The following is a 57,671-nucleotide window of genomic DNA, read 5'->3' as shown; positions in this document are numbered from 1 at the left end:
GTCATCCATCTCGACGACATGGCGCAGCCCCGCTTGCGGATTATCGGTGTGCATGTCCCATTCGACCATCAGAAAATAGCCCTTTGGGTTGCGCGCGAGTTGGCCGATCGTTGCCTCGACGGCCGGTAGCGGCGCGTAATCGTCGTCGCGCAAAACAGCGGCCCGCGCGGCGGTGCGCACGAGCGTGGGGTCCGAACCGAAGCGATACCCCGCTTTGGCAAAGGCCTGCTCGGGCGTCTGCTGAATCTTCCCAAAGGACGCGACCGCGTCCTTGCGGCCTTTGCCGATCAGGATATCGACGCCGTTACCAAAGCGCGGCGCCAACATCTGACGGAATATCTCGTCCTTGTCCTTCCGGGACGCGACATGAGCGTAGCACGCTGCCGGGGTGGCATCCCAGATCGGCATGTTCGTGATGACGCCGGTCGATAGACCGTGCTGCTCGGCATATTCGAGGAACGTCTTGACCGGCTTCACTTCGCCAGCCGAGCCCGACGGCACGACCGATACCATCGCGTTGTTCGTCTTTCGCCCGGTCATGATCGCCGTCATGCCCGCACCGGAATCCGTGACCCATCGGTTGAGCGACGAAGTGTCGGACAACCCGACATACGGCATCGACTGGATGAACAAGGATTGCGGTTTATCGTGCGCGAGGATGCCTGCGGCGTTCAGCGTCGGCAGACCGCCGGCATCACCCAGGAACACGATGACGTTGCGGGGCTTTAGGGGTCGTGCTTGAGCGAACGCCGCGCCGCTCGCGACCAGACCGGCGGCTAGACAGCACGCTGCCCATGCACCGTTACGCAAAGTGCGTTCGATCATGCCTCGCTGGGTGCTTCCGGTTGTTGTCATTGGTAGAATCCCTGACTGGTAACGTCGTCGAGCTGAAATGAGCGATCGAGGATTGGGCATGCGCTAAAGCGTTCGAGCGCCACGTTTTCCCTGATCAACCTTGGTGTTCGCCTCGGTCTGCAAGTTGTCGCTACAGCGAGCACCTTACCCATTTGTGACAGCAGCGTTCGCGATCCTGCTGCGAAACCGCACCCTATCAAGGCGACCAGGCATGACACCGGTCATCGTGCAGTCACCCAATCATCATAAGACAGTAATGATACCGTAGTCCCGCCGTCATCGCCGGGCCCCATAGCGCTGCGGACACGTCGGCCGGCAAGGCCGGGACAAATTGGGGTTCGATTACCATGCAGACGATCACCATGCTGCGGGCGACCGCGGCGTTGATGGCCATTGCCGTCGCTACCAACCCCGCCGATGCACAATCTGCGCCGGTCGCGCAACGCGACCCGACGCCGGCGGCCGATGCCGGTTCGGGCGATGAGATCCTGGTCACCGGACGTCTGGGCACGGTCGCGCAGAAGAAGGTCGATGCGAGCTATTCGATCACCACGATCAGCGAGAAGGACCTCCGCGAGCGTGCGATCGGCAATCTGGCGGAGGCGATGCAGCAGATCCCCGGCGTCTGGGCGGATTCCTCGGGCGGCGTCGGGGCGAACAACACGCGCGTCCGCGGCATCCCGCGTGGCGGGTACGAGTCGCTCGCGGTGTACGAGGACGGCCTGCCGATCCAGCACGATCCGGGCATCAACTGGATCAACGTCGACCAGTTCCTGCGCATCGACGAGACCTATTCGGGGATCGAGGCAGTCCGTGGTGGCCCCTCTTCGATTTTCGCCGCCAACGCACCCGGTGGCCTCGTCAACTTCATCCCGCGCAAGGGCACGCCGCAACTGAGCGGCCTGCTCAAGCTGACGACATCGGACTACGGCCAGATCCGCGGCGACGCATGGCTCGGTGGACCGATCGTGGACGGCTGGCGCTTTTCGGTCGGCGGCTATTACAACAAGGACCAGGGCATCCGCGATCCGGGGCCGGCGGCGAACAACGGTGGCCAGGGCCGCGTGCTGATCTCGAAGGACTTCGCCCGCGGGAGCATCTCGTTTGGCGTGAAGTACATGGAAGACAACAACTTCTTCTTCGACGCCATCCCGCTGGTCCGCAACGGCGACGACCTGAAGCCGCTCGCGCCGTTCAACGGCCATGACGATACGCTGACCGGGCCGCAGGACGGTCGCGTCCAGATCAAGACGCCCGACGGTATCCGCAAGGCGCAGTTCAACCTGTTCAACCAGACGAGCGACCTGCAGTTCACGCTGAAGGGGAATACGGAGTTCGACGATGGCACGACCGTCAGCGGCGGGTTCCGCTATCGCGATTCCACCACCGATCGCAACGCGCGCGGGCTTAACAGCCTCAACACGCAGGCGGCGCAATTGTCCTCGGTCCGCGCCAATGCAGTCCGCGCGTTCGCGGGCCGCGGCGCGACCGACGTGCGGCTTGTCTATAACGATGACGGCAGCGCGTACGGCGCCAATGCGAACGGCAACGGCCTGGTCGGGGTCAACACCTTCCAGTCGATCCAGAACCCGATCAAGGAGACGATGGGCCTGATCGAACTCGGCCATGTCTACGAAACCGGGATCGGCCGCCACGACGTCAAGCTCGGCCTGTACGGCACCACCGCCGACTGGGCACACGATCGTAACGACGGCGTCGGCCTGACCGAAGTCGCGCCGAACGCGCGCCTGCTCGATATCGTCGCGGTCAACGCGGGCGGGCAGGTCGTCGGGCGCGTCACCGACACCGGCATCCAGCGCTACGAGGCCCGGTTCGCGCATTCGTTCGGCGGGTATGAGGACGTCGCCTTCTACATCTCTGACGAATGGCAGATCACGCCGAAGCTGCGCGTCGATGGGGGTTTTCGCTACGAGACGATCTGGATCCACGGCTATTCGGAAGGGGTGAAGAGCTTCAATCTCGGCAATCCCGATACGCTGGCCGATGACAACGTCCTCTACGGCTCGGACGTGTTCAACCGCTTCAACCCGAAGTTCAGCGACCACAGCTACACGATCGGCGCCAACTGGCAGTTCATGCCAGAAGCCGGCATTTTCGGCCGCTACACCAGCACCTACCGGTTGCCGCAGATCGGCCAGTACCGCGACAACGTGCTGCCGACCGGTATCCGCAGCCAGTCGATCGAACAGGCCGAGGCGGGCGTGAAGTTCCAGAAGCCCTGGGGCAGCCTCTACGCCACGCTGTTCTACAATTCGTTCAAGGACGTACAGTTCACCAACACGTATATCGACCCGGCGACGCTCCGGATCGTCCAGGAGATCAACTATGGCGACGTCAGCACGACCGGGGTCGAGCTGGAAGCGAACCTGAAGCCGGTGCCTTGGTTCGACGTCTCGGCGACCGCGACGTACCAGGATCCGAAGTTCAAGAACTATACCTACAACACCATCGTCGCTGGGGCGCCCGTCACCACCTCGTTCGACGGCAATCGGCCGTCGAGCATGCCTAAGGTGATGGCGAGCATCCGGCCGCGCGTATCGCTGATCGGTGGCCGCCTGCGCGTGCTGGGCGAATGGCGGTATGAGGGGGACAAGTTCAACGACGACTCCAACCTCGTGAAGCTGCCGGCGTTCTCGGTGTTCAATGCCAGCGCGGAGCTGGACGTGACGCAGAACGTCACCGTGCAGGTCAAGGGCACCAATTTGTCGAACGCGCTCGGACTGGGCCAGGGCGGCGGGCAGCAGCTCGTGCCGGGGGCGGCGGACGGTGCGGTGATCCTGGCGCGACCGATCTTCGGCCGCGCGGTGCAGGGTTCGGTGTTGTTCAAATTCTGATCGGGAGAGTAGCTGTGAAGCGATCGATCGTGGCGGGGCTGAGCCTTGGCCTTCTCACCCAAACGGCAGTGGCGCGCGATACGGCGCCGCCGCTGCGGATCAACGACGTGGCGGTGATCGGCACGCACAACAGCTATAAGCAACCGATGCCCGCCGCGACGATGGCGAAGGTCCGCGCTGTCGATTCGGCGATGGCCGATGCGCTCGACTACTCGCATCGCAGCTTGACCGAACAGCTCGACGCCGGTGCGCGGCAACTCGAGATCGACGTGAATTACGATCCGCTGGGCGGGCATTACGCGCGCGGTTCGAACGATCCAAAGCTCCAACGGCCGGGCTTCAAGGTGCTGCACATCCCCGGCATCGACAACGCATCGAGCTGCGTCCTGCTGACCGAATGCCTGACGATCATCCGCGACTGGTCGGCGAAGCATCCGCGGCATGTGCCGATCCTGCTGATGTTCAATGCGAAGGACGAGCAGAACGCGGCGCGGGGCGGGATCGATGCGTTGCCGTTCGACGCGGCGGCGTATGATGCGCTCGATGCGGAGATCCGCTCCGTGATGGCGCCCGGCAAATTGATCGTGCCGGATGACGTGCAGGGACGCTATCCCACGCTCCGCGACGCCGTGCTGGCGGATAACTGGCCGTTGCTGGAACGCTCGCGTGGGAAATTCCTGTTCGCGCTGGACGAGCCGCCCGCCAAGGTCGCGGTGTATCGCGGCAAGCGGCGCTCGCTCGAAGGCCGCGTGTTCTTCATCAATACCGACGAGGCCTCACCCGCCGCTGCCTATCTGACGCTCAACGATCCGGTTCGCGATGCCGATCGCATCCGCCGCGATGTCGCCGTCGGCTTTATCGTCCGCACGCGTGCCGATGCGAACACGCGCGAGGCCCGTACGAACGACATCGTCCCTCGCGACACCGCACTGGCGGGCGGCGCGCAGTTCGTATCGACCGACTATCTCTGGCCCGACCCGCGATTGGCCGGTGGCTACCACGTCGCCCTGCCCGGCGGGCTGATCGCTCGCTGCAACCCGGTGCGCCGTCCGAAGGGCTGCGGCGATCTCGACAAGGGTGGCAAGTGATGCGGACGCTCGCCCTCATCGCCGTGCTGGCTCTGGCGACCGGCGCGACCGCGTCGACGGATTATCTGCGGAACCAGCCGATGCCGGACCTGATGAAGGTTCTCCCCGCGCCGCCTAAACCCGGATCGCCGCAGGATCTCGACGATCGCGCGACGTTCCGCGAAACCAGGGCGCTGCTCGGCACCCCGCGTGGCGACATGGCGACGCGCGACGTCACCGACGATCGCTTCACCGTCTTCGCCTGTGCGATCGGCCGCAAGCTCGATGCGACATCGTCCCCTGCCCTCACCCGCATCTTCGCGCGGATGGGCGACCAAAGCATGGTCGGCCGCGCCAAGGATGGCTTTGCCGTCAAGCGTCCGTACCTGAAAGACGACCTGCCGATCTGCGAACCGAAGACCGAGCATCTCGCAAGCAATGGCGATTACCCCTCAGGCCACACGACTTCGGGCTGGTCCGCCGCGCTGATCCTCGCCGAACTGATGCCCCACCGCGCCACCCAGATCCTTCGCCGCGGACGCCAATATGGCGAGAGCCGCTACATCTGCGGCTCGCACAGCCGAAGCGCGGTCGAGGCGGGGTACATGGCAGGGTCGGTGCTGGTCGCGATGCTGCACGGCTCTGCCGAGTTCCGACGCGACATGGAGGCGGCACGGGCGGAACTTCGGCATGGGGCGAGCTCCGCATCCAGCGCGGCGCAATGCACCGCCGAAGCAGACGCCGCATAGTAGAGACATACCGCCGCTTGTCCTACCTATGGCAGCATGCCGTCCGCGCCGTTGCCGGCGCGGACGTGGGGTTCAGAAACTGGTCGTCACGCCGAAGGTGAAGATGCGGCCGCTCCGGGTGTAGACGAGCGTCCGGTCGGTCGAGAGATCGGTGAACTGCTCGATCGGCCGGTTGGTGACGTTGATCCCCTCGACGACGAAGCGCAGGTTCTTGACCGGGCTGTAGCGGACCTGGAAATCGACATTGTTGGTCGGGCGGATGCCGTCGCCGACATTGGCATTGCCGCCTGCCCCCGTCAGATACCGGCTGCGATACGCGGTCGAGACCCGCGCACCGAAGCGCTCGGTCTCGAAGTACAGCGTCGCGTTGGCCGCCCATTTCGACAAATTGTAGAGCGGTATGCTCTTGACGACTCCGTTGTAGACCGCGGTCTGGTCACCATCGATCCAGGTGCCGTTCGCGACGATGCCGAACCCGTCGAACGGCGCGGGCAGGAAGGTGAAGCCGTGCTGGAACGCCACCTCGACACCCTTGATGCTGGCACCGTCCCCGTTGATCGGGCGCGTATAGTTGTACGGCGTCGTACCGTCCTGGCCGGGCAGCAGCAGCGAGACCGGGAAGCCCGTCGCGCTATAGGGGACCTGCGACGTCTCCGAGGTGATGAAGCTGTTGAGGTCCTTCCAGAAGAAGCCGACCGACGCGAAGCCGTTGCGATCCATATAATATTCGAGCCCCGCCTCCGCCGAGGTGGAACGGAACGGCTGGAGATTGGGGTTGCCGACGGAGACGGATCCGCCGAACGGCGCCACGGTCAGTGTTCCCGCTGCGGCAAGCTGGGGGAGCCCGGGGCGGTTGACGTTGCGGCTGGCGGATGCGCGCGCGATCAGCTTCGGCGTGATGTCGAGCGCGACGTTGAGCGCGGGCAGCCAATCATCGTTGCTGGTCCCGACCGTCACCGGCTGAAGCGTGGTCACGCCGTTGGTCGCGGTGGCGAGCGAACCGCTCGAGACAAGGTCGGTATGATAGTAGCGGACGCCGGCATTGCCGCGCAGCCGCATCGAGCCGATGTCGGTGTCGAGATCGAGCTGCGTAAAGCCCGCCCAGGTCTTCTCCCGAATGCGAAAGTCGCTGCCCGCGGTCAGGTTGGCGGCGGTCAGGTCCCGGTTGTTGCCGAGCAGCGCGTAGATCCCGGCGACGTCGCCGCCGATATACGGAAGCAGGCTGTCGCGGTTGATGACGTATTTCAGCGCGTCGGGTACCGCGCGGTCGCTGGTCGCCGCGGTGCCATAGAAGATGTTGGTGAGATACTGATACCCGCTGTTGGTGAAGCGCTTATACTCGCCGCCGACCTCCAGCTTCAGGATCGGCGTGAGGTCGTAGACCGCCTGGAGCTGACCGTTGAGATAGTCGCTCTTGATCATGTTCTCCTGCGTCACCAGCCGCTGGACGTTCCAATTCGCCGGATTGGTGAGGTCGAAGCCGTAGGTGTTCACGGGGATCGTCGGCTGCATGTCGAAACTGAAGGCGGTGTTGCGCGCCTGCAGGAAGATCTTGTCGAACGTCGGCTGGACGAAATTCGACTTCTGGTACCCGCCGAGCGCGGTCAGCTTCAGCCGATTGCCGACGTCCCAGCTCACATTCGCCACCGCCTGGTAGAAGTCGGTCTGGTTCTCGACGCGGTGATGTTCGGTGCGCTGATCGATGCCGGTATAGCTGGCGGCGACGAGCGAATTGCCCTGGATCGTCGCGGACCGGATGACTTGCGTACCGCTGACGTTGCCGGTCAGCGCGTTGTAGCCGCCCGCCGCGATCGCCCAGTCGTCGCGCTTGTCGGCAAGGTGTCCGTACAGCAGGTCGACGTCGATCTTGAAATTGTCGCCGGGATGATATTGCAGCGCGCTCGTGACGCCGATCCGCTCGCGATCGGTGTACCAGGTCGACGGCGATTGTGCCTGAGGCGCGAAGATCGTGCCGCCGCGCAGCAGCGCCCGCGTCGGCGCGTCGATCTCGGGCCCGATATTGTTCGCGCCGTAGGTGACCTTGCCCCAGTTCCAGTTGCGATAGCCATATTCGTTGTTGCGAACCTTCGAATAGGCGACCGAGACGAGCGCACCGAAATCGCCTTGGCGCTGCGAGAACAGGCCGACGAGCCGCGGGGTGACGCCGCTGGTCTGATCGCTGGTCTGGGCCTTCGCGGACAGCACGATCTTCTGGCCGTCATAGTCGAACGGTTTGGCGGTGAAGAGTTGCACGGTGCCGGCGATGCCGCCCTCGTCCTGGTTGGCGGCGTAGCTTTTCTGCACGCTGACGCGGTTGAACAGCTCGGAGGCGAACAGGCTAAAATCGAAGCCGCGACTGCGGCTGACGTTGCCGCGATTGTCCATGCCGGAGGCGGTGTTGCCGAGCACTTCCATGCCGTTGAGCTGTGTGCGGGTGAAATCGGGGCCGAGACCGCGCAGGGCGATCTGGCGTCCTTCGCCCGTGTCGCGCGTGATGGCGACACCGGGGACGCGTTGCAGCGCCTCGGCGACGTTCATGTCGGGAAACGCGGCGATGTCGGACGCGACGATGTTGTCCTCGGTCCCGACCGCGCGACGCTTCAGGTCTTGGGCGGCCAGCAAGCTGCTACGATAGCCGTTAACGACGATGTCCGGGGTGGCCTCCGGCGTTTCCCGCGCGAGCGTGGTGGCCTGCGCCGCGGCGGCTACGACGACTGGCGCACGCGCGCCGACAATGATTGGCGTTGCCGGTGCCTGGTCCCGGCGGAGGATCGTCACGCCGTTGCTCTCGACCGGACGCAGACCCGTCCCGCGTAGCAGCATGGCAAGCGCTGCCGAGGTGGTGAGCCGGCCGCTGGCACCCCTGGTCCGCTGCCCCCGAATGAGGGCGGGCGCGGCGATGACTTGCATGCCGGTGACGCTCGAATAGGCCGACAGCGCCTGCGCGAGATCGCCTGCGGGAATGGTGAACATCCGTGCGCCCGTCGATTGCGCATCCGCCATCGTCGGTGCAGCTAGAGCGAACGCTACCAAGGCCAGTGCCGACGTTCCGTGAAACCGCGTCATCATATTCCCCCGTCTTGGCGCCATCAGACGCCACCCGGAGGGAAGACGGCGAGGGCCGCCCAATCCGGACAATTTATTTTCGTCAGTCCGCGGTTTCGAGCGTCAACGTCCCCCGCCGCTCCAGCACCGTGAAGCCGAACCCGCTGCCAATGGCGTTCAGAAGCTGATGCGGATGGTCGGTGCGGAACCGACCGAACACCGTCGTCGACGCCAGCGGTTCCGCCGGGCGTGCGATCCTGACACCCCCCTGGCGGTCGAGAACTTCGACCAGATCGTCGAGGCGCATGCCCGCCGTGTCGATCCAACCGCTGCGCCAGTCCGGCAACACCGGATCGAACTTCGTCGGCGCCGCCGCCACACCGCCGCGTACGGCGCTGCGGTACCCGGCCCGGACCACGACGCCGCGCGGCGCCCCTGCCGGATCGAAGCCGACTGCGCCGCGATAGACGGCCAGCGCAACCTGTGTCCGGGTCAGGTCGAGGTCGAACGCTGTGCCGAGAACGCGTGTTTCGCTGGCGCCGGCGCGCACGACGAAGGGGCGCGCCACGTCGTGCCGCACGTCGAAAAACGCCTGTCCCGCGAGTAACTCGGCACGGCGCTGTCCCTCGGCATAGACCACCCGAAGCCTGGTTGCGCCATTGAGTGCGACGGTCGAGCCGTCCGCCAGCGTCACGGTCGAGCGTTCCCCGGCACGGGTGGCGAACATGCGAGTCGCAACCCGCGACGCGGTCGGTGTCCCGACGAACCCGTCACTGGCCATGAACAGCAGGGCAATGGCGACCGGGGCGGTCGCGACTGCCGCGATGGCCGATCGCCGCCGACGCCTGAGCGACCGAACCTGCTCGTCCGACAACCGGCCGCATCGCATCGCCGCGGTTTGCAGTGCATCGGCAAGCGCGGCTTCGCTCACCGGTGTTGCACCAAGCGCTACAGTCACGCGCCGGCCTCCATCGTGAAGCCGCGCTTGGCCAGTGCGCCGCGGAGGTCTTGAAAGGCGCGGACGACGTGCTTCTCCACTGCCGCCATGCTCATGTCCAAACTCTTGGCGATCGCGTCGGTCCTAAGTCCGTCGAGCCGTTTCCGCAGGAAAATCTCGCGCCGTAGTGGCGGCATACGCTCGAGTGCATCCGCCATGATCACCACGGCACGACGGAAGGCCAGCACCCGGTCGGCAGTAGGTTGCTGGCAGACGATAGCCTCGTCGAGTTCGACATGTGCGGAGCGGCGGGCGATGCGGTGATGGTCGAGCAGCAGGTTGCGCGCTATCGCAAAACACAGCGCCTTCATGTCGTTGACTCGCGCGGTCGCCTGGTACGCGAACAGCCGCAAATAGGTTTCCTGCACCACGTCGTCGCCATCGGCATGGTGATCCAACCGGCTTTGCACGAACCGACGCAGCGCACCCGAGAGCGCCGCGTCGGGATATTGCAACGCCGTGGCGTGGTCCATCGAGGGCGCTACGCCAATGTCGTTAGCAAGAAATGCTCTGCTGCTCACCACGCCCCCGTCTGCAGTTCCAGAGGGGCTTATGAGACGATCGTGAAGCCAGGATGACAGCGACCGAAATCGTTCGTGGTATGCGCCCCTAACCCTCCGCTCCCTTTTATGAGCTTCGACTTGGCTATCGGCTGATCCTGCTGGGACGATGTCGGCGCGGTTCGCGGCTTACGGCAGTGCTACTCGATGTCCGAGCGTACCGGCGGCCTCGGCGAAGGCGCGGACGGTCGCCCGCACGCCGACCTCGAACGGGGTCGGCGCCAAATCGAAACGGCGGGTGAACTTGCCGCCGTCGACGATGTAGGGACGGTCCCAGGTGAAGCCGACATCGGCCACCTCCTTGGCAAAGCGATACACCAGCCCGATCGGCCGCAGCAATACGAAGGGCACAGCCCACACCCGCAGCCGCTGCCCTAGCGTAGCGGCGCCCATGGCCAGCAGCGCCCGCGGGGTGAGGGTTGGCGCGCAAGGCATGTTCCACGCCTGGCCGAAATCCGCATCGGGCGCATCGAGCAGCATGATCGCGGCACGGGCGATGTCGGGAACATAAGCGAAGTCGTGCAGCGTATCGGCTGGTACCAGCAATTGCGCGGGCTTGTTCTTGGCCAGTTCGCCAAAGGCACTTGCCCCGAGATGCGACACCGTCACGCCGGGACCGTAGAAGTCGGAGCACCGCAAGGTCGCGATGCGTATGCGCTTGGCCGCGCCCTGCCAGATGCGCGCCACCTCGGCGAGGATCGCGGGCTTCTCGCCGGTCGGGGTCAGCGGCATGTCCTCGGTGCGCGGTGCCATCTTCGGGCCCAGCTGGTAGAGATTGTCGATGAATACCAGACGCGCGCCCGCCGCCGTGCAGCCCTCCACCATGTTGGTCATCGTCAGTGGCCAGACAGTGCGCCATAACCGTGAATCGTAGGCGAAGCCAACCGCCAGCACCGCCTGCGACGCGCCATCGAGCGCCGCGCGGACGTCGCCGGCGTCAAGTACATCGCAGCGCACATGCTCTACGTTCGCCGGCAAGTTGGTCGGCCGCCGGCGAGTGGCAACACGCACGCGGTCGCCCCGCGCGACGAGGAGGTCGACGATCGGCTGTCCGACTGCGCCGTATCCGAATACCGTGATCTGCTGGGTCATCGTCTGTCTCCGTGTGTGTTCGCCAAGGCTAGTCGGGGGATCACACAACAGAAATTGCCTAAGAGCGTTGGCCTGCTATACGGCAATCTATGAACGTCGATCCCGACTGGGCCCTGTATCGAACCTTGCTCGCGGTTCTCGACGAGGGTTCGCTGTCGGCTGCTGCACGGAGCCTCGGCCTGACGCAGCCGACGGTCGCACGCCATGTCGATGCGCTCGAGGCCGCGCTGGGAGGCGACCTGTTCGTGCGATCGCAGCGGGGGCTCGATCCCACCGACCTGGCTCATGCCTTGCGACCTCAGGCGCAGATCATGGCGACGACCGCCGCGGCGCTGGTGCGAACCGCCAGCGGCACCTTGGGCGCCGTGGCGGGTACAGTGCGGATCAGCGCGAGCGACGTGGTCGGCGTCGAGCATCTGCCGCCAATCCTCACGTGCCTCAAGCGCGAGCACCCTGGACTGGTGATCGAACTGACGCTGTCGGATCGGCTAGACGACCTCCTCGCGCGCGAAGCGGATATTGCAGTTCGCATGACGCAGCCAACGCAGACTGCGTTGCTCGCAAAACGGCTACCGTCGGTAGAGATCGGCTTCCATGCGCATCGCGACTACCTGGATCGACGCGGAACGCCCGTGGACATGATGGACCTCGCTCGGCACGACCTGATCGGGTACGACATGGAGACGGCTGCACTGCGGGCGATGGCGGAGCGGTTGGCGGCGCTCGACCGGCGCGGCTTCGCGCTCAGGGCGGACAGCAACCTCGCGCAGCTAGCCGCCATCCGAGCCGGCTTCGGCATCGGCTTGTGCCAGACGCGCATCGCTCGGCGAGAGCCGGTACTGGTTCGGATCCTCCCCGAGATAGCCCTGCCGCTGCCGCTCTGGATCGTCATGCATGAGGACCTCAAGACCAGCGCGCGGTTTCGTGCCGTCTTCGATGCCTTGACCGCTGGACTTGCCGCCTGATCACACGCTTTTCCAGATTCGCGCCAAGAATGACCGCTCGCAAGATCGCACGATGCGAAGGTTGGACTTTTTGCGTGAAACCCTCAAGAAAACGACAGGTAGTGCGACGCTGTCACATATATCGTACATTGCATGCTTAAGCGCTGTTCGTCGGTCCCATGGATACGGGACTTTCACGATAGCGTTTGGAATCGCAGAATGGCAATCGGTCGAAGAGCCTTCCTAATCGGTGCAACGAGCGCGGCCGCTGCGCCAACAGGAGCAGCGAGCACCATGCGGCGTTCGGTTGCGCGTGGCTCGATCATGGACGTCGAACACGTCGTGATCCTGATGCAGGAAAACCGGTCGTTCGATCATTATTTCGGCACGTTGCGCGGCGTGCGCGGCTTTGCGGATCCGCGCCCGGTGACATTGCCCGGCGGCCGATCGGTCTGGGCGCAACGTGGTGCCGACCGCGATGGCGGGCGGATCACCTGGCCGTTCCGGCTCGACTACAACAGCAGTAACGCGCGCTGTTTCACCGGGCTCGACCATAGCTGGAAGGACAGCCAGGCGCGCTGGCGCAACTGGGACGTCTGGGCGGAGCAGAAGGGCCCGCTGACAATGGCGCACCTGACCCGCGCCGATATTCCGTATTACCATGCGCTGGCCGACCAGTTCACGATCTGCGACGGCTATCACTGCTCACTGCAAGGCCCGACCGGCCCCAACCGGCTTTATCACTTCAGCGGCACGAACGGCCTCAGCGTCGGGCAGGACGGCGTCTATTGCGTCACCAACGGCGGCACCGATGCCAACCCTGGCGCCGACATGGCCAAGGACGACGCGACGCAGGGCCTGCCGTGGCGCACCTATGCCGGTCGGCTCGAGGAGGCGGGAATTCCCTGGCGCGTGTATCAGGAGGTCGCCAATTATTCGGACAATCCGCTCGGCTATTTCAGCGAGTTCCGAAAGCTGGACCGGTCGTCGCCGCATTACCGGCGTGGACGGGCCTATGTCGACTGGATCGACGGCGTCGCACCCGAGGATCCCGAGAAGACGCAGGCCAAGCACCTGATCGCCGCGTTCACCGCCGACGTAGCCGCGGACCGGCTTCCGGCGGTGTCGTGGATCGTGCCGATGATGCAGATGAGCGAGCATCCCGACGCGCCCGTGCCGTTCGGCGAGGTCCTGATCAGCAGCGTGGTCGCGGCGCTCGCGTCCAATCCAAAGGTCTGGGCGAAGACCGCACTGATCCTCAATTATGACGAGAATGACGGCTTCTTCGATCACCTTCCCGCACCCGTCCCCGGAATTGCACCGCGCTATGGTGCGAGCAACGTCGACGTACGGAGCGAGACCTATCAGGGCGAGCCGGTCGGCCTGGGGCCGCGCGTGCCGATGACGGTGATCTCGCCGTGGACACGCGGTGGATGGGTCAATTCGCAGCTGTTCGATCATACGTCGGTGCTGCGGTTCCTGGAGAAGCGCTTCGGCGTTGCCGAGCCGAACATCTCGCCGTGGCGGCGCGCGGTGTGTGGCGACCTTACCTCTATCTTCGACTTCGACGTGCCGCATAGTGCACGCCTCGACACGCGCTGGGCGGCGGCGCTTCCGTCGGTCGCCGGCTATGTCGAGGAAACCGAGCGGCTGTGCGCGACTGCTCCCGCCCCGATCATTGCCAAGGGGGAAGGCGTGCCCGTGCAGGAACCCGGAACCCGGCCTGCGCGGGCACTGCCGTACCGCTTCGCCATCGAACCGGCCTGGTCCGACGCTGCATTGACGCTGAATTTCGTCAATCAAGGTCCCGTCGGGGTCGTGTTCGGCGTGCAGGACGAGGTGAATTTTCCGGGTTGGCGCTACTTCACCGTGGCGGCGAACTCCCGTCTGAGCGAAGCGTGGCCGATCCCGGCGGACCAGCCGCACGCGCTGGTCGTTCGAGGGCCCAACGGGTTCCAGCGGGACTATCGCGGCGGGCCGGCGAGCGCAGGGATCGAGGCGGTGGCGCTATGGCGTGAAGACGGCATGGAAGGCACGGTACAGCTCCGCAACCGTGGCAATGCGCCGGTGACGATGGCGTTGCATTGCGCGCATAGCGGCGAGCGACGCGAAATCGCGGTCGCTGCCGACGCCACGGTAAAGGTTCCGATCATCTTGGCCGACCATCGCTGGTACGACCTGTTGCTGACTTCCGCGAATGGCGTTCGGCTGCGCCTGGCGGGGCATGTCGAGACTGGGCGGCCCGGCATCAGCGAGCCCGCCGCGGCGTTTCCGCACCCCGCCTGAGCCGCTCCTGCTGTCATGGCCGTGTCGCGAAGCCTGCCTAGTTGCGGCGCTTGGCGGGGGCGGACGCGATGCAAAGAGACAGTGCGGTAGAAGGCGAGCGCTTGCTGAGCGCGGGCTTTCTGTCGCTCGCGACGATGGAGTTCCTCGAGCGCTTCGCCGTCTCGGGCGTGAAGTCGCTCCTGGTGCTGATCTTCCTGGACCGGGTGCTCGTCGGCGACGTGTCGCGCGTCGTTGGCGCGACCGCCTTCAGCGAGACCAGCGCGGCGATGTTCGGGCCCTTGTCCGCCACCGGGCTTGCCTCGCAGCTATACGGCTATGCCAACGCGCTGATCTATCTGGCGATACCGATCGGTGGGCTGATCGGCGACGTGATTGGAAGCCGGCGGACGATGGTCGCGGCAGGTGGTGTCGGGATGCTGCTCGGCCTGACGTTGATGCTCGGCGATCCGACATTCCTCCTCGGCCTGATCCCCTTCGCGATCGGCGCGGGGGTGCTGAAGGGCAATCTGTCGGCACAGCTTGGCGCGCTTTTTCAGGACGAGGCCCAGCGCCGACGTGGTTACGCGGTCTATCTGGGCTTTCTCAACGCGGGGGTGATCTGTGGGCCGCTGGTCTGCGGAGCGTTGGCCGCGTTTGCCGGTCAGGACTATGCGATCGGCGCAGCGGCGGCGGCTATCGCGCTGGGGCTGGCGATCTACGCGGTGACTGGCCGCGCGGCATCAACGGCGACCTCCGCAACATCAGCGGCGTCATCACCCGACCCGGCTCGATCGACCGCGTTGCTCATCGTTGCCTTGGCCGCCGTGTACCTCTGCTATTCGGCCTATGATCAGCTCGGCAACATCTTCATGGTCTGGGCGCGGACGCGGGCCGACCGGCAGGTCTTCGGCTGGACCATGCCGGTGGCGTGGTTCCTGTCGCTCGACGGCGTCTTCACGCTGGCTTTGATCGCGGTGTCACAGGTCGCGTCGCGGGCGCTGCAACGGCGGGGCATCCGGATCGGCGCGGTGACGCAAATCTTCCTCGGCGGGGTTTTGTGTTCGGCGGGCTATCTGGTCCTCGCGCTGGGAGACGCGACCAGTGGCGGCCACCCGCTCGCGCTGCCCTGGACGCTCGCCTATCTGATCCTCATCGACGGGGCGATCGTGCTGATCTGGCCGTCTGCGCTGAGCCTGATCGCGGGCAGCGCGCCGCGTCGTCGCGTCGGCTTCTGGATGGGGCTGTTCTACCTTCACGGCGTCTTCGCGAGCCTGTGGGCCGGGTTCAGCGGCGTCTTTTACGAGCGGATCGCGAGCCCGCAATTCTGGTTGCTCCACGCCGCCGTCGCAGCCGCCGGCGCGCTCCTGATCGTCGTCGCCGCACCGGCGCTGATCCGCGCCGGGCGGCGGCGTCAGGCGATCACCACCTCGGCATGCGCGAAGGCGCGGGCATAGTCGTCCTCCAGCGGCTTGTCGGTCACCAATATGCCGACATCGCTCAGCGCCGCCGTCTGGATCAAGGCGTACCGTCCGAATTTCGAAGCATCCGCCGCGAGCAGCACCTGCTTCGACGTCGCATAGGCGATACGGCTCATCGCCGCCTCTCCGGGATGAAAGTCCATCAGCCCGCGCTCGAGGCTGATGCCGCCGACCGACAAGATCGCCAGATGCGGGGTGAAACCGCGGACATAGTCCTGCGCGACATGATCGGAGAATGCGCGGTAATCATAATCCATCTGACCGCCGGCGAGGAACAGGCGGTTGTTGTTGATCCCGCCGAGATCGCTCGCGACGCGGAGCGAGTTGGTGATGACGGTGAGCGAGCGCCGGTCGGCCAGATGCCGCGCGATGAAGCAGCTCGTCGTGCCGGAGTCGATGAACACGATCGCGCCGTCCTGCACGAACTCGGCCGCAGCGCGTGCGACACGGATCTTCGCGTCGGCATTCTCCTCCATACGCTGGTGGAGTGGTCCCTCGTGCACGGGCGTCGTCATCCGCGCGCCGCCATGCTCGCGAATGATGACGCCGTGATCCTCTAGCGCGCGCAACTCGCGGCGGATCGTCTCGTCGGACACTGCGAGGTCGGCGGCCAGCGCGGTCACCGAGAGGGTTCGGCCGCCCCGCAGCCGCGCCATGATCTCGCTCTGCCGCTGTGATCGTTTCTCTATCGTCCCCTCCATCAAGGTCTTCGTCGGTGAACCCGCGTGGGCGAGACATGCTCCATGCCTCGCTCCACGCGCAAGCGATGCCTAGAAGCCCACCACGGCCGTCAACCGCACCGAGCGCGGCGTCTGGTAATTCACTGGTGCGCGGTAGTCGGAATTGGCCGATCCGTCGCTCAACTCGCCGAAATTGTTGTACGACGTGACCGCCGAACTCGCGAACAGGTTGAACACGTCGAGCCGGAGCGACGCCTTGAGATGCGGGATCGGCAGGTGGACGACCGCGCTGACATCGACCTGTGCCAGCCAGTCGCCGGTGAACGCCGTACCGCGCGGGATCAGCTCGCCTTGGCAGTAATAGCCATAGCCGTGATAGGTGTTGGCATAGGCGTCGACCGCGAGCGGAACGGCGCCGATGCAGCTGTAATGCGGCGCCGATTGCACAAGCATGTTGGCGCCGAGATCCAGCGCTTCGAACAGGCGGTAGCTGCCGTAAGCCTTGAAGCTGTGGCGGCGATCATTGGGCAGATACCCGTAAGCGCCGTTGACGAAGCCCGGTGAATCGAAGTCCGCAGTGCGGTTGATCGCAAGTTGCCCGTTCTCCGATCGCACGCCGCCTTCGTAATTCCCCTTGTCGAACGCGAGCGTATAGGAGGCGGACAGGCTCCACTTCTCGTCGAAGCTGCGATCGAAGGTGAGCGTCAGCGCATTGTAGTTGCGGCTCGGTGCGGGATAGCCGAGATCGTCCTTCTTCAGCGTCACGGTCGGGGTCGAGCCGTCAGGCAGCTTGTTGATCTGCGTCGTGATGTCCTTGCCCGGGTTACCGATGACGAACTGGCTGCCGCCTGGATACGCCGACAGACAGGCCGCCGCGGTGAAGCCCTTGCCGACGCAATAGGCGCGCGCGCCGGCGTCGATCGAGACGTCCTCAATCACGTTGGTCAGTTCGCGGTGCGTGTAATAGGCGCCGATCCGGATGCGGTCGCTGAACTGGTGCTCGGCACCAATGATGAACTCCCGATCCGACTGGGGCTTGATGTTGCTCGCGATCGCGCCAGCCGGATTGAACGCCGAGCCATCCGCCGAAACTTCGCAATTCTTGATGCCGGTGTCGGGACAGGCCGACGTATTGACGACCGACAGGAGCGGCGTGCCGGCGACGGGGACGCTGCCCGCGCCGCTGACGCCGTTGAACAGATTGTAGCGCGTGTACGTCACCAAGCTGCCGGCGACGTTGAGGTTTATGTCCCCCGCCATCGGCAGGAAGTATTTTGAATAGGATCCGAAGATCTTGGTGCGGCCGTCGCCGACCGGATCGAACGCGGCACCGAGGCGCGGCGCCCATTGGTTGCCCGATTTGAAGAAGGATTTCCCGTTCACGCCCTGGTTGCTGAAGCGATCGTTGCGCACGCCCAGATCGAGGCGGAGGCGGTTGTCGAGCAGCGACCACTGGTCCTGCACGTAGAAGGCTTCGTTGCGGACATGCGCGACGCCGCTCTGCTCATAGACGCGCGTCGTGTAATATTGCGTGCCGACCGGCGCGCCAATCCTTGCGGCGGACTGAGCCGTGACGTTGAAGATTTTGTAGGCGCCGCCGCCGATCGTCTCAAACGTCTGCGACTGGGTGTTCTTCTCGTGATCGTAGCCGAACCGGACATGGTGCGCGCCGAGCAACTGGAATTGGAGATCGGCATCAACGCGGTAGAATTCACGCTCGTTGTCGGTGCTGCTGAACGCGTCCGTCACCTTGTTGGCGCCGATCTGGATACCCGCCGGGTCGGTGCGGTAATCGATGACCTGCGGGTTGGTGACGTCGAGCGGGACGTTGCCCGAGCGAAGCTTGTTCACGCCGTACGCACCCGACAGCGTCAGCCACGGGGTAAAGGTACCGGTGTAGCGACCGACATAGTTGATCCCGCCAGCGCGTGCGTTGGTGCCGCCGGTCTTGTCGCCGAGACGGTGGTCGGTGCGATCCCAATCATAGCTGCGGTTGCGCGTCTCGTTCGTGGTGTCGAAATAGGTGAATTCGAAATGGTGATCGCCATTGATGTAGCCGTCGACCTTCCCGCCCCAGAACGGGCTGGTATTCGCCACGCCCGTCGCGTTGTTCTGGTTGGCCTGCGGCGTGAGCGTGCGAATTTCGCGCATGTTGTAGAGGCCGTAGACGAACAGATGATCCCTGATGATCGGGCCGCTTGCCTGGAACACCAGTTCCTTGCGGCTTGCGGTCGCGTTGCGATAGTCGACGGTGCGGGTCGACGGCGCGCTGCCGCGGAGATCGTCGGGCTCCCAGATGCCGGTGACGCTCGCATGATAGTCGTTGGTGCCGGACTTGGTCGTGGCGACGACATAGCCGCCGGTCGCGCGACCGAACTCCGCGGGGGCGCCGCCGGTCTTCACTTCGACCGTCTGGTAGAAGTCGAACGGTACTTCGGCCGGCTGCCCGCCCGACACGAAATCGGTCACGTTCAAGCCGTTGATGTAGAACGCGTTCTCGGTGAACGCCGCGCCGCCGATCGACACCTGATTCGAGAAGCCGCCATTCGACGGCGACGAGCCCTGGACCGCGCCGGGAGTCAGCAGCATCACGTCGCGCAAGGTGCGCCCGATCGGCACGCGCGTCGTCAGCGAACCGAGATTGATCGTGCTGCCGACCGTCGTATCCTGGAAATCGGCCGTGCGCTGACGCGTGCCGACGACGACGATGTCGCCGCTCTGCTCGGCCGGAACCAAGCGGAAGCTGTTGGCACCGCCTGATTCGCGAGTAAGCGGAATGCCGCGTTCGTCGTAGCTTGCGAAGCCCGGCGCGGTGATGGCAACGTCATAATTACCGGGTGGCAACTGCGGGATGGTGTAGCTGCCCGTCGAGTCCGTCGCGGCGACGCGGCTGACGCCTCGGTCCGACGAGGTGATCTTGACCTGTGCTCCGGCGATCGCGGTCCCGTCCTGCCCGGTCACGCGACCGGACGCCGCGATGTTCGTATAGTCCTGGGCTTCGAGTGATGTCGCCCCGATCATCAAGGCCGGGGCGGTGGAGCCGAGCATCAACAGCGCGCGCAGAACTGCGCGCGACGAAAGTCGCATGGAACGAAGCATTGGAACCCCTTTTGATAACGCAGCACGCATGTAGGCGTCGTCGAGGATCTCATAACCGCGTGATGTGGACTTTCTGTGACATATCCACAGATTATGGACTGGTGCGGAATAGTGGATATGGAGGGCAAGCCGCAGATCCAACGCGCGGATCCCCCTCGGTCGGCCGTTCCGTCTTTGCAGTGTAAGCGTCGGGCGAATGTGAACAGCCCGCCAATGGGATCGGGTAGAGGATGGGAACTCGCAGGCCGCTATCCGCAATTCACAGGGCGGCAGGCACTGGCGGCGTCCGACCGGCTGCGCGGCCTCCCCATGCAGTACCAACGCAGCCATACGCCGATGCTGTTCTGTCTCGACTACACTCTGCAAGGACGGGGAGCGTCGAAAGGAGCATAGTCCGCGAGCCGGCCGAGTCGCCGGTCGCCGCTACGACGCGAGGAGCACCGCGATGCCCAAGATGATCTTCCTCAACCTGCCGGTCGCCAACGTTGCGGCATCGACGGCGTTTTACGAGGCGATCGGCTTCGAGAGGAACGCCCAGTTCAGCAACGAGCAGGCGTCGTCGATGGTCTGGTCGGATGCGATCTACGTCATGCTGCTAGCCAAGCCTTTCTTCGCAACATTTACCGAAAAGATCATCGTCGATGCGACGATGAACTCCACCGGACACTACGCGCTGTCGTTCGATAGCCGCGACGAGGTCGATGCGATCACGCAGGCGGCGATCGAGGCGGGCGGGCGTGAACTTCATGAGCCGCAAGACCTGGGCTTCATGTACAGCCGTGCATTCGATGATCTCGATGGCCATGGTTTCGGGCCATTCTGGATGGCCCCCGCCGCCGTCGAAGCACGACCGCCGGATCACACCTAGGCCGTGCTTCAGGGGGTTTTGCTATGCGGCCGGCGCACATGCCAATGCTGAGTATCAGGCTTTCACGTCGCCTCGTCCGCAGTCCATTCGACAACGAAGCGAATAGTCGTTTTGCAAATTTGCGGGCAGTCGCGGTTGCGGTTGCGGTACGAAAAATCTCGAGCATTCGTCGGCCTTTGCTATCCCGCCACCCATCACCAGATCGTTGAGGAACCGACATGGAGAAGATCGGCTTTGGCGGGGGATGCCACTGGTGCACGGAGGGCGTTTTTCAGGCCATTCACGGTGTTCAGCGGGTCGATCAGGGCTTCATCCGCTCCGAGGCTCCTTCCGATACCTGGGCCGAGGCGGTCGTGGTTCACTTCGACCCGGCGGCAATCGACCTCGCGACGCTGATGGAGATCCACCTGAGGACCCACTCCGCCACGAAAACGTTCGAGCCGAGCGGGAAATACCGCAGTGCAGCCTACACCTTCGAGAACGACCAGGCGGCCAAGCTGAGAGAAACACTCGCGTCATTGAACGGCGTCTTCGACAAACCGCTTTCAACCGCGGTGCTGCCGTTCCGTGAGTTCAAGCCGTCGGACGCGCGATATCAGAATTACTATGCGACGGATCCGGACAGGCCGTTCTGCAAACGCTACATCGACCCGAAGCTCGACTATATCAGGAAGAACTTCGCCAAGGTCGCATCGACGACGCCGCCCGCAGCTCACGAAGCGCCAGATATGACGTGAGTTCTCTGGGCGCCTGGAAAAGTAGCACTTTGCCACAGTGCAACGTCGCCGCGCTTCCCGCACAGAGGCCGTGCGACTGCGGCGACCCGCAACAACTCTAGCGGCCGACGCTGCGCCCGGACCAGATTAATCCCATCCCGATCCAGCATATCCACGCCAAATATAGCGGCGGGTTCACAAGGGATGGGAAGATCATGTTCCAAAATGCCCCGGTGCACCTCGGCAGGCCGGATCTACATTATTCTCCTTCGTTTATGGCCCGAACGCTAATTGGCGGCGAGCGAGTCGCCACCTGTCGACACGGGTGCTAGTATTGCTTCATGGAGATGCAGCAGATCAGGTACTTCCTCGCGATGGCGCGGCTGCTCAACTTCACGCGTGCGGCTCAAGAGTGCGCCGTGACGCAACCATCGCTGACCCGTGCGATCCAGAAGCTCGAAATCGAGTTTGGCGGAGAACTCTTTCGTCGCGAGCGTAGCCACACCCACCTCACCAATCTCGGACGTCAGATGTTGCCGCACCTCGACCGTACGTTCGAGGCCGCCCAAGCCGCGATGCAATTCGCAAAGGGCATCGGAAGAGCGGGGGTGGTGCCGCTTGCGCTAGGCGTCGATGCCGCGATCGAGTCGGACACGCTCGACAGGATCCTGGAGGAGCTTGCCGGCTGCCTCCCCGGCTTCGAACTGTCGCTGTCGAGCGGGTCGCCAGACGAGCTGATCGAAGCGGCGATGAATGGTACGCTGGACCTCGTTGTCGTCGAACTCCCGGACGACGCGCCTGATCGTCTCGATGTCTGGCCGCTGTTCGACCATAGCTATCACATGGTCACGCGTGCGGACCATCCGCTCGCCGGGGGCAAGATGCCGTCGCTGCTATCGGTGCGCGAAGAGTCCTGGATCGATCACGAGGGCAACGGGTGTGCTCGGCTCAAGACTCTAGCGGCCCCCCATGGCTTCGTGCCGATCGTACGGCATCGTGCGACCGATATGGCTCAGGTAAAGCAGTTGGTGATTTCCGGGTTCGGCAGCGCCTTCATTCCGCCGCCCAGAGACGACGAGCGCCTGTGCGTCTTCAGGTTTGCCGATGTCGAGGTCAGGCGCGACGTCGTCCTGGGCGCGGTGGCGGGTCGTAAGCGCAGCATCGCAGCAGATGCCTTCGTGCGCGCCTCACGTGCACGAAGCTGGGCGGCGGCAGCCTCCTGAGCCGAAGCGCCGGAACATGTCCCGTGCCCGAATGGCCTGTCCTTCCCGCCGTCGGCTCGCTCAGCGCATCGCCCCAAGCAAAGCGACGACGTCCCGTGGATCGGGCCGCAATCGAAAGTCGGGGTCGATATGGGCGTAGCCGATGGTGCCGTCTTTTCCGAGGATGAACGTTGCCGGGATAGGCAAAAAGCCGCCATCGCTGCCGTAGATAGCCGCGAGATCGAGTTCGATCTCCAGATAGCGCCGCTTCATCTCCTCCCCCACGGGGAACGACAGTCCGCAAGCCAGCGCCGCACCGTGATCGACGTCGCAGAGCAGCGTGGCCTTCGGTCCGATTATCGCCTGTATGGCAGATGCCCCCTCGCCGATTTCGCCCGCCACGACGATCAGCCTTCCGCCAACCCGTTCAAGGGCGGGCAAGGCGGCGGCCCAGGATTGCAGTTCGTGGACGCAGAACGGGCACCATAATCCACGATTGAAGCTGATGACGATCGGCCCGCCGTCCTGCAGTTGCCGGATCGAACGGTAGCGTCCCGATGCGTCGGGCAGCGAAAAGTTTGGGAACGCCTCACCGACGCGAGGCGTGACTTTTCCAGCGTCCAAGGCTTGCAATCGAGCGACGAAGTCATCGTAGACGGACGCGAAGCCTAGAGCCGCAACGACGGCTTCGGCTTCAGGATTAGGCTGCAGCCGGGTGGTCATGTTGTGCAGGATAGCGTCAAAACGCGCCGCCGTCCCTTGGCAACGTCACTGGCGGTGCAGCATGCGCGGGGTGGCGCTCCACGCGTCATCGCCGGTCTTTAGCCGCGAGGTATCGCCCGGCCATCACGAGACCCCCGTTTATCGTCACACCTCGCTGCTTGAGACCGATATAGATCATTTTAGATCAATATCTTCGCACTCCGTCATGAGGCCAGAGTAAATCCAAGTGCGACTTGCTGAATATGCTCGGCGCATATATAGTAGCGGCGATGAATTCCTCCCGAAATCGAAACGTCTTCGGGGCGTTTGCTCTCATGATCAGCGACGACATCGTTCGCGCCAGCTCATCGAGAGCGCCTGAAGCTGGGCCCGCCGCCTCGGCGTTGGCGCTGCTGGCGCACAAGCCGGGGATGTCTATCCGCATGCTGGCGGTCGGAGTGGGCCTGTCACATGCAGGGACCGTACGCCTCGTGGATCGACTGGCGGCCGAGGATTTGATCGAGCGCAGGGAGCATTCGACGGACGGCCGCACACGATCCCTCTATCTAACGCCAACCGGTGAGGTCGCGAGCAACGAGGTACTGGCCGCGCGCGATCATGCGATTGCCGAGGGGCTTTCGATCCTTGATTTGGAAGACCTCAGGATTCTATCGGACATCGCCGAGCGCGTCCTGCGCAATCGCCTGGACAACCTCGATCAGTCTTATCGGATCTGTCGCCTGTGCTGCTACCAGGGATGCACGAACTGCCCGATCGATGCCGAATTGCTTGAGCGAGGCGTGGATCGCGAAAAGACCGATGATGTCGAAGGTGCCCAATCTCCGGCGCGCGAGGTCTAGCGATCGGACCGCCACTTACATTTCGGTCGCCCTATTCCGTGTATGCCATAGTTAAATCCCGGTTCCGGCAAAATCGAACCCCAAGACGCCGATGCCAGCGTGCGACAGTGCCTGCGAGATGTGAACGGCGGCGCGACTGTCTTTCCCGCAGGTGAAACGGTGGGCAAAATTCGCCCAATTCGCGGCGTTCGTCTGGCGGTTCGAGGCGCCCGGTAAGCATAACGCCAATCCCATGAACGAACGCGGATTTTCTCTCGGTCATAACCATCGAGCTTCCGGCGCGCGGCTCAGCGGCGCGTCCAAGCCCTCCGACAGGACTGAGAGCGGACCTGCAAGGGACGTTATGGCATCGAAGATATATGACTTGCGCATATAGATAAGTAGCCCGGCAATAACTATATGCGCGAAGCACACTTCATTCCTGCTCCTTTTCGAGGGCGGTTTTACGGATGGTGCACCAACCGCGCATGGGCCGAGGGCAATGGAACTCAATCAAGTCAGCTATTTCATCAACTTGGCCGAGACGCTGAATTTCACGGCAGCGGCGCGCTTGAGCAGCGTGTCACAGCCGAGTCTGACCCGCGCGATCCGCCGCCTGGAAGAGGAACTTGGCGGGCCCCTCATCCACCGTGACGGGAAGAACAGCCGCCTGACCGGGCTTGGTCACGATGTGGAGGCGGAATTCCGACGCATGGCGGTCGCGGTGAAGAGCGTACGCGATCACTCTGAGAACTGGGCGATGGGAAGGCACCGCGTGTTGGATGTCGGAGTCGCGCCTACCGTAGGACCGAGAAAATTCGCCGCGTTCTTCGAGAGTGCGTTGGCGGAAGTGCCGTCCGTCGAAATCAAGCTGCATTCGCTACAGTCGAACGAGGATGCATCGGAAGTCCTGTCGGGAAAATACCACGCCTGCATCCTGCCGCGTGAAACCCGACCGGAACTCAAGCTGGACGTGCGTCCCCTATTTCGCGAACGCTTCGTCCTCGGTTGTTCCGCGACCCATCCCCTGGCTGCCGGGGATATCGTGCGCGGCGAAGACCTGGTCAGGTTTCCGTTCGTCGACCGCCTGAAATGCGAGTTTCGCGACGAGATCCGCGATCACTTCGCGCGACGGGACGTGCTCGTGCAGCCCCGCTTTCGATCCGATCGCGAAGACTGGGTGCAGCGGGTCGTCGCCGACAGCGACGCGATATGCATTCTTCCGGAACGATCGGCCACGGCGCACGGCCTCGTCACGCGTCCGATCGACGGGTTCGTCCTGGAGCGTGAAGTCGTGATCGCGACGGTCTCCGGCTCCACCGCGCCAGTCGAAATACGCAAGATCGCGCAAATGGCGGCCCGGTACGCGTGGAATTAAGTCACGGCATGAACAGTATCGGTGGTATGGAAACTATACGTCCGGCGTATTGGATAATTCCAGGAGGTACTGCGATACACTGCATGATGACGAATACTATTTTCTGAACGTAGATCCTTCGTTCCTCTTGAAAAGTGTTGAGTGATATCATGAAGTTTGAAAGATCGCAGGACGCAGTCGATCGGCTGACCCCGGAGCAACGCCGGGTGACGCAACACTCGGGTACCGAACGGCCCTTCACCGGAGAGTATGACGGCAACAAGGAGCCCGGCATCTATGTCGACGTCGTATCGGGCGAGCCGCTGTTCGCCTCGACCGACAAATACGAGTCGGGCTCCGGCTGGCCGAGCTTCACCAAGCCGATCGTGCCCGCAAACGTGAACGAGGTCCGCGACACCACGCACGGGACGGTCCGGACCGAGGTCAGGTCGGTGCATGCCGACAGCCATCTCGGCCACGTGTTCCCGGACGGTCCCGCCGACCGCGGCGGCCTGCGCTATTGCATCAACTCGGCGTCACTTCGCTTCATCCCGCGCGATGAGATGGAGAGCGAAGGCTACGGCGAATATATCGATCAGGCAGAGGAGGCTTAATATGCACGAGCGCGCCATTCTTGCGGGTGGATGCTTCTGGGGCATGCAGGATCTGATCCGCAAGCGGCCCGGCATCGTCTCGACCCGCGTCGGCTACACCGGCGGCGATATTCCGAACGCCACCTATCGCAACCACGGCACGCACGCCGAGGGGATCGAGATCGTCTTCGACCCGGCGGTGACGAGCTACCGGGCCATCCTCGAATTCTTCTTCCAGATCCACGATCCCACCACCAAGAACCGCCAGGGCAACGACATGGGGCTCTCCTACCGGTCGGGCATCTATTACGTCGACGACGCGCAGAAGCGCGTTGCCGAGGACACGATCGCCGACGTCGATGCCTCCGGGCTGTGGAATGGCAAGGTGGTCACCGAAGTCGTCCCGGTCGGCGATTTCTGGGAGGCAGAACCGGATCACCAGGATTATCTGGAGACGCGGCCGAACGGCTACACCTGCCACTTCGTGCGTCCCGGCTGGGTGCTTCCGAAGCGCCAGACGGCTGACGATACGCAGCCCGCGACCGGGATCGCCGCGGAATAGACGCCACCACCGTTCAGCGCCGGTCTGGTCCGCAATCCTCCATGACCGTAGCACCGGGACCGCAGCACCAGGATCGCAGATTATGACCGACCTCTCGTCCTTCCCGATCACGCAGCGCTGGCCGGCATCGCATCCCGATCGCATCCAGCTCTACGCCACGCCTACCCCCAACGGCGTCAAGGTCTCGATCATGCTGGAGGAAACCGGCGCGGGGTACGAGCCGCATTTCGTAGACATCTCGAACAACGAGTCGAAACACCCGGCGTTCGTGGCGCTCAATCCGAACGGCCGCATCCCGGCGATCATCGATCCGGCGGGGCCCGACGGTCGGCCTCTGGCGCTGTGGGAATCCGGGGCGATCCTTCTCTACCTCGCCGAGAAGACGGGCCAGTTCATGCCCGTCGACCCTGCCCGACGGTACGAGACGCTTGCCTGGGTCTTCTTCCAGATGTCGGCGATCGGCCCGATGTTCGGTCAGCTTGGTTTCTTCCTGCGATTTGGCGGTAAGGATTTCGAGGACAAACGGCCGCGGCAGCGCTTCGTCGACGAGACCAAGCGTCTCCTCGGGGTCCTGGATCGCCAGTTGGAAGGCCGCGACTGGATCGTCGACGACTATTCTATCGCGGACATCGCGACGATCGGCTGGGTAAATGCGCTTGGGGCGTTCTACGCTGCCGACGACATTCTCGGTCTCGACGACTTTGCGAACGTCCAGGCGTGGCTCGAACGCGCGCTGGCGCGACCCGCGGTGCAGCGCGGCCTGCATATCCCCGCGAAGCCGGCATGAGCGTAATCGCCGCCTATTATTACCACGAAGGCAAGCGGGTCAGGGCGATCGCGCTCGATGAAAGCATCGAACTGGGCGAAGACCGCACGGGCTTCTGCTGGATCGCGCTCGGCGAGCCCACCGACGACGAACTCAGCAAGCTCCAGTCGACCTACAACCTCCATCCGTTGGCGATCGACAACGCGATGCACCCGCTGTGCCCGCCCAAGCTCGAAGTCTATAATGACGAACTCTACATCGTCGCGCAGACCGCGGCACTGGTGGGCGACCGGATCATCTACGGCAAGATGGCGATCTTCACCGGTCATAATCATCTCATCACCGTACGCCACGGCACCGCGGGTGCGCTGGGCAACCTTCGCGCGCAACTCGAGGGCTCGACCACCTTGTCCCGAAAGGGTGTCGACTATGTCCTGCACGCCATCCTGCACCGCATCGTCGACCAGTATCTGCCGATCTTCGAGATGATCGAGGACGACGTCCTGGCGATGGAGAGACGGTCGCTCGACGACTTCCTCGAGCGAGGGGACGTCGTCCGCATCTTCGAACTGAGATCCGAACTCACGCGGTTCCAGCGCACGCTCGGCGCCATGGGGGAGCTGGTGGGAAAGCTCGTCCGCGGCCATTTCCCTTGCATCAGCGCCGACGTGACACCCTATTTCAGCGACGTCGCGGACCATCTCCACCGTGTCCAGTCGATGGTCGACGGCCTTCTCCACGTCCTGTCCACGGTCTTCGAGGCGAGCAGCCTCCTGGAGGCGCAACGGATGGGCGTGATCACCCGCCAGCTCGCGGCGTGGGCGGCGATACTGGCGGTCCCGACCGCGATCGCGGGCATATACGGCATGAACTTCAAGAATATGCCGGAGTTGGACGCGACCTACGGATACTTCATCGTGCTCGGCGTGATCGCAGTGTTCTGCCTGCTGCTGTTCGTGCGCTTCAAGAAGGCCAAGTGGCTATGACGACCCCACTGACCGACGTCCTCGAAGCGGTGCAGGCGTTCGTCGCCAAGGGCTACGACCACGAGTACCGCGTCAAGGACAGCAACCTCGTCGATCTCGAACTCGGATCGACCATCGAAGCCTGCACCATTCGCGTCGACGCGGCATTGCGGCTCGAAAGCGACGATGATGGCGAGGATGCCTCCAACATCTACGCGATCACCGACCCGGCGACCGGGCACCGCGGCCTGTTGATCGACGCGTTCGACGTGTTCCCCGAAATCTGTCCCCGCGACCTGTCCGAGCGGCTCGTCGCGGATCGGGAAACCGTGGCGGCAAGCGACCGGGACGCGCCGACCAAGCACGGACTGCGCAAGGTCTTCAAGGACGAGTTCCACCGCGATCCCGAGCGCTACGTTCTGCGCGAGGGCTTTCCGGACTTCCCGTCATGCCCGTTCGGCGGCGGTTTCAGCATCCTCGGTTTCGACACCGCCGAGCAGGACTATGTCTGGCTCGTCACGAGCATCATCCGGGATCACCGGCTGATCCGCGTTCCCTACCAGGGCGAAGACGTCATCAGCGATGAATAGCGACGTCGCCGAGCACTTGTCCGCCGAACTATCGAAACACCGTAACGCAAGGACGTCATCATGGACTGGAACAAGGCGCACATCCGAGAGACGATGCTCTCGCTGGAGACCGCAGCCCTGCAGAGTGCCCGGGAAAACTACCTCGACTATGTCTTCACCGCTAAGGTCGATCAAAGCGAACCGGTCGAGAACGACGAACTGGCGCAGGCCGAAATCGCCAGCGACCTAGCTGAAGCGCTCGACGACACGCTGCACGATTACGCCGACAAGATCGACAAGCTCAGGATGATCGATTTCGGCCCCAAGTCGACCGTCGAGGAAGGTGCTGTCGTCAAGCTGTCCGGCCGCTACTTCGCGATCGCCGTATCGACCAGCAGGTTCACCTGTCAGGGGCGAGACGTGATGGGCATTTCCACGATGGCACCGATCTTCGAAGCGATCGAAGGCGCGCGAGCAGGCGAGACCGTGCAGTTCAACGGCCGCGACCTCGTCGTGGAAGACGTGGAATAGGGTCCGGCCACCGACCGACGCGCCATTCCCGAACGCCGTTTATTTCATCAAAGGCAAGCTCATGACGACACCGTCGTTCTTCATCACCCCCGGCTACGGGACGCGCCTGCACGACGCGCTGCATTACTCCCAGGCGGTGCGCATCGGCGACCGCGTGGAGATTTCCGGACAAGGCGGCTGGAACGACGATCTCGTTATTCCGGAGTCGATCGAGGACGAGATCGCGCAGGCGTTCGAGAACGTCGAACGGACGCTCGCGACAGCCGGGGCAAACTGGGGCCACGTCGTCCACGTCAATTCCTATCACGTCGGCGGCTTCCCTCCCGTCATCAACGAGACGATGGCGAGGCTATACCGCCACTACATGCCCGACCGCGCGCCGATCTGGACGCAATTGGGGGTAGAGGCGCTAGGGCTTCCCACCATGCGCATCGAAATTCGCGTGACAGCGATCATAGCGTGATCCGCCTTGGACCTGTGACGCGGCGAACATCTCGAGAAATTTCACGATTTTAATCGAAGCACACAGTCTACGGGAGATCTACATGTTCGAAGCCGAAGCACGCATCGCCACGATCGATAGCAGCCGCTATCTGACCGAGATCGCCAAGGCGTGGGTGCACACCTATCCGGTTCGCTACGATGCGCTGACCGCAGAGATCGAGCTTCCCGGTGGCCAGCTTATCATGACAGCCGATGGTGATAGCTTGTCGCTCCGGCTTGTGGGCACGGATCAAGGTCCTTTCGATGCCGCAAAGGAGGCCGTGGCCCAGCACGTAGATCGCGTGGCTGAACACGATACCGGGGTGCGCTGCGTCTGGCATGAGATTTCCTGATCGCATGCGGGACGGTCGAACCGCCCAAATCTAGCAGTCAGGATGAGCCCTCGCTGCATAAGCTATGCCTGGCCCAGGTCCGCGATGAGCGTGTCCGCATCGAGATGGAAATCCGAGAAGACGATATGGCCGCCTTCATCGATCACCGTGAACCAGGGTGTTCCTCGCGTGCGGTAGTCTTCCATGAAGGTCGGCAGCACCTGCCCGGTCGGTGGTTCATCGTGGCCGAAAGCGAGGGGAAGGTTATATTTAAGCTGGTTCACGCGCAACGTCTCGAATGTGTTCTCGTCCGCGGCTTCGAAGACGGTCTGGATCACCGCAAACCCGACGCCCTTGGGGCTCAATGCGCGATGCAGTTTTTGTAGCGTCGGAAACCCGTGGAGATGGCAACCGGGGCACCAATGCTGGAAGGCGAACAGGATCTTCGGGCCCGGCCCGACATCCGACAGCGTAAGGGGCGCGATCGCGTTTCCATCGTGGCCGATCCATTTCTGCACCCGCAGCTCGGGGGCCAGGCGTTGGTCGATGCTCATTTGCTGCTCCAATTACGATGCGGATCGTCGGCTTGGCGGTCGTCAGGCCGGTAGCTCGAACCCGATTTGCTTGAGTGCCGCGACGCAGGCATCCTGGTCCTGCTGATAATTACCCCCGGAAATGCCGATCCCGCCGATCAACTTCCCGTCCTCCAGGATCGGATAGCCGCCGCCTACCGCGACCATCCGGGGGCGATAGGCGAGCGGCGCCACCTTCGGATCGTTGGTCACATAGTCGTTCCAGACGTGCGTCGGGAACCCGAACGAGGCGGAGCTCCAAGCCTTGTCGATGGCGACGTCGACGGTGAGGAACGGCGCGTCGTCGGTGCGCTCGAACGCGCGCAGATACCCGGTGGCGTCGACCACGGCGACGGCAGCCGGGATGCCGATTGCACGGGCCGCGGCGATCGCCGCGTCGATGAGGGCGACCGCGGCTTCGCGGTTGATCGATGCGGTGGCGATGGATTTGGCCATGGGTTTTTCCGATTCTGAGGTTGGAAACGATGTTGGCGGCGATTGCCGTCAGAAGCCTTCGAGCGCGATCTTGCCTCTCGTCGCGCCGCTTTCGATCAGCACATGCGACGTCTTCAGATTGGCGGCATTGATTGGCGACAGAGTCCGGGTCAGCGTCGTGCGGATCTTGCCGTCGTCGACCAGCACGGCCAGCGCATCGAGGATCTCGCCCTGCTCATGCATGTCGGGCGTGCCGTAGATCGACCGTGTGAACATCAACTCGTGGTGGATCGACACCGCCTTGCGCTTGAACAGCATGATATCGAGGGCGACAGGATCGTCGATCAGCGCGAACCGTCCTTGCGGGGCGATCAGTTCGGCGATGTCGGCGACATGCTGATCGGTATGCGTGATCGAAAAGACGAACGCGGGCGCGCCGATGCCGAGCGCGGCCACCTGTGCGGCGAGCGGCCGTGAATGGTCGATGACGTGGTGCGCGCCGAGCCCCCTCACCCATTCCTCGGTTTCCGGCCGGGATGCGGTGGTGATAACGATGAGGTCCGTACACTGTCGCGCGATCTGGATGGCGATCGAGCCGACCCCGCCCGCGCCACCGACGATGAGGATCGCTGGCGCCGCGCCGGGAACGGGCTTCGCCACGTCCAGGCGATCGAACATCGCTTCCCACGCCGCCAACGCCGTCAGCGGCAGCGCCGCCGCTTCCGCCCAGTCGAGCGACGCGGGTTTGCAACCGACGATCCGGGCATCGACGAGATGGAACTCGGCATTGGTGCCCGACCTCAGAAGCGATCCGGCATAATAGACCTCGTCGCCTGTCGCGAATTGCGTCACATCGGGGCCGACCTCACGCACGATCCCGGCGGCATCCCATCCCAGCACCTTCCAGTCGCCATCGGCGGGTACGGTGCTGCCCCGAACCTTGTAGTCGACCGGATTGACCGAGACGGCCTTCACCTCGACCAGGATGTCGTATCCTGTAGCGACGGGCCTGAGCAGATCGATGTCGACCAGCGCGGCATCCTCGGCAATGGGTCCCGGAACCTTGTAACCAACTGCTTTCATCAGGTATCTCCAGATTGCGGCGCCCCCGATGCCCTGATCGATCAGATCGAAAGGTCTTCCGAATTAGACTGGCATTCGGAAGGCTGCTTCAACCCGAACTATGGCGGGGTACGCATAGTATTCCCAATAGCGAGGAAGCATAGTTTCCATACCTACCGCTATTTTATATCGCCGATCCCGACATATTAGCTAAGAAAACGATCCAGACATCTACGGTACATGGCCGATAATACGTTTGAGTACACTTCCAAAGCCTAGCCACTTGGGCAACCATCTCTCCGACAGCAACAGGGGATGCGACGCATGAAAACATTGGGCGCGATCCGCGCGAGATGCAGCGTGTCGCATTTCGACACCGCATGTCGCGCCGTTGTAGGCCGTCGCCACGGTCCACCGCCGGCACGGTCGTCGCCGGTACCGGAAAACCCGCCGACTGCTTCGCGTATGTCGAGGAAGGCGAAATCGAGGCAGCCGGCTCGTCGAGCGGGATCGAAACCTATATGCGGGCGCGGTGTTGCGATGCTATAGAAACTATAGCAACAGGGTATTAGAAAATCAGGCCAGCCCGGCGCTATAGTCCTCATGCAATCATCACGCTTCGCAGCGGGCGATATTATCGCTATTCTGATACAGAACTCGGTATATATTGGCGGCCGATCGTTTGGCCCGTTGCGGATGCTAAGAGTCTGCAAGAGATCTCAAATCGAAGCCAGTTTCAACCTGTCGTGCCGAGCAAGGGGATTAGCAATGGTCACAAGAGGATTTAAGGGCCGCGGCTCGGGCGGCGACCAGTCGAACCGGATTCCACCAGGCCAGCATCTCGTGGAGGATTTCCCCGTCCTGTCCGCCGGCCCCACGCCGCACGTGGAGCCTTCCGATTGGAAATTCACGGTCAAGATCGGTCCAAAGCCCGTCAAAGTCTGGAATTGGAGCGAGTTCAACGCGCTGCCGAAGACGAAGGTGACCAAGGACATTCACTGTGTTACTTCCTGGTCCAAGCTGGATACCGCCTGGGAGGGCGTACTCGTCGAAGACATCCTCGCCGATGCCGGTCTCGATCAGCCTACCGATTTCGTGCTGGCGCACTGCTACGATAAGTATTCGACGAACGTGCCCTTGGCGGACCTGCTGTCGGGCAAGGCGATGGTCGCGCTCACCTATGGGGGCAAGCCGCTTTCGCGCGACCATGGAGGGCCGGCGCGCCTTCTCGTCCCGCATCTCTACTTCTGGAAGTCCGCCAAATGGGTGAATGCGCTGCAATTCACGACGCGCGACGAGCCGGGATTCTGGGAGGGGCATGGCTACCATATCTACGGCGATCCGTGGCGCGAGCAGCGATACACCAATGACTGAGGGCGGCGCGCAAGCCGTGCCGTGGCAGTCATGCACGATCGAGGACATCGTCCAGCAGACACCGAGCATCAAGAGCGTCGTCCTGCGATTGCGTAAACCGTTCGCGCACATCGCGGGGCAGCACGTCGATGTCCGGCTGACCGCGCCCGATGGCTACAGCGCGATGCGCAGCTACTCGATCGCGTCGGCGACAATTTCGTCCCCGATCATCGAACTTGCGATCGAGCGGCTGCCGGATGGTGAGGTCTCGTCGTTCTTTCACGACATCGCGGCGGTTGGCGACGAAATCGAGCTTCGTGGTCCACTTGGGGCCATTTCCTGTGGCCCGCCCCTGCCTCTGCCTCTGCCCGTGCCCCTGCCGTGGACGCGGTGCTGTTGATCGGGGCAGGCTCCGGCCTCGCGCCATTGATGGCCATGATCCGACAACGCGGCACACAGTCCCCGGCGGTGCCAACGGCGCTGCTCCTGTCCGCACGGACCGCTGCAGACGTGCTCTTTTCGGAGGAGCTTCATGCCACCGAGATCAGCGACGCGGCATTCGTCCTCGCGTTGGCGATCACGCGCGAAGACCCGATCCGCCCATCGGACTTCGGACGGCGGATCGACGGCGTGATGGTCCAGGACGTCGTGGCCCGGCTTCACCGAAAGCCCAGCCACGTGTTCGTTTGCGGGTCCAACGGCTTCGTCAACATCGCGACCGAGGGCGCGCTGCTGGCCGGCCTGGACGCCTCCATTATCAAAACCGAGCGCTACGGCGGCTAGCGGCGCAATGACCACGAAAATCCGACCGATGACTAAAGTCGGTGCCGCCGCTCATCCGATACCGTCCGATCTGGAGGATTGCGCGATCTATGACTGTCGCCGACGCCCTGAAGGTCATCCTGGCTGACAGCTAAGCGATCTACCTGAAGACGAAGAGCTTCTACTGACATGTCTAAGATAGCTCGACGGCGCGCATGCCAGTCCACGTCTCCTGTGGCGGGCAGCACAGAGAAAGGCCGCGGCGACGTGCGCAGGCCGCTGCGCGAACCGCGCCAGTTTTCGCACGCGTAACGACGCGCGAAATAGGCGACGGCCAGTGCGGGACCTTTGATCGCCGTCAACGCGATCCTTGTCCGTGATCAACGCCCGCGCAGCCTCCCGCGCCTAGCGCAAAGGGCCTTGGACTACGGGAGCCGGACCATGAATTTATCGATCAAGAACCTCGCCATCGGTATGGCATGTGCGGGTATGGTCGGCGCCACCGCTCCTGCCTTTGCGCAGGGCGACCCGGCACCGCGCCAGGGCATCGCCGGCGGCGACGTGCTGCTGCGCGTGCGGACGATCCTGGTCGCGCCCAACGAGACATCTGGCAGCGTCCTGCCCGCGTTTCCGGGCGAGCATGTCAGCGTCGATAGCAGCGTCATGCCAGAAGTCGATATCACCTACATGGCGACCGATCACATCGGCTTCGAACTGATCGCGTCGACCACCAAGCATCACGCCGATGGTCGCACAGGCACGACCGGTTCGATCGGGAAGCTTGCCTCGACCTGGGTGCTGCCGCCGACGCTGACCGCGCAATATCATCTGAACCCGACGGGCAGGATCCGTCCCTATGTCGGTGCCGGGCTCAACTACACAATCTTCTGGAACGAGACGGCGTCGGACGGGCTTGTCGCCGCAGTCGGACCGACCGACGTCCGCATGAAAGATAGTCTGGGCTGGGCGGCGCAGGCGGGTGTCGATGTCGACATCACGCCGCGGGTGTTCCTGAACCTCGACATCAAATACATCGACATCGATACGACCGCGCGGCTGCGGACGACGGCAGCCGGCACGCAGCACGTCGCGATCAGTCTCGATCCGCTCGTGTTCGGCATAGGACTCGGCATCCGGTTGTGACGACCGGCGCTCGTATCACGTCGGCTGGATGACGTTGCGCGAGCCGGCCGACGTGCATCTCATGCTAGCTTCGCTACACGTCGCGTGTCGATCGCATCCACCGTTAGCGCGACTACAAGCTGCAGATCGCACAGCGCCACCATCGCCGGACGGTGACTGACCATGACGAGCCCCTGTCGTGTTCTGGCGAGCCGGGCGGACAGGCGCTCGGCGATCCGGCGTTCGGTGTCGGCGTCGAGGCCTTCGGTCGGTTCGTCGAGCAACAACCACGGTGCCGGGACGAGATAGGCGCGGGCGAGCGCGAGCCTGCGCCGTTCGCCACCCGACAGCCTCACGCCATGTTCCCCGATCCAGCTGTCGAGCCCGTTCGGGAGCGCCTGAATAACATCGGTCAGCGCGACGTCGGCTAGAACCGCCCATATTGCGGTATCGTCGGCCAAGGGATCGCCGAGCGCCAGTGTGTCGCGGATCGTGCCGGCCAGCAGAGCCGCGTCCTGTGGCGCCCAGCCGAACGTCGCGCGGCGGACCGCGAGAGCGACGTTGGTAATGTCGTGACCATCGATGAACGCCGTGCCCGGTTCCACCGTTCGCAAGCCGAGCAGACCCTCTACGAGCGTGGTCTTGCCTGTCCCGGATGCACCGGTCAGCGCGACCCGCGTGCCCGCCGGCAGGTGCGTGCCAAGCAGACCGATCGACGGAGCAATTGCGCACGCGGTCGTTTCGTCCTCTTCGCCCATGCCGGGAAGCAGGTCGTTCAGCCGAGCCATCGCCTCGCGCAGCGCGCTCCGCTGCGCCAGGCTTCGCAACACCGGCCCCGCCGCGTCGATCGTCATAACCGCAGCTAAAGCGCACAAGGCTGCAATCGGTGCTCCCTCAGGGGCAGCGAGTACCAGAGCGGATAGTCCCGCCAAACCTAAAGCGACCGCCTGGATGAACTCGAACCAGCCCGCCACTTTAGCCTGCGCGCGTTGGGCATCCGCGAGACGGAGGCTGCACGCGTCGACCGCCGCCATCGCCCGCGCCTCGACCCCGTAGCAGCGCAGTTCGGCGGCAGCATCGGCAACTCCGGCGAAAATGCCCTTCAACGCGCCGGTCGCGCGCTGCACTTCGCGGCCGGGTGCTTCGAGGCGTCGGGCGAGCACGGTTGCCAGCACCAACAGACCGGCCAGGCACGACGCCAGCGCGATCGCCGGTCGCCACCCTTCCAAGGCACATAGGAGCAAGCCACTCGCGAGGGCTGCGACCATGCCGGGCACTGCGGAGAGCCGGACGAACTGTGCCTCGACGACGTTCACGTCCTGGACGATTCGCGCGGTCGCCTCGCCCTGGGTAAGCGCCAGCGCATGATCCGCGGGGCCTCTTGCGAGGCCCAGAAACAGCGCGGGGCGAATGCGGGCGAGCGCGCCGAACGCCGCGTCGTGGCTGGCGATCCGCTCGCCGTAACGTCCTGCGGTGCGGAGGATCGCGAGCAGGCGGATGCCAGCGCTCGGCAGCATATAGTTGAAGCCCTGCGCGGCGATCGTCCCGGCGAGACCGGCAACCGCGGCGGCGGTGATGAACCAGCCCGACAGTCCGAGCAGTACGACCGAGGCGATCGCGACGATCGCCGCATAGCCGCTTGCACGCCACAGACCGTGGCGTTGCTGGCGGCGCTCATCGGCTATCAGCGTATCGAATGCCGTCATGTCCGCTCTCCGAGGTCGATGACGACGTCGGCAATCGTAGCGAGCCGCGCACTGTGCGTCGCGATGATCGTGGTGCGCCCGACACAGGCGCGCGCGATCGCAGCGATCAAATGCGCTTCGGAGTCGGCGTCGAGATGCGCGGTCGGCTCGTCGAGCAACAGCACCGGGGCTGGCTTCAACAACGCGCGGGCGAGTGCGATCCGGCGCCGTTCGCCGCCGGACAGTCCGCTGCCACGTGGGTCGATCACCGCACCCAACCCGCCGCGTGCGAGCAACATCGGGGACAGTCCTGCGGTACGCGCGACCTCGGCGATCCGCTCGACCGACGCGCTCGGGTCGGCGAGCGCGATGTTCGAGCCGATCGTTCCGGGCAGGATCAGCGGCGACTGCCCCATCCACGCTGCGATCGGTGCGATGCTGCCGATCCCGGCGAGGTCGTGATCCCCGATGGATACGCGTCCCTCGGACAAGGGAGCAAGGCCGAGAAGCAGGTGAAGCAGGCTGCTCTTGCCGCTGCCCGACGGGCCGACCAGCGCGACGATCATGCCGGGGTGTGCCGCGAACGAGACGCCGGATGCCGCAACGCGATCCCGACCGTCATAGCGGATCGAAACGGACTCGAAGCGGATCGTCGGCACCGCGCTGGACCAGACGGGCGTGACCAGAAACGGCGCGGCCTTTGCCATCTCGACCGCCGCCAATCGCTCCGCCGCGGTCTCCGCCGCCTGCCGGTCGTGATACGCCGCCGCCAGCCGCCGCATCGGCGCGTAGAATTCGGGAGCGAGCGCGAGCACGAAGAACGCGCGGCCCAGATCAAGCTTCTCGGGTACCGGAAATGGAAGCAGGCCCAGCAGGTTGAACCCGGCATATATCGCGACGAGCGCAACCGACAGCGCGGCGAAAAACTCCAGCGCGCCCGACGACAGGAACGCGACGCGGAGCACGCGCATCGTTCGCCGTGCGAGATCCTCCGCAGCCTCGCCGAGTGCTGCAGCCTCACGCGCCTCTGCACGAAAGGCCAGCACGATCGGCAGCGCGCCGATCCGATCCGCGAACAGCCCCGACAGGCGAGCGAGCGCGACGAACTGACGACGTGACGCATCCGCGGCGGCACTGCCTGCCAGGATCATTGCAGCGAGGAACGGAAAGAACGTAGCCACCAGGATCGCAGCCGCGATCGGACTGGCGAAGGCAGTCGCGCCAAGCACGATCAGCGGCGCGATCGATGCAGCCATCCGCGCCGGCAGGAAGCGCGACACATAGCCGTCGATCGCATCGATTTCGTCGACCGCCGCACTCAACAGCGTGCCCGTCGTCGCGGCCGATCCCGGCACGCGGTGCAGCGCCGCGTCGACGATCCGGCGCCGCAGCCGCGTCTTCGCCCGGTAGGCACCGCCTGCGCCGACGCGCGCCGCCAGCATCGCGCAAGTGCCTCGCCCGATTGCCGAGATACCTGCCAGCAAGGCCCAGGGCAGCAGCGCGTCGACACCCTGCGGAACCGCGACGACCCCACCAGCAAGCCCAGCCGCGAATCCGATGGCCGCTAGCGTGTCGAGCAGGAGCAAGCTCGTCGACAGCCGCCCACCGCCGCCGACAGCGATGACCTCCTTCAGATAAGCACGGGAAATGCGCGCGTGATCTTTGGCGATACTATTCATGCCAATCGCATGCGAGGCCAAGCCCGCGCGCGTCTTTGACCGCGGTCAATGTTCGCGTCGCCGCCCGCGGCTAGTCCTGCGCCCAGGCAGGGCCGTCGACGGCAATGTGGGGGAACGTAAAATGGACCTTGGGGTCATCGATCTGTCGCGGCTGCAATTCGCGCTGACCGCCTTGTACCATTTCCTGTTCGTGCCGCTGACGCTCGGGCTGTCGATGATGCTGGTCATCATGGAAGCCGTGTACGTGATGACGAACCGGCCGATCTGGCGCGTCATCACGCGGTTCTGGGGCCGCATTTTCGCGATCAACTTCGTGCTGGGTGTCGCTACCGGGCTGACGATGGAGTTCCAGTTCGGCACCAACTGGTCGTATTTCTCGCATTATGTCGGCGACATCTTCGGCGCACCGCTGGCGATCGAGGGGCTGATGGCGTTCTTCCTCGAGGCGACGTTCGTCGGGCTGATGTTCTTCGGCTGGGAACGCCTGTCGAAACTCGGCCATATGTTCGTGACCTTCATGGTCGCGCTCGGCACCAATTTGTCGGCGCTGTGGATCCTGGTCGCGAACGGCTGGATGCAGAACCCGACCGGCGCGGAGTTCAACACCGACACGATGCGGATGGAAGTCAGCGATTTCGGCGCGGTGCTGTTCAACCCGATCGCGCAGGCGAAGTTCGTCCACACCGTCAGCGCGGGCTATGTCTGCGCTTCGGTCGTGGTGCTTGGCATCTCCGCCTTCTGGCTGCTCAAGGGGCGCTACACCGCGGTCGCGCGCCGTTCTATGACGGTCGCCGCGGCGTTCGGGCTTGCCGGCTCGCTGTCGGTCGTCGTGCTCGGCGACGAGAGCGGCTATGCGCTTACCGACAACCAGAAGATGAAGCTCGCCGCGATCGAGGCCGCCTGGCACACCGCCCCCGCCCCCGCCGGACTGACGCTGTTCGGGTTGCCCGATGTCGCCTTACGCGAGACCCGCTACGAGGTGCAGGTGCCCTGGGTGCTCGGCCTGATCGCGACGCGCAGCCTCGACAAGGAGGTGACGGGGATGTCTGAACTGGTGCTCAAGGCGCAGGAGCGGATCACATCGGGCGTCATCGCCTATGATGCTGTCCAGCACCTCAAGATCGACCGTACCGACCTCGCGCAGCGCGCGCGGTTCGAGGCGCACAAGCGCGACCTCGGCTATGCGCTGCTGCTGAAACGCCACGTCACCGATCCGCGCATGGCGAGCCCGCAACTTATCGCCGCGACCGCGTGGGACGTCGTGCCGAACGTGCCGCTGATGTTCTGGAGCTTCCGGATCATGGCGTTCATCGGCTTCTTCATGATCGCGCTGTTCGGTGCCGCGTTCATGCTGACGTCGCTGCGGATGCACACGCAGACACGTTGGTTCCTGAAGCTCGCGGTCATTGCGATCCCGCTGCCGTGGATCGCGATCGAGCTTGGCTGGATGCTGGCGGAGATCGGTCGCCAGCCCTGGGCGATCGAGGGCGTGCTGCCGACCTTCCTGGCCGCGTCGTCACTGACGCGCGGTGTGCTGTGGACGACGATCATCGGCTTCACCGCGATCTACGGCACGCTCGCCGTCATCGAGGTGCGGCTGATCCTCGCGACGATCCGCAAGGGACCGTTCGAGCATGACGAGGATCCGCAGCCGGCACCCGGCCCGATCCCTGCCGCTGCCATCACCGCCTGACAGGAGACACGACGATGTTCGATTATGAAACGCTGCGTCTGATCTGGTGGGTATTGCTCGGCACGTTGCTGATCGGGTTCGCGCTGACCGACGGCTTCGATCTCGGTGTCGCGGCGCTGCTCCCGTTCGTCGGGCGCACCGATGCCGAGCGGCGCATGGTGATCAACGCGATTGGCCCGACCTGGGAGGGCAACCAGGTATGGTTCATCGTCGGCGGTGCCGCGATCTTCGCAGCGTGGCCGTTCGTCTACGCGATCAGCTTTTCCGGCTTCTACCTCGCGATGTTCCTTGTCCTGGCAGCGCTGATCCTGCGCCCGGTCGGATTCAAATATCGCTCGAAGCGGCCCGACGCGGCATGGCGGTCGCGCTGGGACTGGGCGCTGTTCGTCGGCGGGTTCGTCCCCGCGCTCGTATTCGGCGTGGCGGTCGGCAATGTCCTGTCGGGCGCCCCCTTCCGCCTCGACAGCGACCTGCGCGCGTTCTTCGACGGCAGCTTCCTCGGCCTGTTCACGCCGTTCACTCTGTTGTGCGGGCTGTTGTCGGTCGCGATGCTCGTACTTCACGGCAGCGCATGGCTGGCGATCAAGGTCGAGCATGGCGTCGTGCATGATCGTGCGCGCAAGTTCGGCACGGTTGCCGGACTCACCTCGTTGGCGCTGTTTGCAGCTGGCTGGGCGTTCGTCGCGTATGGCGACATCGGCTACCGCATCGTCGGCGCGATCGATCCGTCGGGCCCGTCCAACCCGCTTCGCACGACCAGCGAAATTTCGCGTGGCGGGTGGCTCGCCAATTACGCCCTGTATCCGTGGATGATGATAGCCCCCGTGCTCGGCTTCGGCGGCGCAGCGCTCGCATTGTTCGGCATCCGGCGCGGATCGGAGAGCGCGGCGTTCGCGGGATCGTCAGCCTCGGCTGTCGGCATCATCGCGACCGTCGGGCTGTCGATGTTCCCCTTCATCCTGCCGTCGAGCATCGACTCGCATTCCAGCCTCACCGTCTGGAACGCGTCGTCGAGCGCCAAGACGCTCGGAATCATGCTGTTCGTTACCGCCGTGCTGCTGCCGATCGTGGTCGCCTACACCGCCTGGGCGTACAAGGTAATGTTCGGCCGCGTGACGACGCAAGAAGTCGCAACCAACCCCGATTTCTATTGACCGCGAACGCTAAGGACATCTGATCATGTGGTATTTCACTTGGGTCCTCGGGCTCGGACTCGCGGTCGGCTTCGGTATTCTCAACGGTATCTGGCATGAGTTCCACCTGCCGATTGAAGACGACCAAGACGCAGCGGAAAAGTCGTAACGCACGCGTAAAGATTTCACGCGGATATCGCGGGCCTTCATACTATACTGGATCAATGGCTCACCACGACATCTGCGCGGACTGCGCGGTCCGCGACAAGGCCCTGTGCAGCAGTCTTGACGATGTCGAGTTGAGCGCCCTGAATACGCTTGGCCGTCGTCGCAAGATCGCGCGTGGCCAGACGCTTATTTGGGCGGGCGACGAGAGCATTATTTGTGCAAATCTGCTGTCAGGCTTGCTCAAGCTGGTAGCCGCCACGCCCGATGGTCGCGAGCAGATCGTCGGGCTGCTGTATCCCGCAGATTTCGTCGGACAGCCCTATGCCGGCCAGGCCGACTTCACGATCACCGCGCTGACCGAGTCCGAGCTGTGCATCTTCCCGCGTGACGCGTTCGAACGCGTGCTGGAGGATCACGCGCGGATGGAACGGCTGTTGTTGCAGCGGACACTGGCGGCGCTGGGTGTCGCCCGCACGCGGATATTGTCGCTCGCGCGTAAATCCGCGCAGGAGAAAATCGCGGGCTTCCTGCTCGACATGGCCTTGCGCGCCAATGCGACGGGATGCCGCGCGACGCCGGACGGGCCAACGACGTTCGACCTGCCGCTCACGCGCGGACAGATCGCCGACGTGCTCGGGCTGACGATCGAGACAGTCAGCCGTCAGATGACCCGGCTCAAGACCGCCGGCGTGATCGGCCTCCCCGGCGGCCGCGCGATCACCATTTTCGATCCGGGTGCGCTGCAAGGGCGGGCCGAGGCGGCCTGAACCGCGTTGCGCATGGCGCCTGCGCACGAGCCTGTCTCGCGTACCGCACCGACGGACGCATCGATACGTTTCCCCGCCGGTCAACGACGGGGATTGGCACTCTAATTGAGGGGTCCTCTGGCTAATTGGAGCCCTCTGGATTGTCACTCCGTCCATGCCTTCAGGATCGTAGCGCTATCGGTATTTTCGACTAGCGCTGTCTCGGCCGGCGTCGCGGAGAAGCGTGGGGCTGGCATCGGCTGCATCGGCCCGGCGGGTGCCGCGAAGGTGGCGCGTGCGCGGTTGTGGGGGTGGTGCGGCGCTTCAGCGAGCGAGAGGACCGGTGTCACGCAGGCGTCCGTACCGGCGAAGACCTCCGCCCAGTCGTCGCGTGATCGTTCTGCGAACCGGGTTGCGAAGCGGCTTGCCAGCGCCGGCCAGGCAGTTCGATCAGATTGGTCGATTCCGGCAGAGTCCATCTCGAGACCGGTCAGCAGCGCAGCAAAGAACGCAGGCTCGATCGCACCGACCGCAACGTGCCCGCCGTCCGCACATGAATAGGTTCGATAAAAGGGCGCGCCGCCATCGAGCAAATTAGCCTCGCGCGCGTCGCGCCAATAGCCGGCCGCGTGCATCGCGTAGAACATGGTCATCAGCAATGCGCTGCCGTCGGTCATCGCCGCGTCGACCACCTGCCCCGTCCCGGTCGTCCGCACCGAAACCAGCGCTGCGGTCACGCCAAGCGCGAGCAGCATCGACCCGCCACCATAATCGCCGATCAAATTCAGCGGCGGCACCGGCCGGTCGGCACCGCCGATCGCATGCAGCGCGCCGGTGAGTGCGATGTAGTTGATATCGTGCCCGGCGGTCTGCGCCAGTGGCCCGGTCTGGCCCCACCCGGTCATTCGGCCGTAGACTAGCTTTGGATTGGCCGCGAGACACGCATCGGGACCGAGCCCGAGCCGCTCCATCACCCCCGGCCGGTTGCCCTCGATCACCACGTCGGCGCACGCGACGATCGACAGCGCGGTGTCGCGATCCGCCGCGTTCTTCAGGTCGAGCGTGATGCAACGACGGCCGCGTCCGAGGATCGGACCGTCGGCGCTGGGACTTGGGACTCGCCCTGCCCGCCCGATCCGGACGATCTCGCAGCCGAAATCCGCGAGGATCATCGCCGCCAGCGGCACCGGGCCGATCGCGTCGAACTCGACGACCCGGACGCCCGCAAGCGGCCCGGCGGTCACTTCTTTGTCTCGCCGGGTAGATTGGTCTTGGCCCAGTTTGCCTCGCCGATCACGTAGTAGCGCACCGACTGCGCCTGTTCCGGCGTCATCACGCGCGCGAAACTGACCATGCCCTGGTCCTTCAGCACGCCATCGATCAGCACCGATTTCCACGCGTCTGCATTCGCGAGCGTCGCCGAGCGTTGCAGGTCGGGCGTCACGCCGCCGCCTGCCGCATTGGCGCCGTGACAGACCTGGCAGTTGCGGCCGAACAGCGCCTTGCCCTCGGCGATCTGCTGCGGTGTTCCCGCAGGCGGTGGCGGTGTGAAATCGACGGGCGTGGTCGCGGGCAACGCCGGCAGTTTGGCTGTGCCGCCGAGCTTGAACACCAGCACGCGCGGGATGTTCGGGACCGTCCGCGCGGCACCGCCCGCATAGCCCGCCGCGAGTGGGAACGACCCGCCCCGCCCCGTGGTCACCGCGACATATTGCACGCCATTGACCGCGAAGCTGCTCGCGCCCGCCATGATTCCCGACTGCACCGGATAGGCGAACACCTGCTTGCCGGTGTCGGCGGCATAGGCGCGGAACTCGCCCAGCGCCGTGCCCTGGAAGACGAGGTTGCCCGCGGTCGCCATCGTGCCGCCGTTCCACGGCACCGGATAATCGACCCGCCAGCGTTCCTTCCCCGCGACAGGATCGAACGCGACCAGCGCGCCGACGGTCGCCTTGGTCGCCCCCGCAATCACCTTCGGATCATGCGGCAGCATGCCTTCGGAGAAATTCAGCCCGACGTTGAACCCGAGCGGCTGGCGCGCGGCATCCTGCGGCGTCAGCGGCGGAATATACGCCAGCCCGACCTCCTGCGCGGGGATATAGACGAGCCCGGTCTTCGGACTGAAGCTCATCGGCTGCCAGTTATGCGCGGCGAGCGCCGACGGCACGCCGACGAACGGCTTCTGCGTCCTGTAATAGCGCGCCGCCGCCGTCTCGACCGGACGTCCATCGGGGCCATAACGGTCCGCCCAGTTCACCGACTTGATGAACTTGTTCGCGGCGATCGGCTTGCCATTGTTGCGGTCAACGACGAAGAAGAAGCCGTTCTTGGGTGCTTGCATCAGCACTTTCCGCTGGACCCCGCCGATCGGGATCGTCGCGAGGATGATCGGCTGCGTCGCGGTGAAGTCCCAGCTTTCCGCCGGCGTCTCCTGATAATGCCACAAATACGCGCCGGTCTCCGGCTTCAGTGCGACGACCGAGGACAGGAACAGATTGTCGCCCTTGCCCTCGCTGCGCAAACCGTGATTCCAAGGGTTACCGTTGCCGACGCCGATATAGAGCTGGTCGAGTTCGGCATCGTAGACGATCGCGTCCCACACCGTGCCGCCGCCGCCCGACTGTTTCCACTGCCCGCCGGCCGACCACGTCGATCCCGCCTTCGCCTTCAGCACCGCGTCGGATGCCTCGCCGTCCGCCGCGCCGGTCGCGTTCGGGACGGTGTAGAACCGCCATTTCTTCGCGCCGGTCGCCGCGTCATACGCGGTGACATAGCCGCGCACGCCGAACTCCGCGCCGCCGTTGCCGATCAGCACCATGTCCTTCACGACGCGCGGCGCGCCGGTGATCGTGTACGGCTTCGCGTTATCGGTAGTCTGGACCGACCAGGCGGGCTTGCCGGTATCGGCGTCGACCGCGATCAACCTGCCGTCGAGCGTGCCCAGATACAGCTTGCCCTTCCACGCCGCGACGCCGCGATTGACGACGTCGCAGCACGCATCGACGGCCTTCGCCTTGTCGACGCCGGGATCATAGGTCCACAGCGGCTTTCCCGTCACCGCGTCGTAGGCGAACACCTTCGACCACGGCCCGGTCACGAACAGCTTGCCGTCGATAACGATCGGCGTCGCCTCCTGCCCGCGCGCATCGGGCAAGTCGGCGGACCAGGCGAGACCGAGCTTGCCGACGTTCGATGCGTTGATCTGCGTCAGCGGGCTGAAGCGCTGCTCCTGGTAATTATACCCGGTCGCTGCCCAGTCGCTACCGTCTCCGCCGGTCGTCAGATACGCGCCGTCGACTTTGCCAACACCGCTCGCCGCCGGTGTCGCAGTCGTCCCCGCCGCCTTGTCCTGCGACACCGTACAGCCGGCCAGCAACGCCAGACCTAGCGCTTCCCAGCGAATCCGCATCCCATCTCCTTCGCGTCCGCTTGTGCGGATCAAGCGTCGATTGTGGCACGTCGTTCGAACTCGGCATAGTCGCTCGCGACCGCCTTTTCGCAAATCGGCAGGGGACATTGCGACGCCGACGTACCGCTTTTGGTGAACCTTGAGTTGTCCACTTCGAGGTTCAGGCTCGCTCCGGGCGCGGAGCTAGTCTTGTTTTATGATTCAACAGATCGGGCAGCCGGCGACCATGGCTCCGCGCTCAGGATTGAGGTCGTTCGGGGCGGGAATGGGTTGGAGTTGGTGATCTAGACCGTTGAAGAGATAATGTTTTACCCGAACGGCGAGCGGGCGACGCTGGATTTTGGCCATAGTTGACGGCTGTTGCTCGCCTGCAGACGGTCTGCGTTCCGGCCATTCCGCTACCGCGGCTGGGACGCCGTCTGCCGGCCCCAGTTATTCGGCTTGCGACCGAGTTCCAATTCAAGCGTCCCGCCGTTGGTGATCTCGGCCTGCGACACGAACGGCGCGTCGAGCGATCGGCCGTTCAACCTCGCTCCGCGAATATAGCGTGTCTCCGGTCCATACCCCCTCGCCACGATCGAAAAGGATCGCCCATTTTCGAGAGTGATCCGGGTCCGCGGTTGATGAGGCGCGTGGAGATAATAGAGGTCGCTGCCGAGCTTTGGAAACAGTCCGATACGATTGAAGACGTAATGCGAACTCATCGCGCCATTGTCCTCGTCGCCAGGATAGGCGTCCGCGGTGAAGCGATTGAAGACGACGTCTGCGTAATAGCTTGCGAGATCGGGCCGACCGACTTCGCTGAACAGCCAGGGCGTCGAGAAGGAAGGCTCGTTGGTAAAATCGATCAGCTTCGCGTCGAAGGCATGTTGCAGGCGTTTGGTAAAAGATTCGCGTCCTCCCATGATCGCGATCATACCGGGGATATCGTGGACTGCCGCGTAGGAGTAGATCCACCCCGTACCTTCGTAGAAGCCGAAGTTCTCATGGGTTTTTCCGTTCCAACCCCGTTTCGGATCGTTTGGCTGGAAGCGGCCATCGGCAAAGCGAGGCGCGATGAACCCCGTATAGCCATCGCTTGCTACGGTCGCGTCCCAGACGTTACGCCAGCTTCCGGACCGTTTTTCCAGCACCGCAGCTGCGTCGGGGTGTCCCGTGCCAGCCGCAAGCCTTGCCGCGTAAAAATCGTTGAGCGCCATGCCCATGGTGGCCGAACCCGACCGCGATCGCTGGGGCATTCCCTCCGGACTGCGATCGTCGACCGCGAAAAATCCATCGACCAGATAGCGTGGCCGGCGGCGTTCGAACGCATTGAACAAGACAACGTCGGCGGCCTTCTTCCAGTCGACGCTGGGTACGCGGCGCAGGAAACCTTCGCCGATCACATTGTCGACCTCGTCGCCCGCCTGCCCGACATGAAAATTGCGGCCAGCGATGAAAGCGGTATCCGCCGCACCATACCGTTCCCAGATCCGGATAAACGATCCAATCACGCCGGCATACTCAGCCGGCCGGACGATCGACATCAGCGGATAGAGCGTGTGGTACGTGTCCCATAACGTGTAATGGTCGTCGTACAGCGGCGAACTCCGCTCGGCTTCGACCTGATCCCGCGTGCGATCGCGAGGCTGGATCGCGCTGTGGTACAGCGATGTATAGAAGCGGCGACGATCTGCTCTGCCAACGCCGTCGATCGTGATGCGCGCCAACGCGTCGTTCCAGGCCTTGGCCGCAGCCATCCGGACAGCAGCCATGTCCCAGCCCGGCATATCCTCGTCAAGCAATTCCTGCGCACGCTCGGCGCTGGCGAAGGAGACAGCGATCTTCATCTCGATCGGCTTGCGATCGGCATTCCCGAACGTCCACCAGGCGCGCAGCGGCTGATCGGCAGGGGCGCTACCGCTGGTCGCACCCGATTGTCGCACGTTCGATCGCTCGATGCCCCACGCCGTCGGTTTCGCATCGACCTTCGCGACGAACCAGATATCGACCTGCGCGGGCGACCAGTAATTCTTGGTGCGTACGCGTCCGACGATCTTCCCTTCGTCGGGAAACAGCGTCACCTCGGCACCCGCGCTCCCCAGTTCACCCATGATCTTGCGGGTAACGTCGAACAGCAGGTGCGCGTCGCCGGATTGGGGAAACGTGAACCGGTACAGCGCGGCATGGTGTGCCGGGGCAATCTCTACATCGGTGCCATAGCGCGTCAGGGTCACCGAATAGCCGTCGGCAGCCGCATGCTCGCTTCGCTTGGGCGAGAGGTGATCGGCCTCCAGCATCTCCAACGTGCCTGTCTGAGGCGAAACGAGGAATGTGCCATAGCTCGGTGTGCCGCCCGACCCTTGCGTATGAAGTTGCGCAAATCCGCTGAGCGGTGCGTCGCGGTCATAGCCCGCATTGCTCGTCGTTGACGCGATCGTGTTCGGGCTCGGATGGATCGATCCGGCAGGCAGAGTCGGACCGGGGATCGTATCGCCCTGGTCGTCATCGCCCGTACCGAGCATCGGATCGACATAGTGGCTCAACGATACGTGATCCTTGCCGACCCCGGCTTGCGCTACCGACGCCAACGCGATGCCGAAACCGATCATCGACACGACGCGAAGGGACGCGATGCGTTTGTCGATCCGCCCGTTCACCGGTTCATCGCCTTGCCGGCATCGCGCGTGCTTCCGCGGTCAGCACGAGCTCGGCCGCGAGCAGTGCACCGTCCTGATCCTGCGCGACCGACGTGTGTTCGACGAGGTCGGTCACGAACTGCGGCCCGAACGGCAGCGGCACCTTCGAACAATCGAGGTAGCGCGTGCCCTTCTTATCGGCGATCAACAGGTGATTGCCGCCCGGTCGTCCTGCGATATCCACATATTTGCGAAGCTCGATATAGCCCTCGGTGCCGAGGATGAAGAGGCGGCCATCACCCCAGGTCGGCAGGCCGTCGGGCGTGAACCAGTCGACGCGAACATAACCGGCGCCACCATCGCCGCTCAGCATCATGTCGCCGAAATCCTCGAACTTGGGATGCGCAGGGTTACCGAAGTTTCCGGTCTGCGAGGCGAGCACCTGCGCGCGTTTGCTTCCCGTCAGATATACGAACTGGTCGGCTTGGTGGCTTCCTACATCGGTTAGGATACCGCCGTTCTGCGCGGGGTCCCAGAACCAGTCGGGACGGCTCGCGGCGGACAGGCGGTGCGGCGCCAGGTTCACCGTCTGGATAACGCGTCCGATCGCGCCGTCGTGAACAAGCTGCCCCGCCATCACCGCAGCGGGCACCTCGAGCCGTTCGGAATACATGATCCCGTATTTGCGCCCGGTTTCCTTGATCGCGCGGCGAACGTCGGCGAGCTGCTTCAGCGTCGTCACCGCCGCTTTGTCGCTGAGGTAATCCTTGCCCGCACGCATGACCCGGATGCCCAGCGGCGCGCGCAGGCTTGGGATCGCTGCGCTGCACACCAGCTTGATCGCGCGGTCGTCTAGAATTTCTTGCTCGGACCGGGCGAGCTTCACGTCGCCGTAGCGCTTCTTGAACATCGCGATCTGTTTCGGATCGGTCGCGTAGAAGCTTGTTAGCACCCCGCCGCCGCGGATGATCGCATCGGTGATGCCATAGATATGGTTGTGGTCCATCCCGATCACCGCGAACGGGACGCGGTATTTGGCTTCGGGGACCGGGCGCGCGACCGCGCTTTCGGTCGGCGCGTCGCCGCGGGTGGCGGATTGCGCGAACGCGTCGGCGGCGAACCCGGCGGCTAGTCCGGCGGTCAGGCCAAGCCCGAGAATTCCGCGTCGGTTGGTATCGGTCACAGTCAATTCCCCTTGTCAGATCGCAACCAGATTCGTCGGCCAGGTCATCGCTTCGCCGCGGTCCATCGCCTGTTCGCCGAGCAGCGACGCGACGCTCGCCTGATAGGCCTGACGCAGCAGGCCGGGCAGCGGCTTGCCGGCGCGCACGGCCTCGCCGAACCCCTCGAACTGCAGCATCGTCTCGTCATACTCGCCCCAACCGAGCGACTCGCCGGGCGTCGTCACGGGCAGCTCTGGGAACCAAGTGGCGCCGCCGATCGGCACGGTCCGCTTGTGACCTCGCGCGACATCCTTCTGCATCCGCTGCAGCGCCAGCACCTTGGCCGGTACTTCCTGATAGATGCGGCCGAGTTCGGGCTCGATCGTGCCCTTGCTACCCTGGATCTGCTCCTCGCAGCCATAGCGCGCGTTGTTCAGCAGCGATGTGTAGATGAATTTTCGCCCGCCGGCATATTCGTAGATCAGCGCGACATGGTCGTAGACCTCGCGGCCGTCCTTCCAGAAGCAGATGCTGCCCGAGCCGATCACCCGCGTCGGCGCCGCGTCGAAGAACCAGTTGCCGACCTGAAGCTGGTGCGTCGCCAGTTCGGTCATCAACCCCGCCGAACTGTCGCGGTACAGGCGCCAGTTGATCTGGCGATCGGTGGCGTCGGCAGGCACCGCACGACGCCAGGCATTGTTGCGGTGCCAGCTCGCCCGGATCTGCGTCAGCGATCCGATCTCGCCCGACTTGGCGCGCTTCAGCGCGTTCAGATACGTAGGGTGGAACATCCGCTGGTGGCCGATCTGCAGCACCTTGTTCGCCGCCTGCGAGCGGTTCACCATCGCGCCGCAGTCCGCGATCGTACGTGCCATCGCCTTTTCGCACCACACATGCAGCCCCGCGTCGAACGCGTCGAAGCTATGCCGCGCGTGCAAGTGGAGCGGCGTCGCGATCACCACCGCATCGATTCCGCCGGCGTCGAGCATCGCGCGGTGATCGCTGAAAACGCGCGTCGTCGGGCCGACCCATTGCCGCGCCTTCACCAGATTCGGCGCATAGGTGTCGCAGATCGACACGACCGTGCAGTTGCGCGTCTTGGCGATGTTCTGGATCAGCGTACGGCCGCGGTCGCCCGTGCCGATCACGCCGAGCCGGACCGGGTTCGTCTTCACCGGATCTGCATCCGCCGCTGAGGCCGCGGAAACGGCCCAAGGCGCCGCCGCCGCCATTCCCGCACCCGCGGTCGCCATCATCACGCGGTCGATGAACGATCGCCGCGTGAGGTCGAAATCCTTGTCGGTCATGCCGCGTGCATCCTCGCTACGTCGACGGTCGGCGCCGCCTCTTGGGAAAGGTCATACAGAAAACGCCGCGTCGGCCCACCGTCGAGCAACAGTTGCGCGCGATCATCGTCGGCGACAAGCAGCGCCGTACTGAGCGCCTCCGCCGTGCCGCCGCTTCGATCGACGACCACCGCACAGCGTGCCGCGGTGACGATCGCCCCGTCACTGGGCCGGATCATCGCCGCCCGCTCGGGGGCGTGCGTACCCGCGCCCACCGTCGTCGAGATCGACAGCGCCTCGTCGAGCAGTTCGAGTTCGACAAGCACCGCGCCTTCCAGCAGCGGGTGCGGTATCGCGAACGGCCAGCCACCCCCGAGCGGATGCTCGCCGACGACCGCGATCGAGCTCTCTCCCGCCGAAAGACAGGCCGATACGACACCCGCATCGCGCAACACCGCGCACGCCCGGTCGAGCGCGAACCCCTTGCCGAAGCCGCCAAAATCCAAAGCGAGCGGTCGAGTTGCCGCGATCCGTGCCATGCGCGAATCGAAGACGACGTCGCCCCACCCCGCCCCGCTGAACCGGTGATCAATGGCGGGATCAAACAGCCCCTCGGTCAGCGCGTGCACTGCCTGGATCGCGATCAGCGCCTCGATGAGCACTGGATCGTCGATCGCGACGTCCCGGCCGGCAAGCAGGCCGTCATTGACCGCGGTGGTCGGCGACGGTCGATGGATGGTCAGCGCATCGTCGACGCTCTCGATCGCGCGCCGCGCCGCGACCAGCACATCCGCGAAGCCGCTGCCGAAAAGGTGAAGTTCGATCCGGGTCCCCATCGCGACGAACCGCTCGACCTGCGCGACAACGCTCACGTCAGGCCTTGACCTCCCAACCGGGTTCATACGCGACCGACCACAGCTTCATCGCCTCGGCGCCGGCGGGCTTGCCGGTCGTCGTATCGACGGTCAGCACGCTGTTGGTGCGATAGGCCATATTGCCGAGATGGCAGAGCGTCGTGCTGATATGCCCTTCCGCGATCGGCGAATTGAGTGCACTCGCCCGACCGCGGATCACATCGACAAAATTCGCCGCGTGATAGACGTCGAGGATGCCCTCGCCGACAGTACCGGTGGTCTCCGAGGTCGCCTTGGCCACCACCTGCCGGGTCGACTTGCCTGCCAGATCATAGAGTTCGAAGCCGTTGCGATCGACCACAGCCGATCCCTTGGTGCCAAGCAGGAGCACGCCGCGTCCGCGCCCATAGGTCAGCATCGCGTTGCAGCTCTGCCCGTTCCAGCGGATCGTACGGTCGTTATCGTAATTCAGGTCCAGCGCGAGCGAATCGTACATCTCCCAGTCGTCGCCTGCATGGAAGCGCTTGGCGCCCTGCGCGGAGACGGTCTTCGGATAGGTCAGGCCCATCAACCAGCGCGCGACATCGAGTTCGTGCATCGCGTTGTTGCAGGTTTCGCCGGTGCCGTATTTCCAGAACCAATGCCAGTTATAGGGGACCAGGTTCGACCGGTACGGCCCGCGCGGGCGTGGCCCCTGCCACATATCCCAATCGAGATTGGCGGGCGGCGTCGTCACCTGTCCCTTGCCGATGGTCTTGCGATCGTTAGCGTACCAGGTCTGCGCTTCATAGACATCACCCAGCTCGCCGGCCTGGACGAGCGCGAGGAGTTGCCGCGTCTCGGGACTGGAGCGCTGCTGGTTGCCGACCTGCAAGATGCGCTTGGTGCTCTTCTGCACAGCGATCATCGCCTCGCCCTCGGCAGGCGCGATGCCGATCGGCTTTTCGCAATAGACGTGATGGCCCGATTTCATCGCGTCGACCGCGAGCTTGGCATGCCAATGGTCCGGCGTCGCAATGGTGATGACGTCCACCGCCTTGTTGTCGAACAGGCGGCGGTAATCGCCTTCGGTTTTCGGCGCCGGATTGCCGCGCGCCGCGAACTCGCCCGCACGCTTGGCGAGCACCACCGAATCGACGTCGCAGAAATGCGTGATGTCGACGTTCGGGACTTTCGTGAAGGCGCCCATATGCGCCTGCCCGCGCCCGTTCACGCCGACTATCCCGACGCTGAGCCGGTCGTTCGCGCCCTTGATCCGCGCGTAGCTCCGCGCACTCATCGCCATGCCGAGCCCCAGCCCTACCGTGGCGCTCGCGCCCTTGATCATCGTTCGACGGTCCATCGATCCATCCCCCTCAGAGTTCGCGCAGCTTGATCGACCGGAATTCGACTCGGTCGCCGTGATCCTGAAGCAGGATCGGGCCCTGTTTGCCTTCGCCGAAACCGGGCACGCCGGCATATTTGCTTTGCGCCACCAGCGCGCGAAACGCCGGTGAGCCGCGGTCATACTCGACCATCTTGAAGCCGTTCAGCCAATGCTCGACGTGCGTGCCCCGCGCCACGATCACCGCGCGGTTCCATGAACCGGGCGGGTTGATCCGCTTGCCCGGGCTGTCGGGATCGGAGAGGTTCTTCGCAGCGATCAGGTCGTAGAGCGACCCGAGCGTCCGGTTGCCGTCACGCCCCATCTTCGCGTCGGGATGTCGCTCGTCGTCTAGCAACTGATATTCGAGCCCGATCGACTCACCTTTTTTGAGCAGCCCCGCATCGACGAAATACTTGATCCCGCTATTGGCGCCGGGCGTCAGTTTGAAATCGATCGACAGTTCGAAATTGCGATAGTCGCGGATCGTCGCGATATCGCCGCCGCCGCCGTCCACGCGTAACGCACCGTCGGCCATCGACCAGCCCGATGCGGGAAATTTCTGGCTCTTGACGCTACGCCAGCCGGCGCCGGTCTTGCCATCCCACAACATCTTCCAACCAGCGCGCTGCTCACCCGCGGACAGACGATTGGTGAGCCACCCCTGCTGAGGAAGCGCCGTCGCAGGCATCGCGAACCGAGCCGGCGAGTCCGTGATCATTCGCACGTTGCGAAACCGCACTTCGGGATGCCGAGCGGCCTCCGCATCGGGGATCGCGTGGACCTGAAAGGCGATGAAACCACGTGCGTCGACGTCGTCGACGACATCGGCGGCGGGTACGCCGTTGATCCACGTCCGCAGCCGGGTGCCGATCGCCTCGACACGGTAGTGGTTCCAGTCGCCCGAGCGGAAGGTCTGGCGCGCCGCCTCGTTACGCCCCAGCGTATAGAGCCATTGCCGCCGCTGCTCGTCGTACAGCCCGGCGCTCCAGCGGCGCGACGACGGGTCGATCTCCGCCTGATAGCCGTACACCACGCCGTCGCGGTAATCGGGTCGGCTCTGACCGCGGATCATCATGCCCGAATTGAGCGCGGGATCGGTCTTCGCATCGAATTCTATGATGAAGTCACCATACTGCGCCTCGGATACGAGCCAGCTATTGGTCTTTCCGGGCTCGGCGCGTCCGATCACTTCGCCATTCTCGAAAGCATAGCTCGCTTTGCCGCCAGTCGCGCGCCAGCCCGCCAATCCCGCGCGCGGCGTAACGTCGCGCCACGGCGCCTTCACCCGACTATTGGGGCCCTGATCGGTGGTGGATTGCTGCGTCGGTGCCGCCTTGGTCCCGGCACCAACCGATGACTGTGCCATCAACGGCACGGCCGCCAACGTCAGAATTGCCAGCGCACGAGCCATTCGCCTCCCCTTTTCTCTTTTCTGCGAGCGCGGGTTGGGCAACCCTAACCGGACGGGTCCGGTCGTCTCGCATCATTTACCGCCAACATGTCGCTGTCGTACGGCCTCTCCTGAACCAGGTCTTAAATTGTGGTCGGGCCACATGCAACATGATTGTAAGGCATTTTTATCGGACCGTGTCGCGCTTTTGGGCTGCACTCGGCTCGACGATGCTTTACGCAGCCGATGTAAATAGCGGCGCCACCGCATGGGCCGGCGCGCATCGAACGAGGAATGCAATGCAAGGCACTGAAGGCGGCGGTAAACTCTATCGCAAGATCGTGCAGGCGATCATCGCGGACATCGCGGCCGGCGTATATCAGGTCGGCGCGCGCCTGCCTGCCGAACGCGATCTGACAGAGCGGTTCCAGGTCAGCCGCCCGACCATCCGGGAGGCGATGATCGCGCTTGAGATGAAGGGCATGGTCGAGGCTCGCAAGGGATCGGGCGTGTTCGTGCTCGCATCCTCTCCGAACGACTCGGAGCAGGAACTCGACATCGGCGCGTTCGAAATTACCGAGGCGCGCCGCATGCTCGAAGGCGAGGTTGCCGCCGTCGCCGCGACCGAAATAACCGAGGAGCAGTTGGTCGAATTGCGCGGTTTGCTGGGACAGATGGATCAGGACGACACGCTGGCAGCGGAGGACGCGGACCGTCGCTTTCACATCGCGATCGCCGAGGCGACGGGCAATGCCGTCATCATCTCCGCCGTCACCGACTTCTGGGACATGCGGTTCCGCTCGCCGTTGGCGCGCGAGGTGCTGGCGAAGGCGGGAAGCCTCGGCACCGAGAATCGCATGATCGAACATGGCCGAATCCTGAGTGCGCTGGAGGCCCGCTCGCCGATCGACGCACGCAACGCGATGCGCGATCATCTTGCGCGCGTGATCGATCATTTGCTCGACGTTACCGAGACCGAAGCCGTCGAGCGCGCACGCGCTGCTACCGACCAGCGTCGCCGCGCCCTGGCCCGACGCTCAGTCTGACATGACCGGACGACCAGCCGTGCCCGCAACCGGACACGGCTGTTACTGGTACTTCCCGGCCAACACAGCAAGATAAGGCCAAACCTGAAAGATAGTGGTCAAACAATCTGCCTGACCAAATGATTCAGCATTGTCATATTAAAATAGCGATGATACCTGACGAACTACACCGACCTTAGAAAACTAGGGCGGCAAAATGTCGGGAAGCGTCAACTCAGCGCGCCCGGCCTATCGGGAGAGGGTCTTTGAGCCGTAAGAGCTTCGATAAGCGGAAACTGCTTATCTCGACGAGCGTCGTCAGCCTATTCATCGCCGCGCCTGCCATGGCCCAGCAGACTGCGGGCAGCCAGATGCCGCAGCCTGCGGACAGTCAGACGAGCTCGCCCGATCCCGCCACCCCGTCCCAGGCCGCACCGGAGGCCGAAACCGCCGATATCGTCGTCACCGGATTTCGGGCGGCGCTGAACAACGCGCTGAACCAGAAGCGTAACGAGACCGCCGCGATCGACAGCATCGTCGCAGAGGATATCGGTAAATTCCCCGATTCCAATCTCGCGGAATCGATGCAGCGCATCCCCGGCGTCGCGCTCTCGCGCGGTGACGGCGGCGAGGGCCGGAACATTTCGGTTCGCGGGCTCGGGTCGCAATTCACGCGCGTCCGCATCAACGGCATGGAAGGCGTGTCACAGGTCAGCGGCAGCGATATCCGCGGTGGCGTCGCGACCGGTCGTTCGTTCGACTTCGTGACCTTCCCAACCGAGATCTTCTCGGCGCTTTCGGTTCGCAAGACGCTGTCGGCGGATGTCGAGGAAGGCTCGCTGGGCGCGACGGTCGATCTTCGCGCACCAAAGCCGTTCGACCAGAAAAAGGATTTCGTCCTTACCGGTACCGCGCGCGGTATCTACAACGACATCAGCAAGAAGGCGGATCCGCGCCTGTCCGCGCTCGTCTCCAAGAAGTTCGGCGACACGTTCGGCATCCTCGGCAGCGTCGCCTATTCGAAGCGCCATATCGACGAATATGCCTATTCGGCGGTCGATGTCGTGCCGACAACGGTCTATGGCCAGGCGCAGCCGGCCGGCACCGCGAACGCCGGCGTGATATTCCCGTTCTGCACGCCCGTCGGCTACACCTATCGTGGGGCTGCGACGAACAACCCCGTCGGCGGCTATACCCAGCCCAACGGCACGCCGATCGGCGCCGACGCCAACAATTGCAGCACCGGCAATCCGCGTACCGGCAACGCCGCGGCCTATGACTATATCATGAGCCGTACCGGCGTGAACGGTCGGCCGGGCGGTGGCGTCTATCTGCCGCGCCTGCCGCGCCCGGTGAAGAGCAGCCAGGAACAGGAACGTCTCGCCGGCACCCTGACGCTGCAGTGGAAGCCTAGCGAGAATACCGACATATCGCTCGACGGCCTGTATTCGCGGTTCAAGGTCGACCGGCTCGACACGTATTTCGATGCGCGGTCGTTCGGGCGCGCCATCTCGAACAACGGCCAGCCCCTGACGTCGGTCCGCGAGATCGAGGTCGATGACAACGGCTCGCTGGTCCACGGCCTGTTCGACGGCGTCGACCTGCGATCGGAGATGCAGCAGGAGAAGTTCACGTCGACCTACCGCCAGGTCAATCTGAACTTCGACCAGCGCTTCTCGGACACCGTTCGCGTTTATGGTCTGGCAGGCATCAACCAGTCGCGGCTCGACGTCGACCGCCTGCAGGTGGCGATAGACTCCAACGATACGCGAAATTTCTCGATCGACTTTCGTGACAACCCGAACATTCCGAAGATCGGCTACGGGATCGACACGACCAATCCCGCGCTGTTCCAATACGGACCGCCGCTCGCGAACGGCGACCAGCGCGGACAATTGTCGAATTTCATCCGGCGCAACACGATCACCAGCAAGACGTTCGAACTCAACGGCGAATGGGAGGCGGCGGCGGGCTTCACG

General features: G+C 64.1%; 50 protein-coding genes (2 of these 50 running past the window's edge). 29 read left to right on the top strand and 21 right to left on the bottom strand.

Annotated features, from left to right (window positions below):
- Positions 1-915, bottom strand: partial view of an alkaline phosphatase gene (locus tag O6X71_RS10680; protein WP_353465834.1) — the 5' portion only. Its footprint begins 312 nt before the window's first position; 915 of the gene's 1,227 nt are visible here — the first part of the coding sequence; its start codon is at positions 913-915; the stop codon falls past the left edge of the window.
- Between the two features lie 287 nt (positions 916-1,202).
- Between O6X71_RS10680 and O6X71_RS10675 the strand changes: the two genes are divergently transcribed.
- The 3 genes from O6X71_RS10675 to O6X71_RS10665 are packed head-to-tail and all read left to right on the top strand — an operon-like array spanning position 1,203 to position 5,526.
- The gene (locus tag O6X71_RS10675) at positions 1,203-3,710 is read left to right on the top strand and encodes a TonB-dependent receptor (protein WP_353465833.1); all 2,508 of its coding nucleotides are present in this window, start codon (positions 1,203-1,205) and stop codon (positions 3,708-3,710) included.
- A 14-nt stretch (positions 3,711-3,724) separates the two neighbouring features.
- Positions 3,725-4,798 (top strand): Ca2+-dependent phosphoinositide-specific phospholipase C, encoded by a 1,074-nt coding sequence (locus O6X71_RS10670; RefSeq protein WP_353465832.1) that lies wholly within the window; start codon positions 3,725-3,727, stop codon positions 4,796-4,798.
- A complete protein-coding gene (locus O6X71_RS10665) occupies positions 4,798-5,526 on the top strand; it encodes an acid phosphatase (protein WP_353465831.1) in 729 nt (242 codons plus the stop codon). The genes O6X71_RS10670 and O6X71_RS10665 overlap by 1 nt, the downstream gene beginning before the upstream one ends.
- Positions 5,527-5,598: 72 nt before the next feature.
- Here O6X71_RS10665 and O6X71_RS10660 read toward each other — a convergent pair whose 3' ends face one another.
- From O6X71_RS10660 to O6X71_RS10645, 4 genes are all read right to left on the bottom strand, one after another.
- Entirely contained in the window at positions 5,599-8,592 is a 2,994-nt protein-coding gene (locus O6X71_RS10660) for a TonB-dependent receptor (RefSeq protein WP_353465830.1), read from the bottom strand.
- Positions 8,593-8,674: 82 nt separating this feature from the next.
- Positions 8,675-9,529 (bottom strand): FecR family protein, encoded by an 855-nt coding sequence (locus O6X71_RS10655; protein WP_353465829.1) that lies wholly within the window; start codon positions 9,527-9,529, stop codon positions 8,675-8,677.
- Complete coding sequence (locus O6X71_RS10650; protein WP_353465828.1) at positions 9,526-10,041, bottom strand: RNA polymerase sigma factor; 516 nt, start codon at positions 10,039-10,041, stop codon at positions 9,526-9,528. Before O6X71_RS10650 ends, O6X71_RS10655 begins: the two co-directional genes overlap by 4 nt.
- 216 nt (positions 10,042-10,257) lie before the next feature.
- Positions 10,258-11,220: an NAD-dependent epimerase/dehydratase family protein gene (locus tag O6X71_RS10645; RefSeq protein ID WP_353465827.1), complete on the bottom strand. Its 963-nt coding sequence runs from the start codon at positions 11,218-11,220 to the stop codon at positions 10,258-10,260.
- 89 nt (positions 11,221-11,309) lie between these two features.
- Here O6X71_RS10645 and O6X71_RS10640 point away from each other — a divergent pair, with 89 nt between their 5' ends.
- From O6X71_RS10640 to O6X71_RS10630, 3 genes are all read left to right on the top strand, one after another.
- Positions 11,310-12,185, top strand: coding sequence for a LysR family transcriptional regulator (locus tag O6X71_RS10640; protein ID WP_353465826.1), 876 nt, complete (start codon positions 11,310-11,312; stop codon positions 12,183-12,185).
- Between the two features lie 198 nt (positions 12,186-12,383).
- Complete coding sequence (locus tag O6X71_RS10635; RefSeq protein WP_353465825.1) at positions 12,384-14,450, top strand: phosphocholine-specific phospholipase C; 2,067 nt, start codon at positions 12,384-12,386, stop codon at positions 14,448-14,450.
- A 68-nt stretch (positions 14,451-14,518) separates the two neighbouring features.
- Positions 14,519-15,883 carry an MFS transporter gene (locus O6X71_RS10630; protein WP_353465824.1) on the top strand — a complete coding sequence of 455 codons (1,365 nt, stop codon included), beginning with the start codon at positions 14,519-14,521 and terminating at the stop codon, positions 15,881-15,883.
- Here the strand turns inward: O6X71_RS10630 and O6X71_RS10625 are convergent.
- Positions 15,841-16,608, bottom strand: a complete 768-nt coding sequence (locus tag O6X71_RS10625; protein WP_353465823.1) for a DeoR/GlpR family DNA-binding transcription regulator — start codon at positions 16,606-16,608, stop codon at positions 15,841-15,843. The two genes, O6X71_RS10630 and O6X71_RS10625, sit on opposite strands and share 43 nt — an antisense overlap.
- A 69-nt stretch (positions 16,609-16,677) precedes the next feature.
- On the bottom strand, positions 16,678-19,686 hold the full coding sequence (locus O6X71_RS10620) for a TonB-dependent receptor (RefSeq protein WP_353465822.1): 3,009 nt from the start codon (positions 19,684-19,686) through the stop codon (positions 16,678-16,680).
- 445 nt (positions 19,687-20,131) lie between these two features.
- Here O6X71_RS10620 and O6X71_RS10615 point away from each other — a divergent pair, with 445 nt between their 5' ends.
- The 3 genes from O6X71_RS10615 (at position 20,132) to O6X71_RS10605 (ending at position 22,493) form a co-directional block, all read left to right on the top strand.
- The gene (locus O6X71_RS10615; protein WP_353465821.1) at positions 20,132-20,554 is read left to right on the top strand and encodes a VOC family protein; all 423 of its coding nucleotides are present in this window, start codon (positions 20,132-20,134) and stop codon (positions 20,552-20,554) included.
- A gap of 218 nt (positions 20,555-20,772) precedes the next feature.
- The gene (locus O6X71_RS10610; protein ID WP_353465820.1) at positions 20,773-21,291 is read left to right on the top strand and encodes a peptide-methionine (S)-S-oxide reductase; all 519 of its coding nucleotides are present in this window, start codon (positions 20,773-20,775) and stop codon (positions 21,289-21,291) included.
- 326 nt (positions 21,292-21,617) lie between these two features.
- Complete coding sequence (locus tag O6X71_RS10605) at positions 21,618-22,493, top strand: LysR family transcriptional regulator (protein WP_353465819.1); 876 nt, start codon at positions 21,618-21,620, stop codon at positions 22,491-22,493.
- A 60-nt stretch (positions 22,494-22,553) separates the two neighbouring features.
- On the opposite strand, the gene O6X71_RS10600 is transcribed toward O6X71_RS10605, so the two are convergent.
- Positions 22,554-23,195, bottom strand: coding sequence for a peroxiredoxin-like family protein (locus tag O6X71_RS10600; RefSeq protein WP_353465818.1), 642 nt, complete (start codon positions 23,193-23,195; stop codon positions 22,554-22,556).
- Between the two features lie 314 nt (positions 23,196-23,509).
- On the opposite strand from O6X71_RS10600, the gene O6X71_RS10595 reads away from it, so the two are divergent.
- The 10 genes from O6X71_RS10595 (at position 23,510) to O6X71_RS10545 (ending at position 30,192) form a co-directional block, all read left to right on the top strand.
- Complete coding sequence (locus tag O6X71_RS10595) at positions 23,510-24,034, top strand: MarR family winged helix-turn-helix transcriptional regulator (RefSeq protein WP_353465817.1); 525 nt, start codon at positions 23,510-23,512, stop codon at positions 24,032-24,034.
- Between the two features lie 481 nt (positions 24,035-24,515).
- On the top strand, positions 24,516-25,391 hold the full coding sequence (locus O6X71_RS10585; RefSeq protein ID WP_353465816.1) for a LysR family transcriptional regulator: 876 nt from the start codon (positions 24,516-24,518) through the stop codon (positions 25,389-25,391).
- Between the two features lie 149 nt (positions 25,392-25,540).
- A complete protein-coding gene (gene msrB / locus O6X71_RS10580; RefSeq protein WP_060525283.1) occupies positions 25,541-25,984 on the top strand; it encodes a peptide-methionine (R)-S-oxide reductase MsrB in 444 nt (147 codons plus the stop codon).
- A 1-nt stretch (position 25,985) separates the two neighbouring features.
- Positions 25,986-26,525 (top strand): peptide-methionine (S)-S-oxide reductase MsrA, encoded by a 540-nt coding sequence (gene msrA, locus O6X71_RS10575; RefSeq protein ID WP_353465815.1) that lies wholly within the window; start codon positions 25,986-25,988, stop codon positions 26,523-26,525.
- Positions 26,526-26,607: 82 nt separating this feature from the next.
- Positions 26,608-27,312: a glutathione S-transferase N-terminal domain-containing protein gene (locus tag O6X71_RS10570; protein WP_353465814.1), complete on the top strand. Its 705-nt coding sequence runs from the start codon at positions 26,608-26,610 to the stop codon at positions 27,310-27,312.
- Positions 27,309-28,277 carry a magnesium and cobalt transport protein CorA gene (locus tag O6X71_RS10565; RefSeq protein ID WP_353465813.1) on the top strand — a complete coding sequence of 323 codons (969 nt, stop codon included), beginning with the start codon at positions 27,309-27,311 and terminating at the stop codon, positions 28,275-28,277. The genes O6X71_RS10570 and O6X71_RS10565 overlap by 4 nt, the downstream gene beginning before the upstream one ends.
- Positions 28,274-28,846 carry a hypothetical protein gene (locus O6X71_RS10560; protein WP_353465812.1) on the top strand — a complete coding sequence of 191 codons (573 nt, stop codon included), beginning with the start codon at positions 28,274-28,276 and terminating at the stop codon, positions 28,844-28,846. Before O6X71_RS10565 ends, O6X71_RS10560 begins: the two co-directional genes overlap by 4 nt.
- 60 nt (positions 28,847-28,906) lie before the next feature.
- Positions 28,907-29,356 (top strand): hypothetical protein, encoded by a 450-nt coding sequence (locus tag O6X71_RS10555; protein ID WP_353465811.1) that lies wholly within the window; start codon positions 28,907-28,909, stop codon positions 29,354-29,356.
- A gap of 61 nt (positions 29,357-29,417) precedes the next feature.
- The gene (locus O6X71_RS10550; protein ID WP_353465810.1) at positions 29,418-29,819 is read left to right on the top strand and encodes a RidA family protein; all 402 of its coding nucleotides are present in this window, start codon (positions 29,418-29,420) and stop codon (positions 29,817-29,819) included.
- 82 nt (positions 29,820-29,901) lie between these two features.
- A complete protein-coding gene (locus O6X71_RS10545) occupies positions 29,902-30,192 on the top strand; it encodes a DUF2218 domain-containing protein (protein WP_353465809.1) in 291 nt (96 codons plus the stop codon).
- A gap of 62 nt (positions 30,193-30,254) precedes the next feature.
- Here O6X71_RS10545 and O6X71_RS10540 read toward each other — a convergent pair whose 3' ends face one another.
- From O6X71_RS10540 to O6X71_RS10530, 3 genes are read right to left on the bottom strand one after another with little or no spacing between them, the layout of a single operon-like run.
- Positions 30,255-30,725: a peroxiredoxin family protein gene (locus O6X71_RS10540; RefSeq protein WP_353465808.1), complete on the bottom strand. Its 471-nt coding sequence runs from the start codon at positions 30,723-30,725 to the stop codon at positions 30,255-30,257.
- A gap of 42 nt (positions 30,726-30,767) precedes the next feature.
- Positions 30,768-31,199: a GlcG/HbpS family heme-binding protein gene (locus tag O6X71_RS10535; RefSeq protein WP_353465807.1), complete on the bottom strand. Its 432-nt coding sequence runs from the start codon at positions 31,197-31,199 to the stop codon at positions 30,768-30,770.
- A gap of 48 nt (positions 31,200-31,247) precedes the next feature.
- Entirely contained in the window at positions 31,248-32,261 is a 1,014-nt protein-coding gene (locus O6X71_RS10530; RefSeq protein ID WP_353465806.1) for a zinc-binding alcohol dehydrogenase family protein, read from the bottom strand.
- A gap of 582 nt (positions 32,262-32,843) precedes the next feature.
- Between O6X71_RS10530 and O6X71_RS10525 the strand changes: the two genes are divergently transcribed.
- The 4 genes from O6X71_RS10525 to O6X71_RS10510 all read left to right on the top strand — a co-directional run bounded on the left by O6X71_RS10525 (position 32,844) and on the right by O6X71_RS10510 (position 35,498).
- Positions 32,844-33,614 (top strand): sulfite oxidase-like oxidoreductase, encoded by a 771-nt coding sequence (locus O6X71_RS10525; protein WP_435368466.1) that lies wholly within the window; start codon positions 32,844-32,846, stop codon positions 33,612-33,614.
- Complete coding sequence (locus tag O6X71_RS10520; RefSeq protein WP_353465805.1) at positions 33,607-33,993, top strand: FAD-binding oxidoreductase; 387 nt, start codon at positions 33,607-33,609, stop codon at positions 33,991-33,993. Before O6X71_RS10525 ends, O6X71_RS10520 begins: the two co-directional genes overlap by 8 nt.
- Complete coding sequence (locus O6X71_RS10515) at positions 33,975-34,376, top strand: hypothetical protein (RefSeq protein ID WP_353465804.1); 402 nt, start codon at positions 33,975-33,977, stop codon at positions 34,374-34,376. The genes O6X71_RS10520 and O6X71_RS10515 overlap by 19 nt, the downstream gene beginning before the upstream one ends.
- 420 nt (positions 34,377-34,796) lie before the next feature.
- The gene (locus tag O6X71_RS10510; protein WP_353465803.1) at positions 34,797-35,498 is read left to right on the top strand and encodes an OmpW/AlkL family protein; all 702 of its coding nucleotides are present in this window, start codon (positions 34,797-34,799) and stop codon (positions 35,496-35,498) included.
- A gap of 59 nt (positions 35,499-35,557) precedes the next feature.
- Here O6X71_RS10510 and O6X71_RS10505 read toward each other — a convergent pair whose 3' ends face one another.
- Entirely contained in the window at positions 35,558-37,183 is a 1,626-nt protein-coding gene (locus O6X71_RS10505) for an amino acid ABC transporter ATP-binding/permease protein (RefSeq protein WP_353465802.1), read from the bottom strand.
- Complete coding sequence (cydD, locus tag O6X71_RS10500) at positions 37,180-38,841, bottom strand: thiol reductant ABC exporter subunit CydD (RefSeq protein ID WP_353465801.1); 1,662 nt, start codon at positions 38,839-38,841, stop codon at positions 37,180-37,182. The genes O6X71_RS10505 and cydD overlap by 4 nt, the downstream gene beginning before the upstream one ends.
- A 121-nt stretch (positions 38,842-38,962) precedes the next feature.
- Here cydD and O6X71_RS10495 point away from each other — a divergent pair, with 121 nt between their 5' ends.
- The 4 genes from O6X71_RS10495 to O6X71_RS10480 are packed head-to-tail and all read left to right on the top strand — an operon-like array spanning position 38,963 to position 42,602.
- Positions 38,963-40,534, top strand: coding sequence for a cytochrome ubiquinol oxidase subunit I (locus O6X71_RS10495; RefSeq protein WP_353465800.1), 1,572 nt, complete (start codon positions 38,963-38,965; stop codon positions 40,532-40,534).
- Positions 40,535-40,548: 14 nt separating this feature from the next.
- Positions 40,549-41,688 carry a cytochrome d ubiquinol oxidase subunit II gene (cydB, locus tag O6X71_RS10490; RefSeq protein ID WP_353465799.1) on the top strand — a complete coding sequence of 380 codons (1,140 nt, stop codon included), beginning with the start codon at positions 40,549-40,551 and terminating at the stop codon, positions 41,686-41,688.
- Between the two features lie 25 nt (positions 41,689-41,713).
- Entirely contained in the window at positions 41,714-41,836 is a 123-nt protein-coding gene (gene cydX, locus O6X71_RS10485) for a cytochrome bd-I oxidase subunit CydX (RefSeq protein ID WP_353465798.1), read from the top strand.
- Positions 41,837-41,891: 55 nt separating this feature from the next.
- Positions 41,892-42,602: a Crp/Fnr family transcriptional regulator gene (locus O6X71_RS10480; protein ID WP_353465797.1), complete on the top strand. Its 711-nt coding sequence runs from the start codon at positions 41,892-41,894 to the stop codon at positions 42,600-42,602.
- Between the two features lie 143 nt (positions 42,603-42,745).
- On the opposite strand, the gene O6X71_RS10475 is transcribed toward O6X71_RS10480, so the two are convergent.
- The 8 genes from O6X71_RS10475 to O6X71_RS10440 form a co-directional block, all read right to left on the bottom strand.
- Positions 42,746-43,825, bottom strand: coding sequence for a CaiB/BaiF CoA transferase family protein (locus O6X71_RS10475; RefSeq protein WP_353465796.1), 1,080 nt, complete (start codon positions 43,823-43,825; stop codon positions 42,746-42,748).
- Entirely contained in the window at positions 43,822-45,990 is a 2,169-nt protein-coding gene (locus O6X71_RS10470; RefSeq protein ID WP_353465795.1) for a PQQ-dependent dehydrogenase, methanol/ethanol family, read from the bottom strand. Before O6X71_RS10470 ends, O6X71_RS10475 begins: the two co-directional genes overlap by 4 nt.
- 398 nt (positions 45,991-46,388) lie before the next feature.
- Complete coding sequence (locus tag O6X71_RS10465; protein ID WP_353465794.1) at positions 46,389-48,629, bottom strand: GH92 family glycosyl hydrolase; 2,241 nt, start codon at positions 48,627-48,629, stop codon at positions 46,389-46,391.
- A 4-nt stretch (positions 48,630-48,633) separates the two neighbouring features.
- Complete coding sequence (locus tag O6X71_RS10460; protein ID WP_353465793.1) at positions 48,634-49,791, bottom strand: Gfo/Idh/MocA family protein; 1,158 nt, start codon at positions 49,789-49,791, stop codon at positions 48,634-48,636.
- A 15-nt stretch (positions 49,792-49,806) separates the two neighbouring features.
- Entirely contained in the window at positions 49,807-51,078 is a 1,272-nt protein-coding gene (locus tag O6X71_RS10455; protein ID WP_353465792.1) for a Gfo/Idh/MocA family protein, read from the bottom strand.
- Entirely contained in the window at positions 51,075-51,929 is an 855-nt protein-coding gene (locus O6X71_RS10450; protein WP_353465791.1) for an FAD:protein FMN transferase, read from the bottom strand. The genes O6X71_RS10455 and O6X71_RS10450 overlap by 4 nt, the downstream gene beginning before the upstream one ends.
- Position 51,930: 1 nt before the next feature.
- Positions 51,931-53,253 carry a Gfo/Idh/MocA family protein gene (locus tag O6X71_RS10445; RefSeq protein ID WP_353465790.1) on the bottom strand — a complete coding sequence of 441 codons (1,323 nt, stop codon included), beginning with the start codon at positions 53,251-53,253 and terminating at the stop codon, positions 51,931-51,933.
- A 13-nt stretch (positions 53,254-53,266) separates the two neighbouring features.
- Positions 53,267-54,688, bottom strand: a complete 1,422-nt coding sequence (locus tag O6X71_RS10440) for a 3-keto-disaccharide hydrolase (protein WP_353465789.1) — start codon at positions 54,686-54,688, stop codon at positions 53,267-53,269.
- Positions 54,689-54,966: 278 nt separating this feature from the next.
- Between O6X71_RS10440 and O6X71_RS10435 the strand changes: the two genes are divergently transcribed.
- Together O6X71_RS10435 and O6X71_RS10430 are read left to right on the top strand one after the other, a co-directional pair.
- Positions 54,967-55,713 carry a FadR/GntR family transcriptional regulator gene (locus O6X71_RS10435; RefSeq protein WP_353465788.1) on the top strand — a complete coding sequence of 249 codons (747 nt, stop codon included), beginning with the start codon at positions 54,967-54,969 and terminating at the stop codon, positions 55,711-55,713.
- Positions 55,714-55,958: 245 nt separating this feature from the next.
- Positions 55,959-57,671, top strand: partial view of a TonB-dependent receptor gene (locus O6X71_RS10430; protein ID WP_353465787.1) — the 5' portion only. 1,323 nt of this gene lie beyond the right edge of the window; 1,713 of the gene's 3,036 nt are visible here — the first part of the coding sequence; its start codon is at positions 55,959-55,961; its stop codon lies off the right edge, out of view.

The sequence above is a fragment of the Sphingomonas faeni genome, assembly GCF_040407505.1.
In the GTDB taxonomy this organism is placed as follows: Bacteria; Pseudomonadota; Alphaproteobacteria; order Sphingomonadales; family Sphingomonadaceae; genus Sphingomonas; species Sphingomonas faeni_E.
The sequence above is the reverse complement of the archived record's forward strand: the minus strand, read 5'-3'. Positions and strand labels throughout refer to the sequence as shown.

Bases quoted from the DNA above. Each gene is read 5' to 3' on its own strand.
- O6X71_RS10675 (WP_353465833.1), top strand. From the start codon at position 1,203: ATGCAGACGATCACCATGCTGCGGGCGACCGCGGCGTTGATGGCCATT.
- O6X71_RS10665 (WP_353465831.1), top strand. From the start codon at position 4,798: ATGCGGACGCTCGCCCTCATCGCCGTGCTGGCTCTGGCGACCGGCGCG.
- O6X71_RS10660 (WP_353465830.1), bottom strand. From the start codon at position 8,592: ATGACGCGGTTTCACGGAACGTCGGCACTGGCCTTGGTAGCGTTCGCT.
- O6X71_RS10650 (WP_353465828.1), bottom strand. From the start codon at position 10,041: ATGGACCACGCCACGGCGTTGCAATATCCCGACGCGGCGCTCTCGGGT.
- O6X71_RS10645 (WP_353465827.1), bottom strand. From the start codon at position 11,220: ATGACCCAGCAGATCACGGTATTCGGATACGGCGCAGTCGGACAGCCG.
- O6X71_RS10640 (WP_353465826.1), top strand. From the start codon at position 11,310: ATGAACGTCGATCCCGACTGGGCCCTGTATCGAACCTTGCTCGCGGTT.
- O6X71_RS10635 (WP_353465825.1), top strand. From the start codon at position 12,384: ATGGCAATCGGTCGAAGAGCCTTCCTAATCGGTGCAACGAGCGCGGCC.
- O6X71_RS10630 (WP_353465824.1), top strand. From the start codon at position 14,519: ATGCAAAGAGACAGTGCGGTAGAAGGCGAGCGCTTGCTGAGCGCGGGC.
- O6X71_RS10625 (WP_353465823.1), bottom strand. From the start codon at position 16,608: ATGGAGGGGACGATAGAGAAACGATCACAGCGGCAGAGCGAGATCATG.
- O6X71_RS10620 (WP_353465822.1), bottom strand. From the start codon at position 19,686: ATGCTTCGTTCCATGCGACTTTCGTCGCGCGCAGTTCTGCGCGCGCTG.
- O6X71_RS10615 (WP_353465821.1), top strand. From the start codon at position 20,132: ATGCCCAAGATGATCTTCCTCAACCTGCCGGTCGCCAACGTTGCGGCA.
- O6X71_RS10610 (WP_353465820.1), top strand. From the start codon at position 20,773: ATGGAGAAGATCGGCTTTGGCGGGGGATGCCACTGGTGCACGGAGGGC.
- O6X71_RS10605 (WP_353465819.1), top strand. From the start codon at position 21,618: ATGCAGCAGATCAGGTACTTCCTCGCGATGGCGCGGCTGCTCAACTTC.
- O6X71_RS10600 (WP_353465818.1), bottom strand. From the start codon at position 23,195: ATGACCACCCGGCTGCAGCCTAATCCTGAAGCCGAAGCCGTCGTTGCG.
- O6X71_RS10595 (WP_353465817.1), top strand. From the start codon at position 23,510: ATGATCAGCGACGACATCGTTCGCGCCAGCTCATCGAGAGCGCCTGAA.
- O6X71_RS10585 (WP_353465816.1), top strand. From the start codon at position 24,516: ATGGAACTCAATCAAGTCAGCTATTTCATCAACTTGGCCGAGACGCTG.
- msrB (WP_060525283.1), top strand. From the start codon at position 25,541: ATGAAGTTTGAAAGATCGCAGGACGCAGTCGATCGGCTGACCCCGGAG.
- msrA (WP_353465815.1), top strand. From the start codon at position 25,986: ATGCACGAGCGCGCCATTCTTGCGGGTGGATGCTTCTGGGGCATGCAG.
- O6X71_RS10570 (WP_353465814.1), top strand. From the start codon at position 26,608: ATGACCGACCTCTCGTCCTTCCCGATCACGCAGCGCTGGCCGGCATCG.
- O6X71_RS10565 (WP_353465813.1), top strand. From the start codon at position 27,309: ATGAGCGTAATCGCCGCCTATTATTACCACGAAGGCAAGCGGGTCAGG.
- O6X71_RS10560 (WP_353465812.1), top strand. From the start codon at position 28,274: ATGACGACCCCACTGACCGACGTCCTCGAAGCGGTGCAGGCGTTCGTC.
- O6X71_RS10555 (WP_353465811.1), top strand. From the start codon at position 28,907: ATGGACTGGAACAAGGCGCACATCCGAGAGACGATGCTCTCGCTGGAG.
- O6X71_RS10550 (WP_353465810.1), top strand. From the start codon at position 29,418: ATGACGACACCGTCGTTCTTCATCACCCCCGGCTACGGGACGCGCCTG.
- O6X71_RS10545 (WP_353465809.1), top strand. From the start codon at position 29,902: ATGTTCGAAGCCGAAGCACGCATCGCCACGATCGATAGCAGCCGCTAT.
- O6X71_RS10540 (WP_353465808.1), bottom strand. From the start codon at position 30,725: ATGAGCATCGACCAACGCCTGGCCCCCGAGCTGCGGGTGCAGAAATGG.
- O6X71_RS10535 (WP_353465807.1), bottom strand. From the start codon at position 31,199: ATGGCCAAATCCATCGCCACCGCATCGATCAACCGCGAAGCCGCGGTC.
- O6X71_RS10530 (WP_353465806.1), bottom strand. From the start codon at position 32,261: ATGAAAGCAGTTGGTTACAAGGTTCCGGGACCCATTGCCGAGGATGCC.
- O6X71_RS10525 (WP_435368466.1), top strand. From the start codon at position 32,844: ATGCAATCATCACGCTTCGCAGCGGGCGATATTATCGCTATTCTGATA.
- O6X71_RS10520 (WP_353465805.1), top strand. From the start codon at position 33,607: ATGACTGAGGGCGGCGCGCAAGCCGTGCCGTGGCAGTCATGCACGATC.
- O6X71_RS10510 (WP_353465803.1), top strand. From the start codon at position 34,797: ATGAATTTATCGATCAAGAACCTCGCCATCGGTATGGCATGTGCGGGT.
- O6X71_RS10505 (WP_353465802.1), bottom strand. From the start codon at position 37,183: ATGACGGCATTCGATACGCTGATAGCCGATGAGCGCCGCCAGCAACGC.
- cydD (WP_353465801.1), bottom strand. From the start codon at position 38,841: ATGAATAGTATCGCCAAAGATCACGCGCGCATTTCCCGTGCTTATCTG.
- O6X71_RS10495 (WP_353465800.1), top strand. From the start codon at position 38,963: ATGGACCTTGGGGTCATCGATCTGTCGCGGCTGCAATTCGCGCTGACC.
- cydB (WP_353465799.1), top strand. From the start codon at position 40,549: ATGTTCGATTATGAAACGCTGCGTCTGATCTGGTGGGTATTGCTCGGC.
- cydX (WP_353465798.1), top strand. From the start codon at position 41,714: ATGTGGTATTTCACTTGGGTCCTCGGGCTCGGACTCGCGGTCGGCTTC.
- O6X71_RS10480 (WP_353465797.1), top strand. From the start codon at position 41,892: ATGGCTCACCACGACATCTGCGCGGACTGCGCGGTCCGCGACAAGGCC.
- O6X71_RS10470 (WP_353465795.1), bottom strand. From the start codon at position 45,990: ATGCGGATTCGCTGGGAAGCGCTAGGTCTGGCGTTGCTGGCCGGCTGT.
- O6X71_RS10455 (WP_353465792.1), bottom strand. From the start codon at position 51,078: ATGACCGACAAGGATTTCGACCTCACGCGGCGATCGTTCATCGACCGC.
- O6X71_RS10445 (WP_353465790.1), bottom strand. From the start codon at position 53,253: ATGGACCGTCGAACGATGATCAAGGGCGCGAGCGCCACGGTAGGGCTG.
- O6X71_RS10440 (WP_353465789.1), bottom strand. From the start codon at position 54,688: ATGGCTCGTGCGCTGGCAATTCTGACGTTGGCGGCCGTGCCGTTGATG.
- O6X71_RS10435 (WP_353465788.1), top strand. From the start codon at position 54,967: ATGCAAGGCACTGAAGGCGGCGGTAAACTCTATCGCAAGATCGTGCAG.